The 55,345-nt window shown below is 66.1% G+C and carries 54 protein-coding genes, 1 tRNA gene and 1 pseudogene (1 of these 56 cut by a window edge); 38 read left to right on the forward strand and 18 right to left on the reverse strand.

The window, feature by feature from the left end:
- A pseudogene (locus AC1DYU_RS24845) lies at window positions 1–254 on the forward strand (GTP 3',8-cyclase MoaA); the annotation flags it as partial.
- A 36-nt stretch (window positions 255–290) separates the two neighbouring features.
- On the opposite strand, the gene AC1DYU_RS24850 reads toward AC1DYU_RS24845, so the two are convergent.
- On the reverse strand, window positions 291–989 hold the full coding sequence (locus AC1DYU_RS24850; protein WP_158483881.1) for a cyclic nucleotide-binding domain-containing protein: 699 nt from the start codon (window positions 987–989) through the stop codon (window positions 291–293).
- Between the two features lie 233 nt (window positions 990–1,222).
- On the opposite strand from AC1DYU_RS24850, the gene AC1DYU_RS24855 reads away from it, so the two are divergent.
- From AC1DYU_RS24855 to AC1DYU_RS24905, 11 genes are all read left to right on the forward strand, one after another.
- Window positions 1,223–3,985: a nitrate/nitrite transporter gene (locus tag AC1DYU_RS24855; protein ID WP_476793961.1), complete on the forward strand. Its 2,763-nt coding sequence runs from the start codon at window positions 1,223–1,225 to the stop codon at window positions 3,983–3,985.
- Between the two features lie 40 nt (window positions 3,986–4,025).
- Window positions 4,026–7,778: a nitrate reductase subunit alpha gene (locus tag AC1DYU_RS24860; protein ID WP_476793962.1), complete on the forward strand. Its 3,753-nt coding sequence runs from the start codon at window positions 4,026–4,028 to the stop codon at window positions 7,776–7,778.
- A 14-nt stretch (window positions 7,779–7,792) separates the two neighbouring features.
- Entirely contained in the window at window positions 7,793–9,319 is a 1,527-nt protein-coding gene (gene narH, locus AC1DYU_RS24865) for a nitrate reductase subunit beta (protein ID WP_476793963.1), read from the forward strand.
- Between the two features lies 1 nt (window position 9,320).
- The gene (narJ, locus tag AC1DYU_RS24870) at window positions 9,321–10,082 is read left to right on the forward strand and encodes a nitrate reductase molybdenum cofactor assembly chaperone (RefSeq protein WP_158483885.1); all 762 of its coding nucleotides are present in this window, start codon (window positions 9,321–9,323) and stop codon (window positions 10,080–10,082) included.
- Window positions 10,083–10,087: 5 nt separating this feature from the next.
- Entirely contained in the window at window positions 10,088–10,825 is a 738-nt protein-coding gene (narI, locus tag AC1DYU_RS24875; protein ID WP_476793964.1) for a respiratory nitrate reductase subunit gamma, read from the forward strand.
- Window positions 10,822–11,700 carry a peptidylprolyl isomerase gene (locus AC1DYU_RS24880; RefSeq protein WP_476793965.1) on the forward strand — a complete coding sequence of 293 codons (879 nt, stop codon included), beginning with the start codon at window positions 10,822–10,824 and terminating at the stop codon, window positions 11,698–11,700. The genes narI and AC1DYU_RS24880 overlap by 4 nt, the downstream gene beginning before the upstream one ends.
- Window positions 11,679–12,023 (forward strand): hypothetical protein, encoded by a 345-nt coding sequence (locus AC1DYU_RS24885; RefSeq protein ID WP_158483888.1) that lies wholly within the window; start codon window positions 11,679–11,681, stop codon window positions 12,021–12,023. Before AC1DYU_RS24880 ends, AC1DYU_RS24885 begins: the two co-directional genes overlap by 22 nt.
- Window positions 12,010–12,576, forward strand: coding sequence for a hemerythrin domain-containing protein (locus tag AC1DYU_RS24890; protein ID WP_476793966.1), 567 nt, complete (start codon window positions 12,010–12,012; stop codon window positions 12,574–12,576). Before AC1DYU_RS24885 ends, AC1DYU_RS24890 begins: the two co-directional genes overlap by 14 nt.
- On the forward strand, window positions 12,576–13,346 hold the full coding sequence (locus tag AC1DYU_RS24895) for a carbonic anhydrase (RefSeq protein WP_476793967.1): 771 nt from the start codon (window positions 12,576–12,578) through the stop codon (window positions 13,344–13,346). Before AC1DYU_RS24890 ends, AC1DYU_RS24895 begins: the two co-directional genes overlap by 1 nt.
- 22 nt (window positions 13,347–13,368) lie before the next feature.
- Entirely contained in the window at window positions 13,369–13,956 is a 588-nt protein-coding gene (locus tag AC1DYU_RS24900; protein ID WP_476793968.1) for a DUF2478 domain-containing protein, read from the forward strand.
- Between the two features lie 128 nt (window positions 13,957–14,084).
- Entirely contained in the window at window positions 14,085–14,399 is a 315-nt protein-coding gene (locus AC1DYU_RS24905; RefSeq protein WP_158483892.1) for a P-loop NTPase family protein, read from the forward strand.
- Window positions 14,400–14,950: 551 nt separating this feature from the next.
- Here the strand turns inward: AC1DYU_RS24905 and AC1DYU_RS24910 are convergent.
- The 3 genes from AC1DYU_RS24910 to AC1DYU_RS24920 all read right to left on the reverse strand — a co-directional run bounded on the left by AC1DYU_RS24910 (window position 14,951) and on the right by AC1DYU_RS24920 (window position 17,598).
- Window positions 14,951–15,244 carry a hypothetical protein gene (locus AC1DYU_RS24910; protein ID WP_476793969.1) on the reverse strand — a complete coding sequence of 98 codons (294 nt, stop codon included), beginning with the start codon at window positions 15,242–15,244 and terminating at the stop codon, window positions 14,951–14,953.
- A gap of 169 nt (window positions 15,245–15,413) precedes the next feature.
- Window positions 15,414–15,500: transfer RNA gene (locus tag AC1DYU_RS24915), tRNA-Leu, on the reverse strand.
- Window positions 15,501–15,639: 139 nt separating this feature from the next.
- Complete coding sequence (locus AC1DYU_RS24920; protein WP_476793970.1) at window positions 15,640–17,598, reverse strand: methyl-accepting chemotaxis protein; 1,959 nt, start codon at window positions 17,596–17,598, stop codon at window positions 15,640–15,642.
- 289 nt (window positions 17,599–17,887) lie between these two features.
- Between AC1DYU_RS24920 and AC1DYU_RS24925 the strand changes: the two genes are divergently transcribed.
- Entirely contained in the window at window positions 17,888–18,901 is a 1,014-nt protein-coding gene (locus AC1DYU_RS24925) for a complex I NDUFA9 subunit family protein (protein ID WP_476793971.1), read from the forward strand.
- On the forward strand, window positions 18,894–19,565 hold the full coding sequence (locus AC1DYU_RS24930) for an HAD family hydrolase (protein WP_476793972.1): 672 nt from the start codon (window positions 18,894–18,896) through the stop codon (window positions 19,563–19,565). The genes AC1DYU_RS24925 and AC1DYU_RS24930 overlap by 8 nt, the downstream gene beginning before the upstream one ends.
- A gap of 25 nt (window positions 19,566–19,590) precedes the next feature.
- On the opposite strand, the gene AC1DYU_RS24935 is transcribed toward AC1DYU_RS24930, so the two are convergent.
- On the reverse strand, window positions 19,591–20,586 hold the full coding sequence (locus AC1DYU_RS24935) for a 2-hydroxyacid dehydrogenase (RefSeq protein ID WP_476793973.1): 996 nt from the start codon (window positions 20,584–20,586) through the stop codon (window positions 19,591–19,593).
- A gap of 197 nt (window positions 20,587–20,783) precedes the next feature.
- On the opposite strand from AC1DYU_RS24935, the gene AC1DYU_RS24940 reads away from it, so the two are divergent.
- On the forward strand, window positions 20,784–21,320 hold the full coding sequence (locus AC1DYU_RS24940; protein ID WP_476793974.1) for an SH3 domain-containing protein: 537 nt from the start codon (window positions 20,784–20,786) through the stop codon (window positions 21,318–21,320).
- Between the two features lie 54 nt (window positions 21,321–21,374).
- Here the strand turns inward: AC1DYU_RS24940 and irr are convergent, their stop codons facing one another.
- Window positions 21,375–21,854, reverse strand: a complete 480-nt coding sequence (gene irr, locus AC1DYU_RS24945; RefSeq protein WP_158483142.1) for a Fur family transcriptional regulator Irr — start codon at window positions 21,852–21,854, stop codon at window positions 21,375–21,377.
- Between the two features lie 226 nt (window positions 21,855–22,080).
- On the opposite strand from irr, the gene fabA reads away from it, so the two are divergent.
- The 5 genes from fabA (at window position 22,081) to AC1DYU_RS24970 (ending at window position 25,429) form a co-directional block, all read left to right on the forward strand.
- A complete protein-coding gene (gene fabA / locus AC1DYU_RS24950; protein WP_158483143.1) occupies window positions 22,081–22,593 on the forward strand; it encodes a 3-hydroxyacyl-[acyl-carrier-protein] dehydratase FabA in 513 nt (170 codons plus the stop codon).
- A gap of 121 nt (window positions 22,594–22,714) precedes the next feature.
- Entirely contained in the window at window positions 22,715–23,941 is a 1,227-nt protein-coding gene (gene fabB, locus AC1DYU_RS24955) for a beta-ketoacyl-ACP synthase I (protein ID WP_476793975.1), read from the forward strand.
- Window positions 23,942–23,951: 10 nt separating this feature from the next.
- A complete protein-coding gene (locus AC1DYU_RS24960; RefSeq protein WP_054209140.1) occupies window positions 23,952–24,224 on the forward strand; it encodes a DUF3303 domain-containing protein in 273 nt (90 codons plus the stop codon).
- A 75-nt stretch (window positions 24,225–24,299) separates the two neighbouring features.
- Window positions 24,300–25,133, forward strand: coding sequence for an enoyl-ACP reductase FabI (gene fabI, locus AC1DYU_RS24965; protein ID WP_476793976.1), 834 nt, complete (start codon window positions 24,300–24,302; stop codon window positions 25,131–25,133).
- Between the two features lie 50 nt (window positions 25,134–25,183).
- Window positions 25,184–25,429, forward strand: coding sequence for a DUF2188 domain-containing protein (locus AC1DYU_RS24970; protein ID WP_476793977.1), 246 nt, complete (start codon window positions 25,184–25,186; stop codon window positions 25,427–25,429).
- Window positions 25,430–25,450: 21 nt separating this feature from the next.
- On the opposite strand, the gene AC1DYU_RS24975 is transcribed toward AC1DYU_RS24970, so the two are convergent.
- Window positions 25,451–25,816 carry a hypothetical protein gene (locus AC1DYU_RS24975; RefSeq protein WP_476793978.1) on the reverse strand — a complete coding sequence of 122 codons (366 nt, stop codon included), beginning with the start codon at window positions 25,814–25,816 and terminating at the stop codon, window positions 25,451–25,453.
- Between the two features lie 97 nt (window positions 25,817–25,913).
- Window positions 25,914–27,146, reverse strand: a complete 1,233-nt coding sequence (locus AC1DYU_RS24980) for an argininosuccinate synthase (protein ID WP_476793979.1) — start codon at window positions 27,144–27,146, stop codon at window positions 25,914–25,916.
- A 254-nt stretch (window positions 27,147–27,400) separates the two neighbouring features.
- Here AC1DYU_RS24980 and AC1DYU_RS24985 point away from each other — a divergent pair, with 254 nt between their 5' ends.
- Window positions 27,401–28,009 (forward strand): 2-hydroxychromene-2-carboxylate isomerase, encoded by a 609-nt coding sequence (locus tag AC1DYU_RS24985; RefSeq protein WP_158483149.1) that lies wholly within the window; start codon window positions 27,401–27,403, stop codon window positions 28,007–28,009.
- Between the two features lie 19 nt (window positions 28,010–28,028).
- Here the strand turns inward: AC1DYU_RS24985 and AC1DYU_RS24990 are convergent, their stop codons facing one another.
- Window positions 28,029–29,120, reverse strand: coding sequence for a M48 family metallopeptidase (locus tag AC1DYU_RS24990; protein WP_476793980.1), 1,092 nt, complete (start codon window positions 29,118–29,120; stop codon window positions 28,029–28,031).
- A gap of 59 nt (window positions 29,121–29,179) precedes the next feature.
- A complete protein-coding gene (locus AC1DYU_RS24995) occupies window positions 29,180–29,737 on the reverse strand; it encodes a LemA family protein (RefSeq protein WP_476793981.1) in 558 nt (185 codons plus the stop codon).
- A 66-nt stretch (window positions 29,738–29,803) separates the two neighbouring features.
- Between AC1DYU_RS24995 and AC1DYU_RS25000 the strand changes: the two genes are divergently transcribed.
- A complete protein-coding gene (locus tag AC1DYU_RS25000; RefSeq protein WP_476793982.1) occupies window positions 29,804–31,801 on the forward strand; it encodes a methyl-accepting chemotaxis protein in 1,998 nt (665 codons plus the stop codon).
- A gap of 68 nt (window positions 31,802–31,869) precedes the next feature.
- On the opposite strand, the gene AC1DYU_RS25005 is transcribed toward AC1DYU_RS25000, so the two are convergent.
- The gene (locus tag AC1DYU_RS25005; RefSeq protein ID WP_476793983.1) at window positions 31,870–32,535 is read right to left on the reverse strand and encodes a sulfite oxidase-like oxidoreductase; all 666 of its coding nucleotides are present in this window, start codon (window positions 32,533–32,535) and stop codon (window positions 31,870–31,872) included.
- A 389-nt stretch (window positions 32,536–32,924) separates the two neighbouring features.
- On the opposite strand from AC1DYU_RS25005, the gene rpsA reads away from it, so the two are divergent.
- From rpsA to lhpI, 6 genes are all read left to right on the forward strand, one after another.
- A complete protein-coding gene (gene rpsA, locus AC1DYU_RS25010; protein ID WP_054209128.1) occupies window positions 32,925–34,628 on the forward strand; it encodes a 30S ribosomal protein S1 in 1,704 nt (567 codons plus the stop codon).
- A 96-nt stretch (window positions 34,629–34,724) separates the two neighbouring features.
- Window positions 34,725–36,014 carry an Hsp70 family protein gene (locus AC1DYU_RS25015; protein ID WP_476793984.1) on the forward strand — a complete coding sequence of 430 codons (1,290 nt, stop codon included), beginning with the start codon at window positions 34,725–34,727 and terminating at the stop codon, window positions 36,012–36,014.
- 73 nt (window positions 36,015–36,087) lie between these two features.
- Window positions 36,088–37,056 carry a signal peptide peptidase SppA gene (gene sppA / locus AC1DYU_RS25020; RefSeq protein WP_476793985.1) on the forward strand — a complete coding sequence of 323 codons (969 nt, stop codon included), beginning with the start codon at window positions 36,088–36,090 and terminating at the stop codon, window positions 37,054–37,056.
- Between the two features lie 28 nt (window positions 37,057–37,084).
- Window positions 37,085–37,369 carry an integration host factor subunit beta gene (gene ihfB, locus AC1DYU_RS25025; protein WP_158483155.1) on the forward strand — a complete coding sequence of 95 codons (285 nt, stop codon included), beginning with the start codon at window positions 37,085–37,087 and terminating at the stop codon, window positions 37,367–37,369.
- A 174-nt stretch (window positions 37,370–37,543) separates the two neighbouring features.
- Window positions 37,544–37,882 (forward strand): LapA family protein, encoded by a 339-nt coding sequence (locus AC1DYU_RS25030; RefSeq protein WP_158483156.1) that lies wholly within the window; start codon window positions 37,544–37,546, stop codon window positions 37,880–37,882.
- Window positions 37,882–38,832: a bifunctional Delta(1)-pyrroline-2-carboxylate/Delta(1)-piperideine-2-carboxylate reductase gene (lhpI, locus tag AC1DYU_RS25035; RefSeq protein WP_476793986.1), complete on the forward strand. Its 951-nt coding sequence runs from the start codon at window positions 37,882–37,884 to the stop codon at window positions 38,830–38,832. The genes AC1DYU_RS25030 and lhpI overlap by 1 nt, the downstream gene beginning before the upstream one ends.
- A gap of 88 nt (window positions 38,833–38,920) precedes the next feature.
- Here lhpI and AC1DYU_RS25040 read toward each other — a convergent pair whose 3' ends face one another.
- Together AC1DYU_RS25040 and AC1DYU_RS25045 are read right to left on the reverse strand one after the other, a co-directional pair.
- Window positions 38,921–39,094, reverse strand: coding sequence for a DUF3309 family protein (locus AC1DYU_RS25040; protein WP_158483158.1), 174 nt, complete (start codon window positions 39,092–39,094; stop codon window positions 38,921–38,923).
- Window positions 39,095–39,263: 169 nt separating this feature from the next.
- Window positions 39,264–40,259, reverse strand: coding sequence for a tripartite tricarboxylate transporter substrate binding protein (locus tag AC1DYU_RS25045; RefSeq protein ID WP_158483159.1), 996 nt, complete (start codon window positions 40,257–40,259; stop codon window positions 39,264–39,266).
- A 154-nt stretch (window positions 40,260–40,413) separates the two neighbouring features.
- Between AC1DYU_RS25045 and mepA the strand changes: the two genes are divergently transcribed.
- Entirely contained in the window at window positions 40,414–41,364 is a 951-nt protein-coding gene (gene mepA / locus AC1DYU_RS25050) for a penicillin-insensitive murein endopeptidase (RefSeq protein ID WP_476793987.1), read from the forward strand.
- Window positions 41,365–41,391: 27 nt separating this feature from the next.
- On the opposite strand, the gene AC1DYU_RS25055 is transcribed toward mepA, so the two are convergent.
- Window positions 41,392–42,564 (reverse strand): extensin-like domain-containing protein, encoded by a 1,173-nt coding sequence (locus AC1DYU_RS25055; protein WP_476793988.1) that lies wholly within the window; start codon window positions 42,562–42,564, stop codon window positions 41,392–41,394.
- 193 nt (window positions 42,565–42,757) lie between these two features.
- Here AC1DYU_RS25055 and AC1DYU_RS25060 point away from each other — a divergent pair, with 193 nt between their 5' ends.
- Together AC1DYU_RS25060 and AC1DYU_RS25065 are read left to right on the forward strand one after the other, a co-directional pair.
- Entirely contained in the window at window positions 42,758–42,985 is a 228-nt protein-coding gene (locus AC1DYU_RS25060; RefSeq protein WP_158483161.1) for a DUF2798 domain-containing protein, read from the forward strand.
- 1 nt (window position 42,986) lies between these two features.
- Entirely contained in the window at window positions 42,987–44,231 is a 1,245-nt protein-coding gene (locus tag AC1DYU_RS25065; RefSeq protein WP_476793989.1) for an amidase, read from the forward strand.
- A 329-nt stretch (window positions 44,232–44,560) separates the two neighbouring features.
- Here AC1DYU_RS25065 and AC1DYU_RS25070 read toward each other — a convergent pair whose 3' ends face one another.
- Window positions 44,561–44,833 (reverse strand): hypothetical protein, encoded by a 273-nt coding sequence (locus tag AC1DYU_RS25070; protein ID WP_476793990.1) that lies wholly within the window; start codon window positions 44,831–44,833, stop codon window positions 44,561–44,563.
- Between the two features lie 273 nt (window positions 44,834–45,106).
- Here AC1DYU_RS25070 and AC1DYU_RS25075 point away from each other — a divergent pair, with 273 nt between their 5' ends.
- The 3 genes from AC1DYU_RS25075 (at window position 45,107) to AC1DYU_RS25085 (ending at window position 47,729) form a co-directional block, all read left to right on the forward strand.
- On the forward strand, window positions 45,107–46,102 hold the full coding sequence (locus tag AC1DYU_RS25075; RefSeq protein ID WP_476793991.1) for a Tim44 domain-containing protein: 996 nt from the start codon (window positions 45,107–45,109) through the stop codon (window positions 46,100–46,102).
- A 178-nt stretch (window positions 46,103–46,280) separates the two neighbouring features.
- Window positions 46,281–47,087: a 4-hydroxy-tetrahydrodipicolinate reductase gene (gene dapB, locus AC1DYU_RS25080; protein ID WP_476794021.1), complete on the forward strand. Its 807-nt coding sequence runs from the start codon at window positions 46,281–46,283 to the stop codon at window positions 47,085–47,087.
- Window positions 47,088–47,096: 9 nt separating this feature from the next.
- Window positions 47,097–47,729 carry an alpha-ketoglutarate-dependent dioxygenase AlkB family protein gene (locus tag AC1DYU_RS25085; protein ID WP_476793992.1) on the forward strand — a complete coding sequence of 211 codons (633 nt, stop codon included), beginning with the start codon at window positions 47,097–47,099 and terminating at the stop codon, window positions 47,727–47,729.
- 57 nt (window positions 47,730–47,786) lie between these two features.
- On the opposite strand, the gene AC1DYU_RS25090 is transcribed toward AC1DYU_RS25085, so the two are convergent.
- The 3 genes from AC1DYU_RS25090 to AC1DYU_RS25100 form a co-directional block, all read right to left on the reverse strand.
- Window positions 47,787–48,410, reverse strand: coding sequence for a trimeric intracellular cation channel family protein (locus AC1DYU_RS25090; RefSeq protein WP_476793993.1), 624 nt, complete (start codon window positions 48,408–48,410; stop codon window positions 47,787–47,789).
- A gap of 3 nt (window positions 48,411–48,413) precedes the next feature.
- Window positions 48,414–49,019 carry a nucleotide exchange factor GrpE gene (grpE, locus tag AC1DYU_RS25095; protein WP_476793994.1) on the reverse strand — a complete coding sequence of 202 codons (606 nt, stop codon included), beginning with the start codon at window positions 49,017–49,019 and terminating at the stop codon, window positions 48,414–48,416.
- 93 nt (window positions 49,020–49,112) lie between these two features.
- A complete protein-coding gene (locus AC1DYU_RS25100; RefSeq protein WP_476793995.1) occupies window positions 49,113–51,980 on the reverse strand; it encodes a [protein-PII] uridylyltransferase in 2,868 nt (955 codons plus the stop codon).
- A gap of 227 nt (window positions 51,981–52,207) precedes the next feature.
- Between AC1DYU_RS25100 and AC1DYU_RS25105 the strand changes: the two genes are divergently transcribed.
- From AC1DYU_RS25105 to AC1DYU_RS25120, 4 genes are all read left to right on the forward strand, one after another.
- Window positions 52,208–53,176: an aliphatic sulfonate ABC transporter substrate-binding protein gene (locus AC1DYU_RS25105; RefSeq protein ID WP_476793996.1), complete on the forward strand. Its 969-nt coding sequence runs from the start codon at window positions 52,208–52,210 to the stop codon at window positions 53,174–53,176.
- Window positions 53,177–53,267: 91 nt separating this feature from the next.
- A complete protein-coding gene (locus tag AC1DYU_RS25110) occupies window positions 53,268–54,026 on the forward strand; it encodes an ABC transporter permease (protein ID WP_476794022.1) in 759 nt (252 codons plus the stop codon).
- Between the two features lie 13 nt (window positions 54,027–54,039).
- The gene (locus tag AC1DYU_RS25115) at window positions 54,040–54,822 is read left to right on the forward strand and encodes an ABC transporter ATP-binding protein (RefSeq protein ID WP_476793997.1); all 783 of its coding nucleotides are present in this window, start codon (window positions 54,040–54,042) and stop codon (window positions 54,820–54,822) included.
- 94 nt (window positions 54,823–54,916) lie between these two features.
- Window positions 54,917–55,345 carry the 5' portion of an OsmC family protein gene (locus AC1DYU_RS25120; RefSeq protein ID WP_476793998.1) on the forward strand. Its footprint extends 81 nt past the window's final position, so 429 of the gene's 510 nt are visible here — the first part of the coding sequence; it begins with the start codon at window positions 54,917–54,919; its stop codon lies off the right edge, out of view.

A 55,345-nucleotide genomic window follows, 5' to 3' on the forward strand; every position in this document is an offset into this window, starting at 1 on the left:
CGACGATGACGCATAATTTCTGTGAGAGCTGCAACCGGGTGCGGCTGACCTGCACGGGCACGCTCTACATGTGCCTGGGCCAGGAGGACGCCGCCGATCTGCGCGCGCCGATCCGTGCCTCCGCAGACGACGCGGCGCTGCATCGCGCCATGGAAGAGGCGATCTCGCGCAAGCCCAAGGGCCACGACTTCGTCATCGACCGGCGCCGCGGCAAGCCCGCAGTCGGACGCCATATGAGCGTCACCGGCGGCTAAAGGCCAATGAGGCCGGATCCGGATGAAGGCCGGGTGTCAGTTGACCGTGCCGTCGATGGTGGGGGACGGATGGGCGAGACCGTTCAAAGCGCCCATGTCTCCAATCTGGACGACCCGCCCCGAGACCTTCACGCCGTAGGGGACCAGGGCCGCGATCGAGCGGGACAGAACCTCGGGCGCCATCCCCAGGCGCGATGCCAGAACCCTCTTGTCGAAGGGCAGCTCAAAGCGTCCCGTCCCGCCGCTCTCGCAATCATGCGTCAGAATCCAGTTCGCGAGGCGCTCCAGGCTCGAACGCAATTTCTGGTTCTTCAGCTCCCTGACGACGCCGCGATAGGCACCAGCCAGTTCGAGCGCGAGCGCGCGTGAAAAGGCGGCGTCCTCGCCGAAAGAGCGTCGCACTGCTTCAGCCGGGATCAGAAGGACGCGCGACGGCAGCAGCGCACGGGCCGATTTCAGATAGACGCGATCGAGGATGACGGCGGCCACGATGAAGCTGTGGCCGGGTCCAATCACCGAGATCGTCGTCTCGCGGTCACGGTAGGCCGAGTACATCTCGATCTGGCCATCGATGATGACGTGCAGGAAATCGGCTGGATCGCCTTCCCGCGCCAGTTCCACATGGGCGGGAAATCGCTGCAGAAACGAGGCGCGGAGCATCGTTTCGACATGTGTCGAGGCGACGCCGACGAACAGCGGCAGGGTCCGCATTTCCTCGATTTCGTCGTGACGCATGATCCCCCCTGGTGGGCACACTCTAGCCGCTAATGCAATTATGCTCTTGATTTATATCAAGTACGATACCGGAAGATGAAATCCTAGAGATTGATGATCGGTTTATTGTACATGATCAAAACATGTTGCGGTCTTGAAAGATTATAGACCGGCTTCATGCTTGATTTGCATCAAAGAGAAAAGACTCCGTGAGAAGGACACCTGCCCCGTCTTGAATGAACGCGGGGGCAGACATGGTCGGTGTAGCAGTCTTACCATCGGAACAGGGCCGGGCGCTCTGGCTTTCGACCATCGCTTTCACAGTCTGCTTCGCGGTCTGGACGATCTTCGCGATCATCGGCATCCAGATCAAAAAGGACCTCGGGCTCTCCGAGACCCAGTTCGGCCTGTTGGTCGGCACGCCGATCCTGACCGGCTCGCTCATCCGCCTGCTGCTAGGGATCTGGTCCGACCAATATGGCGGCCGGGTCGTCTACACGATCACCATGCTGTCCGCGGCCGTGATGACCGGGCTGCTCACCTTCGCCTATGACTACACCACCTTCCTGATCGCGGCGCTCGGCGTCGGCATCGCGGGCGGGTCGTTCTCGGTCGGCGTCGCCTATGTGGTGAAGTGGTATCCCAAGGAGAAGCAGGGCACGGCGCTCGGCATCTTCGGAGCCGGCAATGTCGGCGCGGCCGTCACCAAGTTTGCCGCCCCCGTCATCATGATCGCCTATGGCTGGAAGACCGTGGCGCTGGTCTGGGCCATCGCGCTCGCGATCACGGCCGTGATCTTCTTTCTGTTCACGAAGGACGATCCCGACCTCGCCCGGCGCCGTGCTTCCGGCCAGAAGCCCGAGCCGCTCTCGGCGATGATGGAGCCGCTGCGCAACATCCAGGTCTGGCGCTTCTCGCTGTACTATTTCTTCGTCTTTGGCGGCTTCGTCGCGCTGGCGCTCTGGCTGCCGCGCTACCTGATCGGCGTCTACGGCCTCGACATTGCCGCGGCCGGCATGGTCGGGGCGATGTACTCGATCCCGGCCTCGATCTTCCGCGCCTATGGCGGGCATCTTTCGGACAAGTATGGCGCGCGGACGGTCATGTACTGGACCTTCCTGGTCGCGGTCGTCTGCACCTTCATCCTCGCCTATCCGCCGACGCAGTACGTGGTCGAGGGCATCCGCGGCCCGATCGCGTTCTCGACGCGAATGGGCCTGCTGGGCTTCATGGCGGTCGCCTTCGTGCTCGGCTTCTTCATGAGCCTGGGCAAGGCCGCGGTCTACAAGCACATCCCGGTCTATTATCCCGATCGCGTCGGTGCGGTCGGCGGCGTCGTCGGCCTTGTCGGCGGGCTGGGCGGCTTCGTCCTGCCGATCGCCTTTGGCGCGCTGAACGATCTCACGGGCGTCTGGCAGAGCTGCTTCTGGCTCCTGTTCCTGATCGCCGCCGTGTCCCTGATCTGGATGCATCTGGCCGTCCGCCAGATGGAGACGGCCGCCGCCGCGGCAGGCGTGCCGGTCCAGGACCTGCCCGAACTGCCCGAGATGCAAGCCATACATGGCGCAGCGCAGAAGGGCGCGCTCGCCGCCAAGGGCGCGATCCAGGACTGGCGTCCCGAGGACAAGAGCTTCTGGGACCAGACGGGGCAGGCCGTCGCCCGGCGGAACCTCTGGATCTCGGTGCCTTGCCTGCTTTTGTCCTTCGCGGTCTGGATGGTCTGGTCGGTCGTCGTCGCCAAGCTACCGAGCGTCGGCTTCGCCTTCACCAACGAGCAGCTCTTCTGGCTCGCCTCGCTGCCCGGGCTATCGGGCGCGACGCTGCGCATCTTCTACAGCTTCATGCCCGCGATCTTCGGCGGCCGGCTCTGGACGACGCTGGCGACCTGGTCGCTGCTGATCCCTGCGCTCGGCATGGGCTTCGCTGTCCAGAACCCGGAGACGCCTTACTGGATCTTCCTCGGCCTGGCGCTGCTCTGCGGGTTCGGTGGCGGCAACTTCGCCTCTTCGATGGCCAACATCTCTTTCTTCTTCCCCAAGGCGGAGAAGGGCAACGCGCTCGCGATCAATGCGGGTCTCGGCAATCTCGGCGTCAGCGTCGTCCAGTTCGTCGTGCCGCTGGCGATCACCGCCGGTGTCTTCGGGGCGCTCGGCGGCGCGCCGCAGACGGCGACCGTGGCGGGCGTCACCTCGACGCTCTGGCTGCAGAACGCCGGCTTCGTCTTCGTGCCCTTCATCGTCGCCTCGGCCTTCGCGGCCTGGTTCGGGATGAACGACATCGCGACGATGAAGGCCTCCTTCACCGATCAGGCGGTGATCTTCCGGCGCACCCATAACTGGATCATGTGCTGGCTCTATACCGGCACCTTCGGCTCCTTCATCGGTTTCTCGGCCGCCTTCCCGCTGCTGGCGAAGATCCTGTTCCCCGATGTGAACGTGCTGCAATACGCCTTCCTCGGTCCGCTGGTCGGTGCCGTGTCGCGGGCGGTCTCCGGCAAGGCCTGCGACCGGATCGGCGGGGGGCGGATCACCTTCTGGGTGTTCATCGCGATGAGCCTTGGCGTCGGCGGCGTGCTCTACGCCATCGGCATGAAGGGCGACGCGAGCGCCTTCCCCGTGTTCTTCGCGAGCTTCCTGTTCCTCTTCGCCGCGACAGGGGTCGGCAACGCCTCAACCTTCCAGATGATCCCGGCGATCATGCGGCTCGAGATCGCGCGCCTCGAACCCCAGATGAGCCAGCCCGAGCGCGTCAAGCAGTCGGACAAGGAAGCCGCCGCGATCATCGGCTTCACTTCGGCGATCGCCGCCTACGGCGCCTTCTTCATCCCCAAGAGCTTCGGCACCTCGATCGCGATGACCGGCGGGGCGGGGGCAGCGCTCTACGGTTTCCTCGGCTTCTACCTCAGCTGCATCGCGATCACCTGGTGGTTCTACACCCGCCGCGGCGGCCTCCTCTTCGACACCGAGCATGCCGTGTCGGCCTCACCTGCCAGCCCGCTTCCGACACCGGCTGAATGATCTTCGCCCTCCGATTCCGATTTCCCTCGAGGGGACCGCAATGAGCCATTTTCTCGACCGACTGACCTTCTTCAACAAGGTTTCCGAGCCGTTCTCCAATGGCCACGGCGTCATGACCAGCGAAGACCGGAGCTGGGAGGATGGCTACCGGAAGCGCTGGCAGCACGACAAGATCGTGCGCTCCACCCACGGCGCCAACTGCACCGGCTCCTGCTCCTGGAAGATCTACGTCAAGGGCGGCATCGTCACCTGGGAGACGCAGCAGACCGACTATCCGCGCACCCGGCCGGACCTGCCCAACCATGAGCCGCGCGGCTGCTCGCGCGGGGCGTCCTATAGCTGGTACCTCTACTCCGGCAACCGGGTGAAATACCCGCTGATCAGGGCCCGGCTGCTCAAGCTCTGGCGAGAGGCCCGCGCCACGCAGACGCCGGTAGCGGCCTGGAAAAGCATCGTCGAGAACCCGGAGAAGCGTGCGGCCTATACCAGCAAGCGCGGCCATGGCGGCTTTGTGCGGGCGGGCTGGGACGAGGCGGCCGAGATCATCGCCACCGCAAACGCCTATACGGCGAAGACCTACGGCCCCGACCGCGTGTTCGGCTTCTCGCCGATCCCGGCCATGTCGATGGTCTCCTATGCCGCCGGCTCGCGCTACCTCTCGCTGATGGGCGGCGTCTGCATGTCCTTCTATGACTGGTACTGCGACCTGCCACCGGCCTCGCCGCAGACCTGGGGCGAGCAGACCGACGTTCCGGAATCGGCCGACTGGTACAATGCCGGCTTCATCATCCTGTGGGGCTCCAACGTCCCCCAGACCCGGACGCCAGACGCGCATTTCTATACTGAGGCGCGGTACAAGGGCATGAAGAGCGCGGTGATCTGCCCCGATTACTCAGAGGCTGCCAAGTTCGGCGACATCTGGCTGAGCGTGAAGCAGGGCACGGACTCGGCGCTGGCGATGGCCATGGGCCACGTCATCCTGAAGGAATACCATATCGACCGGCAGGTGCCGTATTTCCGGGACTACGTCCGCCAGTACAGCGACATGCCCATGCTGGTGAAGCTGGCGAAGCAGGGCGACAATCTCGTCCCCGACCGCTTCATCCGGGCCTCCGATTTCGACGCCGGCCTCGGCGAGGCCAACAATCCCGAATGGAAGACCGTCGCCTTCGACGAGACCACCGGCAAGATCGTCGCGCCGGGCGGCACGATCGGCTTTCGCTGGGGCGAGAGCGGCAAATGGAACCTCGAGGAGAAGGATGCCGCCGGCGCCCCGACGAAGCTTAGGCTGTCGCTGGCCGAGATCAGGGATGAGCTCGCCGAGGTCGCCTTCCCCTATTTCGGCAATATCGAGCACGAGCACTTCGCCTCGACCGATCATGGCAGCGTCCTGAAGCGTCTGGTCCCGGTGAAGCGCCTGGCGCTCGCGGAAGGCGAGACGCTCGTCGCCTCCGTCCACGACCTCTTCCTCGCCAATTACGGCGTCGATTGCGGCTATGGCGGAGACAATGTCGCGTCCTCGCTCGACGACGACACGCCCTACACCCCGGCCTGGGCCGAAAAGATCACTGGCGTCTCGCGCGACAAGATCATCCAGGTCGCGCGCGAGTTCGCGACCAATGCCGAGAAGACCAAGGGCCGCTCGATGATCATCATCGGGGCCGCGATGAACCACTGGTACCACGCCGACATGAACTACCGCGGCGTCATCAACATGCTGGTGATGTGCGGCTGCGTCGGACAGTCGGGCGGTGGCTGGGCGCATTACGTCGGCCAGGAAAAGCTGCGGCCGCAGGCCGGCTGGGCACCGCTGGCCTTCGCGCTGGACTGGGGCCGTCCGCCGCGTCAGCAGAACTCGACCTCGGCCTTCTATGCCCATACTGACCAGTGGCGCTACGAGACCGTGCGCATCGCCGATCTCGTCTCGCCCACGGCGCCCGCGGGTCCCTGGGACGGCACGCTGATCGACTACAACATCCGTGCCGAGCGGATGGGCTGGCTGCCGTCCGCGCCGCAGCTCGAAACCAATCCCCTGCAGGTCGCCAGGGACGCCGCGGCCGCCGGCATGGAGGCCAAGGACTATGTCGCACAGTCGCTGAAGGACGGCTCGCTGAAGCTGTCCTGCGAGGATCCCGACAACCCGGTCAACTGGCCGCGCAACCTGTTCGTCTGGCGCTCCAACCTGCTGGGCTCGTCGGGCAAGGGCCATGAGTACTTCCTCAAGCACCTGCTCGGGACGACCCATGGCGTGCTGGGCAAGGACCTCGGTCCCGAGGGCAGGGCGCGCTCGACCGAGGCCGTCTGGCACGAGCACGCGCCGGAGGGGAAGCTCGACCTGCTGGTCACGCTCGACTTCAGGATGTCGACGACCTGTGTCTATTCCGACATCGTCCTGCCGACGGCGACCTGGTACGAGAAAAACGACCTCAACACCTCCGACATGCACCCCTTCATCCATCCGTTGACGAGCGCGGTGGACCCGGCCTGGGAGGCTCGCTCGGACTGGGAGATCTACAAAGGCCTGGCCAAGGCCTTCTCCAAGGTCGCGCCCGAAGTGCTCGGCGTCGAGAAGGACGTCGTCCTCAACCCGATCAAGCATGACAGCCCCAACGAGATCGCCCAGGCCTTCGCGCCCAAGGACTGGAAGAAGGGCGAGTGCGAGCCGATCCCAGGCAAGACCATGCCGGTGGTGACGGTGGTGGAGCGCGACTACCCCAACCTCTATGCCCGCTTCACCGCGCTCGGCCCGCTGATGGACACGATCGGCAACGGCATCAAGGGCATGGCCTGGAAGACCGGCCATGAGGTCGAGCACCTCAAGGCACTGAACGGTGTCCATCTCGAGGGGGCCAACAAGGGGCTCGCCAAGATCGTCACCGACATCGACGCCGCCGAGATGATCTTGATGCTGGCGCCGGAGACCAATGGCGAGGTCGCGGTCAAGGCTTGGGCCGCGCTCGGCAAGGCGACCGGCCGCGAACACACCCATCTGGCGCTGCCCAAGGAAGACGAGAAGATCCGCTTCCGCGACGTCGTCGCCCAGCCGCGCAAGATCATCTCCGCGCCGACTTGGTCGGGGCTCGAGAGCGAGAAGGTTTGCTACAACGCCGGCTATACGAACGTCCACGAACTGATCCCGTGGCGCACGCTGACCGGCCGCCAGCAGCTCTACCAGGACCATCTCTGGATGCGCGCCTTCGGCGCGGGGCTGTGCGTCTACCGCCCGCCGCTCGACCTGCGCGCAGTCGCCCCGGTGATCGACCAGAAGCCCAACGGCGAGAAGCAGATCGTTCTCAACTTCATCACGCCGCACCAGAAATGGGGCATCCACTCCACCTACACCGACAACCTGATGATGCTGACGCTGTCGCGCGGCGGTCCGATCGTGTGGCTCAGCGAAACCGACGCGAAACGCGCCGGCATCGTCGACAACGACTGGGTCGAGGCCTTCAACAGCAATGGCGCGCTCGTCGCCCGTGCCGTGGTCTCCCAGCGCATGAAGGACGGCACGCTCTTCATGTACCACGCGCAGGAGAAGATCGTGAACGTGCCGGGCTCGGAGATGACCGGCAATCGCGGCGGCATCCATAACTCCGTGACGCGCATCGTCATCAACCCGACCCACATGATCGGCGGCTACGCGCAGCTCGCCTACGACTTCAACTACTACGGCACGATCGGCACCAACCGCGACGAGTTCGTGGTGATCCGCAAGCTGAAGACCGTCGACTGGCTCGAACGGCCCCATGCCGACGCGTTGCGCGCTCCCGTCCCCGCCCATGCCGCCGAGTGAAAAGGATCACGACGATGAAAATCCGCGCTCAGATCGGCATGGTGCTGAATCTCGACAAGTGCATCGGCTGCCACACCTGCTCGGTGACCTGCAAGAACGTTTGGACGAACCGAGAAGGCATGGAATACGCTTGGTTCAACAACGTCGAAACCAAACCCGGCATCGGGTACCCCAAGGACTGGGAAAACCAGGACAAGTGGAAGGGCGGCTGGCGCCGCAAGGCGAACGGCAAGATCGAACCGAAGATCGGCGGCAAATGGCGGATCCTGGCGAACATCTTCGCCAATCCGAACATGCCCGAGATCGACGACTACTACGAACCGTTCACCTTCGATTACGAGCACCTCCAGAAGGCGCCCGAGCTCGAGGCCTTCCCCACGGCGCGCCCGCGTTCGCTGATCACTGGCGAGCGCATGGAGAAGATCGAATGGGGGCCGAACTGGGAGGAGATCCTCGGCGGCGAATTCGCCAAGCGCTCCAAGGACGCCAATTTCGAGGGCATCCAGAAGGAGATGTACGGCCAGTTCGAAAACACCTTCATGATGTACCTGCCGAGGCTGTGCGAGCACTGCCTCAACCCGACCTGCGCCGCCGCCTGCCCCTCGGGCGCGATCTACAAGCGCGAGGAGGACGGCATCGTCCTGATCGACCAGGACAAGTGCCGTGGCTGGCGCATGTGCGTCTCGGGCTGCCCCTACAAGAAGATCTATTTCAACTGGTCGTCCGGCAAGTCCGAGAAGTGCATCTTCTGCTACCCCCGCATCGAGGCCGGCCAGCCGACGGTCTGCTCGGAAACTTGCGTCGGTCGCATCCGCTATCTCGGCGTGATGCTCTATGACGCCGACGGTATCGAAGAGGCGGCCTCGACCGTCTCCGACCAGGACCTCTACGAGGCGCAGCTCAAGATCTTCATGGATCCCAACGATCCCGCGGTGATCGCCCAGGCGCGCGCCGACGGCATCTCCGAAGCCTGGCTGGAGGCGGCGCGCCAGTCGCCGATCTGGAAGATGGCGATGGAATGGAAGGTCGCCTTCCCGCTGCACCCGGAATATCGCACCCTACCCATGGTCTGGTACGTGCCGCCGCTGTCGCCCATCACGGCCGCGGCGGAAGCCGGCAAGATGGGCATCGATGGCGGCATGCCTGACGTCAAATCGTTGCGCATCCCGCTCAAATACCTCGCCAATCTGCTGACGGCAGGCGACGAGGCCCCCATCGCGACCGGGCTGGAGCGGATGCTGGCGATGCGCGCCTATATGCGCGCCAAGACGGTCGACGGCGTCCTCGACGAGGCCATCGCCCGGCGCGTCGGCCTCACCGGCGCGCAGATCGAGCAGATGTACCACATCATGGCGATCGCCAATTACGAGGACCGCTTCGTCATCCCGACGACCCATCGTGAGGTGACGCAGGACGCCTACGAGCTTCGCGGAAGTTGCGGCTTCTCCTTCGGCGATGGCTGCCTGCCGAGCGACGACAAGGTCAACCTGTTCGGCGGCATCAAGCTCAAGAACGACAAGCCCAAGATGGGAGCGCTCTGAGATGAAGACGCTGAAGGTCCTCTCCGCCCTCCTGTCCTACCCGACCGAGGAGCTCCTCGCCGCCCGCGACGAGCTGATCGGGGTGCTCGAGCGCGAGGCCGTGCTACCACGGGCGGAGCGCCGTGCGCTCGCGCTGCTGATCGACGACATCGCGGCCGGCGACCTCATGGACATGCAGGAGCGCTATATCCTGCTGTTCGATCGGACGCGGGCGCTCTCGCTGCATCTCTTCGAGCATGTCCATGGCGAGAGTCGGGACCGCGGCCAGGCCATGGTCGACCTGATCAAGGTCTATGAAGACGGCGGCTACACGCCGACCGTGACCGAGCTGCCGGATTTCCTGCCGCTCTTCCTCGAATTCGCCGCGACCCGGACGGCGGCCGAGGCCATCGAACTGATCGGCCAGCCGGGCCATGTCTTCGCCGCGCTGCGGGAGCGCCTGCGCAAGCGCAGCTCGCCCTATGAGGCTGTGTTTTCCGCGCTCGCCCGGCTGAGCCAGGCGCGGCCTGACGCTGCGATGATCGAGCGGTTGCTGGCCGAGCCCGATCCGGAGCCGGACGATCTCGAGGCGCTGGATGCCGCCTGGGCCGAGGAGGAGGTTCTGTTTGGCCCCGGCGCCGCCGCCGACGACTGCGGCAAGGACACGCTGTCGGCGAAGCTTCGCCAGGCGCGTCGGCCTGCGCCAGGGCTCGAACCCGTTCCGGGAGCCGGGCCCCGCATGACCGTCACCCATTCCGGCATCACGACCCGCACGGGAGCCTGAAGACCATGCGCGACTCGATCTTTCACATCCTCTTCGTCTGGTATCCTTACGTCTGCCTGTCGGCCTTCATCTTCGGCTCAATCATCCGGTTCGACCGCGAGCAGTACACCTGGAAGGCGTCGTCCAGTCAGATGCTGCGCAAAAAGCAGCTCGCTTTGGGATCAAACCTCTTCCACATCGGCATTCTCTTCCTGCTGATGGGTCACACGGTCGGGCTTCTGACGCCGACGGCGCTCTATACCCTGGTCGTCACGCCCGAGCAGAAGCAGTTCATCGCCATCATCGCCGGTGGTGTGGCGGGGGTAATCTGCTTCGTCGGCCTGACCCTGCTCTTGCATCGGCGGCTCTTCGACGCCCGGATCCGCCAGACCTCGACCTACATGGACCTTGGCGTGCTGGCGATCCTCTGGGTCCAGCTCGTGCTCGGCCTGGTGACGCTGCCCTATTCCTTTAGCCACCACGACGCCTCGGTCATGCTGGTGCTGTCGCATTGGGCGCAGGGCATCCTGACGGTCCAGCCGGTCGATGCGCACACCCTTCAAGGTCTGAACTGGCCCTATCTGGTTCATCTCGTGCTCGGCATGACGATCTTCCTGATCTTCCCGTTCTCGCGTCTGGTCCACATCTGGTCCGCCCCGGTCTGGTATCTCGGCCGCAAGGGCTATCAGGTCGTGCGGACACGCCGCGTGCTGACGTCCGGGCCGGCGGGCCGGTCCCCCAACCAGCCCGGAGTGAGATCATGACCAACGCCACAGCCTCCCCCTGCGCCGTCAAGCCGGCCGTTTCGCACAAGCCGAAGACCGTCAGCGTCAATGGCGTCGCCATCGCCCGCGCCGCGATCGCGCAGGAGACGCAAAACCATCCGGCCGCAAAGCCGATCGAGGCCTTCCAGGCCGCCGCCCATGCCCTGGTCGTGCGTGAACTGCTGCTGCAGGAGGCGCGACGGATCGGATTTCCCGCAGCGCCGGCCACCGATGACGAGGGCAGGCGCGAGACCGAGGAGGAGGCGCTAATCCGCCAGCTCGTCGAAGACGAGGTGGTCACCCCAGAAGCCGACGAGGTGAGCTGCCGTCGGTATTTCGAGGCCAACCGGATCCGCTTCCAGTCGCCCGCGATCATCGAGGCGCGTCACATCCTGCTGCCGGCAGCTCCCGGCGACGTGCCGGCGCGGATGGAGGCGAGCCGTAAGGCTTCGCTGCTGATCCTGCAGATCCAGCAGGATCCCGCCTGCTTCGCCGCACTGGCGGCGGCGGTCTCGGCCTGTCCGTCGGGCCAGACCGGCGGCCATCTCGGGCAGATCGGTCCGGGCCAGACCGTACCCGAATTCGAAACCGCGCTGGGCCGGCTTCCGATCGGCTCCGTCGGCGAGGATCCCGTCGAAACCCGCTACGGCTTCCACATCGTCTGGATCGAACGCCGCATCGCCGGCCAGCCTTTGCCCTTCGACGCCGTGCGGGCGCGGATCGCCGCCTGGCTCGACGAAAAGGTCCGCCGCATGGCGATCCAGCAATACATCACGATCCTCGCCGGGCGCGCCGAGATCACCGGCGTCGAGATCGCGTCGAGCCCATCCCCCTCGTTCAATAGGAGCCTGCCATGCAGCTCGGAGCCCTTTTGACCCGGCTGTCGGACGAAAGCGACGCCGCCGTGGCGCTCGATGCACTGGGCGACGTCGTCCTGCTCGCGCAAATCCAGGAGATGGGCGGTCAGCATGACGAGACGCCGGGCGAATACGTCGCCAATGCCTCGCGCCGCTACGCGGCGCAGGCCGGCGACGAGGACTGGCTGGCGCTAATGACCGCCATCGAGCGCGCCGACGATCCCGCCCGGGTCGTGCTCGGCAAGATGCTGCGCTGGGCGCTGGAGCGCGACGCGGCTCCCGCCCCGGCGATGGGCGGTAGCTGCTCATGCGGCTCCGGGGGCTGCGATGATCATCGATGACGCGGCTGCCGCCGGCGGAGAGGGCGCGGGCAGGACTTTTGCCGACCCGATCCCGACGGCGCTTCTCGATGCGCCGCTGGAATACATCCTTGTCGATCATGCCCGGCAGCGCAGCGTTTGCGCCGCCTTTCGCCGCTTCATCCGGCAGGGATATGTCGATCGCGCCGAAGCAGACGCGGTCGTCACCTACCTTCGTCGTGATGTCGATCTGCATCACCGGGACGAAGAGGAGGACCTCTTTCCTTCCCTGCTTCGCCGCGTGCTGCTGGAGGACGATCTGGGAGCGACGCTGGCGCGGCTCGTCGCGGATCATCGCCAGTCACGGACGATGATCGAGGCGATCATCGCAGTTCTGGCCAGGCGGGCGGGCCCAGGGCCCATCAGGCTGGGATCCGCCGCACGCAAGCTCCTGCTCGCCTACGCGGCCAGCGAACATCATCACCTGGCTGCCGAGAACGGGATCGTGCTGGCGATTGCGCGCGTTCGGCTCACGCGGGGCGATCTCACGGCGATGAGCGCGGCCATGAAGGACCGACATGGGGCGGGCGCCTGATGTCGCGCACGCTCGATCATCTGTTCGATCGCAATGTCATCTGGGCTCAGTCCAAGACCCGGGCCGATCCCCATTTCTTCCGGCGCATGGCCGAGCAGCAGGCGCCCCGCTATCTCTGGATCGGCTGTTCGGACAGCCGCATCACGGCCAACGACGTCCTTGGTCTCGATCCCGGCGAGGTCTTCGTCCATCGCAACATCGCCAATGTCGTCCACACCAGCGACATGAATATCCTCTCGGTGATCGAATATGCCGTCGAGCAATTGAGGGTCGAGCACATCATCGTCTGCGGCCACTACGGCTGCGGCGGCGTGCAGCGGGCGCTGGTGACGGAACGCGGTGCGATGCTGGACCACTGGCTTCAGCCTATTTCGATGCTGCACCGCAAGCACCGCGAGACATTCGCACGCATGCCAAGTGAGGCATGCCGTCTCGACCGGATGTGCGAGATCAACGTGGAGATGCAGGTCCGCCGGGTCGCACAGACACCGATCGTCGAGAATGCATGGGCGCGCGGCCAGGAGCTGAACCTCCATGGCTGGATCTATGCGATCGAGGACGGCCTGCTCCGCGACCTCGGTCCGCATTTGTCGTCGATCGAGCAACGCGACGCGCTGCCCTCGATCGACCATCGCGTCCTTCATCCCGTCGAGGCCGTTAGCGCGCTGAGGCGCCAGGCTCTGGACGCCTTCGCAAACCTCGCCGAGGTCGAGCACTTGGATTCGCCCGGCTGCAGGGCGACCGGTCTCCACCCTCCCGGTCATGGCTGAACCCGAGACAAGAGCGACCCCGATGCCGGACATCATCACCATCACGGCCCTGATCTACACCGACAGCGATGCTGCGGACCGCGCCCTGCGCGACGTCGCCATGACCTTGATGGAGCGCGGCATCCGGCTCGCCGGGCTGGTCCAGCACAACACGGCGCGCGCAGGACGGTCGCGCTGCGATATGGTCCTCGAGGAACTCGCAAGCGGCGAACTGATCGGGATTTCGCAGGATCGCGGTCCGCTAGCGCGCGGCTGCGCGCTCGACGTTGGTCAACTGCTGGGCGCGATGCAGATCGTGCGCGCGGCGCTCGACACGGGGCCGGACCTCGTCATCCTGAACAAGTTCGGCAAGACCGAAGCGGAGGGCGCGGGCTTCCGCCCCCTGATCGCCGAAGCAATGGAGGCCGGCCTGCCGCTACTGATCGCCGTACCTTGGCGCAACATCGAGAGCTGGCGCCTCTTCACTGGCGCAATGGCGCGAGAGGTCGACCTGGATCAACTGACCGCCGATGGACCCAGCTTGTATGACGCCCTGGGCCTCGGACTCGGCTCAGACGAGGCGCGGGAGCCTGCGATCCAGCTGCTTCCGGCGACCTCGACGCGTCACTGACGATCGAAACCAAAGCGCATCTGTCGGCCGGTCATTGATGCTGCGCAATGCAGGTGAGGCTGCAGCGATGAAAGCTGGCTGAACGAGGCCTTGCGGATCGTCGCGCCCTTCCGAGATCGGATCTGACCATGTCCAAGCGCATCGCGCTGCCGGCCGTTGTGATCCTCATCGCGATGGCGGTGGCCGGCATCGTCTATGTCTGCAAGCTGAGCCCCGTCACCGTCGAAGTCGCTCGGGTCGAGCGCGATGTCGAAATCCGGGTCTTCGGGCTGGGCAGCGTCGAGGCGCAGGTGTTGTCCCGGATCGGCTTTCAGGTCGCGATCGAGCGTGAAGCCGCGGTCATCGTCGTGACGCATGACGAGAAAATCTTCTCGCGCCTCGACCGGATGGCACACCTACGCGATGGGCGTATCGTCGACGTCGTCGAAAGACCGCCGGCATGATCCCTGAAGAAGTACCGCTCTCGCGGGCCTGGGTCTCCTCCAACGCTGTCGCTTTTTCGTGCCTGCTCAGGCGAGTCCGAATTCGACACGCAGATCGACCGCGTGCGCTATTCCCGGAAGTCCTCTTCCAGACGACGGACTGGAAGCCTGCGGAGCGTTCGGTGAGCCATCGCCGCGGGCTCCGTCGGACGGCGGCAGGCGGCCTGTTATCAACTGTACGCGGGACTCCGATCGACGGCTCAGGCCGTGGCACCGTCGCCTGGCTCTGTGAGCGCGCTGCGCCAAGTGATTTGCATCAACGCAGATCGACCCTAGGCGGCTCAGAAGGCTCCATTCGCCGGAGCGCATCGTGACCTGCCATTCGTCGCCTTTCAGATGTTTGCTTTCAGCCGCTCGCCTATGTAAGGGAGGGCTGGGAGCATGAACGCGCTTTTCACCTGGCTGACCGACCGCCTTCTGCGAATGACTTGCCTTTCCGACGCTGTCGCCGCCCTCTTGGGGGAGCATGAGCATCGACGTTGCGACGCGGGTCGGCACCAGCCTCCACTTCTTCATTTATGATGTCGTGAAGATCTTAATCCTGCTTTCGGTGCTGATCTTCTCCCTTCCTTATGTGCAGAGTTATTTTCCTCCGGAGCGAACACGACGCATCCTTGGGGGGCGTTCTGCTTCACCTCGGCGGGCTTGAGCGCGAGCGGGGCGAAGCGAGTCCCAATAACCGCCAGCCGACCGAGCGCGGTCTGGAAACGTTCCTTGGCCTCACATGCGCTCTTGGTGCGCAACGAGACATAGACCTTGTCGGAGATGGTGACGGTGACCGGCTCGTCTGCAACCCGCAGCGTCACGGCGCAACCGCGCGACCTCGCTCGGAACGCGAACGTTGAGGTCGTAGGTCCCGACTTGGTAGCGAAGGGACGGGGCATCGCAAGGGCCATGTGTGCAACCGCCGTGTGAAAGCGGATGCTCGATAAGCCCTTACAAAACCGTAACTCTTGTCCTGCTGAGGAAAAAGAGTGGTGCCCAGGAGAGGACTCGAACCTCCACGCCCTTGCGAGCGCCAGCACCTGAAGCTGGTGCGTCTACCAATTCCGCCACCTGGGCAACGGCGGTTCGTTTACGGAGGCGTCGCGGTACTGTCAACGCCTGCGGAGCGATTTGTTGGAGATCGCCGGATTTTCATGTGCGCTATCGGATCGATCGCCGCGGCTGGTGAGGCCGCGGCGGGAGAAGGGCCTGGATTTCAGGCGGCGCGGCGCCTGGTTTCGGGCTGTGTGTAGGCAGGCTGCGCATCATGGCTGCCGCCGGCTCCCGCCCTGTCCTGCCCGGTCCTGAAGGCCGCGACGAGGTCGTTGAGCTGTCCGATGCGGGAGGAGAGCGAGGCGGCCGACGCCGCGCTCTGTTCGGATAGCGCTGCGTTCTGCTGGGTCATCTCGTCGAGATGGGCGACGGCCTGGCTCATCTCGTCGATGCCGTTGGCCTGCTCTCCGGCGGCCGAGGAGATGTCGGCGATGGTGGCGGCGACCTTGCGGGAATGGCCGAGGATCTGGCTCAACTGGTCGCCGGCCTGGCGCACCAGCTTGACGCCCTCGCCGACCTCCATGTTCGACGACGAGATCAGGCCGGAGATGTCCTTGGCGGCGGCGCTGGAGCGCTGCGCCAAAGTGCGCACCTCCGAAGCGACGACCGCGAAGCCCTTGCCGGCATCGCCGGCACGGGCGGCTTCCACCGCTGCGTTGAGCGCCAGCAGGTTGGTCTGGAAGGCGATGTCGTCGATCACCCGGATAATGTCGGAGATCTTCTGCGAGGCGCTCTCGATGCGGGCCATCGCGTCGACCGCCTGGCCGGCGATGGTGCCGCCCGACTGGGCCGCCTGCATCGCGTCATTGGCGATCGCGGCTGCGTCCTTCGAGGCCTGGGCCGAGGCCTTGACGCTGGCCGCGAGCTGTTCGGTGGTGGCGGCGGTCTCCTCCAGGCTCGAGGCCTGCTCCTCGGTGCGCTTCGACAGATCGTCGGCACCCATGTTGATCTCGCGGGCGGCGAGACCGACATCGGCCGAGGTCACCTGGATCGTGCGCACCGTCGTCGAAAGACGGTCGACCGTGTCGTTGATGCTCGACTTCAGTTCGGCGAACTTGCCGCGATAGGCCGAATCGACCCGCACCGTCAGGTCGCCGCCGGCCACCGCCGAGAGCGCCCGGGCGAACTCGCTCGTCGCCGAATCGACCACCGCATTGATCTCGTTGATGCCGGCGACGAGCTTCTGCATCTGCGTATCGGCATGGTCGATCTGGAGACGCGCCGAGAAATCGCCGGCCGCGGCAGCCGCCACGACCTCGCCGACATCCGACACCACCGCCTCCATCGACTGCGCCCGGGCAAGGCGCGCGGCAGCAGCCGCCTGTTCCTGCTCCTGCAGCTGGGCCACCTTCTCGCTGCTCTCGCGCAGCACCGAGACGGCCCGGGCCATTGCCCCGATCTCGTCCTTGCGATCGAGATGCGGCACCGAGACCTGAAGGTCTCCAGCCGTCAGCCGGTCCATCACCCCGCCGAGATCGAGAAGCGGCTTGATGATCGCACGCCGGGAGAAAGCGACTGCCGCTGCGATCGAGAGACCCAGCAGCACCAAGAGGCCGATCGGCAACATCACGCGCATCTTGCCGGCAAAGGCCGAAGCCTCGGCCTCGAACACGTTACCCGCTTCCTCGTTGAGACGGCTGAACGCCGACAGCCCCTCGATCAAATCAGTCCGGTTGCGCCGGCTGGCCTCGCTGTTGCCCCAGGAATCGGCTGCGCGTCCGGATACCTCAAGCGCCAGCTTGGCGGTCTCGGCGCGGATTGAGGCAAATTCCCCGACCAGCTTGCTGATCTTGTCGGTGCGCTCGCGCTCGCTGTCGGGGATGGTCGCGAGGAAGACTTTCAGCCGCTCGTCGACCCGACCCAGGCCTTTCTCGATCGCGGCCGCCGCGATCTTCGCCTCGTTGGGGTTGCGCGCCATATAGGCCAGGCGGGAATCCTCGCTGAGCTGGTTGATGGCGACGTTCAGGCGTTCCGTTGCCAGCGTCACGTCGTTCTGTTTCGAGACGCGCCCGTTCATCGTCTCCAGCGCGGAGATCGTGATGAGCGCGCTGGCCAGGGCGATCACGGCGCCGATCGCAACGATGCCGATCAGACCAAGGATTTTGTCCCGAATTGATTTCATCGTCTGCGTCCCAGCCTGTCGAATCGTTCGATTTGATCGGTTTTAGCGGCGGGACCTGAAAGCGACGTTAAATCCTTCCGGACATATCATGAACATCGGTCGATACTCGAAAAAATATCGAGCGATTCTCGATCCTTGTGACTGTTTACGTGGCAGCGGCCGCCCATCCGTTGGGCAGGCCTGCATCGCGGTGGCGGCGGATATCGCCGGCTCCATGCCAAAGCGCTTTCCAGAGCGGGGTGAAATGCTTTAGGAGCGTTCCAATCCAGTGCGCGAGGCAAGCCCGACAATGGCGAACGATCTCTCCCTTCCGAGCCAGCAACTCGTCACGGTCTTCGGTGGCTCCGGTTTCGTCGGCCGTCATGTCGTGCGGGCGCTCGTCCAGCGCGGCTATCGTGTCCGCGTCGCGGTGCGCCGGCCCGATCTCGCCGGCTTCCTGCAGCCGCTCGGCACCGTCGGACAGATCCACGCGGTCCAGGCCAATCTGCGCTACCCCGATTCGGTCGCGGCTGCGGTCAAGGGTGCGGCCGCGGTCGTCAATCTCGTCGGCATCCTCCAGGAGGGCGGGCGGCAGAACTTCACCAGCGTGCAGGCCAATGGCGCCCGCACTGTCGCCCAGGCCTGCGCCGTGGCCGGCATCACGCGCGTCGTGCATGTCTCGGCGATCGGCGCGGCCGCCGAATCGGGCTCGGCTTATGCCCGCAGCAAGGCGGAAGGGGAGGCGGCGGTGCAGGCCTCGATTCCCGGCGCGGTGGTGCTGCGCCCCTCGATCATGTTCGGGCCAGAAGACGGCTTCTTCAACCGCTTCGCCGCGCTGGCGCGCATGCTGCCGGTCCTGCCGCTGGTCGGCGGCGGCGAGACGAAATTCCAGCCGGTCTTCGTCGGCGACGTCGCCGAAGCGGTCGCGCGGGCCGTCGAAGGCCGCGTTCAGGGCGGCCGCATCTATGAGCTCGGCGGGCCGGAGGTGAAGAGCTTTAGGGAACTCGTCGCCTATATCTGCAAGATCACGGATCGCAAGCCGATGCTCGTGTCGCTGCCGTTCCCGCTGGCGCGGCTTCAGGCGCACATCCTGGAGATCGTCAACACGCTGACGCTTGGCCTCCTGCCCGACGCGCTGATGCTGACGCGCGATCAGGTGAAGCTGCTCGAAAGCGACAATGTCGTGTCCAAGGCGGCCGTTGCGGAAGGCCGCAGCTTCGAGGCGCTCGGCATAGCGCCGGTCTCGGTCGAGGCGGTCGTGCCGTCCTATCTCTGGCGCTTCCGCAAGACCGGCCAGTTCGACACCGCCCGCAGCGATGCCTGATCTCGTCATCTACGACTGCGACGGCACGCTGATCGACACCGAGACGCTCTATGGCGAGGGTTGCCTCGCTGCCTGCCATGCGCTCGGCCTGACCAACTGGACCATCGACCACTATGTCGACAGCATCGTCGGCATCCCCTGGTCCGACGGCGTCAAGATCATCGAGGCGGCGCATGGCCGTGCGCTGCCGGCCGATTTCGAGGAGAGGATCGAGGATGCGGTGGCGCTGCGGCTCGAGTCAGAGCTGCGCGCCTTGCCCGGCGTGCGCGGGGCGCTCGACGCCATCGGCGGCCGTCGCTGCGTGGCCTCCTCGACGAGCTTGGCACCGCTGCGCCGCAATCTCGCCATCACCGGGCTGATCGATCTGTTCGATCCGCACATCTTCTCCGCCTCGCAGGTGGCGCGCGGCAAGCCCCATCCCGACGTGTTCCTTTACGCTGCGGCGCAGATGGGCGCGCAGCCGCAAGCCTGTCTCGTCATCGAGGATTCGGTGCCCGGCGTGCGCGCGGCGCTTGCTGCCGGCATGCGCGTCGTCGGTTTCACCGGCGTCTCGCATGACAAGCCGCGCAGCGCCGCACGTCTGGCGGAAGCCGGCGCGCTGGCGGTGATCGATGATTTCGGCCAGTGGCCGGCGCTGGTATCGGGGCTGCGCGCCGTAGCCTGACGAGACCGCGGCGTGACCGCGATCCTCAGAGCATGCTCGGCAGCACGCGGTCCGGCGGCTTGTGGCCGTCCATGAAGGTCTTGATGTTGACGATGACCTTCTCGCCCATATCGGCGCGACCCTCATGGGTGGCCGAACCCATATGCGGCAACACCACGACGCGGTGATTACGCGCAAGCTTGAGCAGGCGCGGATTGACCGCTGGCTCGCTCTCGAAAACGTCGAGCCCGGCGCCGGCAAGTTCGCCCGCCTCCAGCATCCGCGCCAGCGCGCTCTCGTCGACGATCTCGCCGCGCGCCGTATTCACCAGGATCGCATCGGGCTTCATCAGCTTGAGCCGCCGGGCCGAGAGCAGGTGATAGGTCGCCGGCGTATGCGGGCAGTTGACGGAGACGATGTCCATGCGCGCCAGCATCTGGTCGAGCGAATCCCAATAGGTCGCGTCGAGCTTCTCCTCGATCCGGGCATCGAGGCGGCGGCGGTTGTGGTAGTGGATCGAGAGCCCGAAGGCGGCGGCGCGGCGCGCCACGGCCTGGCCGATGCGGCCCATGCCGACGATGCCGAGCCGCTTGCCGCTGATGCGCCGGCCCAGCATCCAGGTCGGCGACCAGCCGCTCCATTCGTCGTCGGGAATGACGCGCGCACCCTCGGCGATGCGCCGCGCCACGGCCAGGATCAGCGCGATCGTCATGTCGGCGGTGTCGTCGGTCAGCACGCCTGGCGTGTTGGTCACGGTGATGCCGCGCTGCACGGCGCTGGCGACGTCGATATTGTCGACGCCGTTGCCGAAATTTGCGATCAGCCGCAGTTGGTCGCCGGCTTGCGCAATCAGCCCGGCGTCGATCCGGTCCGTCACGGTCGGCACCAGCACGTCGGCGATCTTCACCGCCTCGACCAGGGCTGCCTGGCTCATCGGGGTGTCGTCGATGTTGAGGCGGGCGTCGAACAGCTCGCGCATGCGCGTTTCGACCACGGCTGGCAGTTTGCGCGTGACCACGACCAGCGGCTTTTTCTTCGACATGGACGGCTCTCCTCCGCTGTCTGTCGCGGCCGCCGCCTTTTGGCCTCAACCCGCCATTAACCGCAGGGCTTCAGGAATGAGGACGGCGTGATCGCTTGGCTTCGCCCGTTCTCTAAGTGGCGTGGCGACGGATGACAACATGACCCTTCGCCGGGGGGGCTCGGCGGCGGGCGGTCGTGAGGATGGAGATCGGACGAATGGCGGGTGTGGCGATGCGCGGCGTCCTGTCGGGGCTGGTGATGCTCGCGGCGGTGGCGACCGGTTCGGCCTCCTGGGCTCAGGACATGCAGGCGGGCTCCGTCACGGGGCTGCCCGTGCCGCGCTATGTCAGCTTGAAGACCGACCGCGTGAACCTGCGCGAGGGGCCGTCCAAGGAACACCGGACCCGCTGGGTCTATCAGCGCGCCGGTCTGCCGGTCGAGGTCGTCGCCGAATTCGAGACCTGGCGGCGCGTCCGCGATGCCGACGGCTCCGAAGGCTGGGTCCTGCACAGCCTATTGTCGGGACGGCGGACCGCTCTCGTCGCGCCCTGGTCCAAGGTGAAGGACGAGACCTTCAGCTTACGGAAGGAGGCTGATGAGGGCTCTGCCGTGGTGGCGCGCCTGCAGCCGAACGTGATCGCCAATGTCGCATCCTGCGCCAATTCCTGGTGCCGGATCAGCATCGCCAACACCGAAGGCTATCTCAGGCAGGAGCGCCTCTGGGGCGTCTATCCCAACGAGAAGGTCGATTGAGCCGGCTGTCGACGACTCAGGAGCCGGCGAGGCCCCGGACCACGATCTGAACCCTCAGTTCGCAGTGTCCGATGGGGCGATCTTGCGCAGGCGCACCACGACATCGACGCGGGCGATCTCATAGCCGGCGGGCGGCTCGGGCAGGGCCGCGACATCCACCGCCTCGGCGGGGATGTCGATCACCGTGTTCTCGCCATCGACGACGAAATGATGGTGCTCGCTGCTGTCGGTGTCGAAGAAGGTCTTGGCGCCGTCGATCGCCAGTTCCCGGAGCAGCCCTGCCTGGGTGAACTGGTGCAGCGTGTTGTAGATCGTCGCCAGCGAGACGGGGATCTTCTCCTTCATCGCCTCTTCGTAAAGCATCTCGGCGCTGATATGCCGGTCGCCACGGGCAAACAGCACCCAGCCGAGCGAGACGCGCTGCCGCGTTGGGCGCAGGCCGACGCGCCGCAGCCGCTGGCGGATGTCATGGAACGGGCAGCCCTTGCGCACGGTCGATCCATAGCCCTCGTCCTGGGAAATCAGATCGTTCATCGCCTCTGGCCGGACCTCGCTTTGGACGGGAGCGTCGGCGACGCCTCCCATGCTTCATTAGACTTGATGTAAGGCTTCAGGGGTGTGCTCGCAAGTTTCGCGACGCGCTGGCGAAGCCGGCCGCGTGCCGGCTGCGCCGTCCGCCCCTTTCGTTCAGGTGTGGCGGCGTGTTAGGCACGGCCTGAATAGTGCCGCCGATCGGCGGTCGGGATGGAGCAGAACAGGTATGCAGCGGCAATCGTCTTTCAGCTACGAGGAGATCCTCGCCTGTGGCCGCGGGGAGCTGTTCGGGCCGGGCAACGCGCAGTTGCCGCTGCCGCCCATGCTGATGTTCGACCGCATCAGCGAGATCGCCGAGGATGGCGGCCCCAATGGCAAGGGCTTCGTGCGCGCCGAATTCGACATCAAGCCCGACCTCTGGTTCTTCGACTGCCACTTCAAGGGCGACCCGGTGATGCCGGGCTGTCTGGGACTGGACGCGCTCTGGCAGCTCACCGGCTTCTTCCTCGGCTGGCTCGGCCTGCCCGGCCGTGGCCGTGCGCTCGGCGTCGGCGAGGTCAAGTTCGCCGACCAGGTGCTGCCATCGGTCAAGCAGGTCGTCTACGGCGTCGAGTTCAAGCGCGTCTTCAAGTCGAAGCTCGTGCTCGGCATCGCCGATGGCTGGCTCGAGGCCGATGGCAAGCGGATTTACACCGTCAGCGACATGCGCGTTGGCCTGTTCAAGCCCGACGCTGCCTGAGGAAAAGCTGCGGCGCGACCTTGCGCCCATGGCCCGCACAGTCCATCTGCGCGGGAACGACATCGAAGCGCCGGAGCCACCAAAGGCCCGCCGGTGCCCAATAGCAGCCGGAGTCAAATGCATGAGACGCGTTGTGGTCACGGGGATGGGCATCGTCTCGTCCATCGGCAACAACACGCAGGAGGTTCTGTCCTCGCTGCATGAGGCGAAGTCCGGCATCTCCTTCATGCCCGATTTCGCCGAGCACGGCTTCCGCAGCCGCGTCGCCGGCGTGCCCTCGCTTGATCCTTCGACCGTGCTCGATCGCCGCGCCATGCGTTTCCACGGCGGTGGCTCGGCCTGGAACCAGGTCGCCATGGAACAGGCGATCGCGGATGCCGGGCTTGAGCAGAACGAAATCAGCCATGAGCGTACTGGCATCATCATGGGCTCGGGCGGTCCCTCCACCCGCGCCCTGATCGATGCCTATGACAAGGCCCGCGAGAGCGGCTCCTCCAAGAAGGTCGGCCCCTTCGCCGTGCCCAAGGGCATGTCCTCGACCGCGTCGGCAACGCTTGCGACCTGGTTCAAGATCAAGGGCGTGAACTATTCGATCTCGTCGGCCTGCGCGACCTCCAACCACTGCATCGGCAACGCCTATGAGCTGATCCAGTGGGGCAAGCAGGACGTCATCTTCGCCGGTGGATGCGAGGAGCTTGACTGGACGCTGTCGGTCCTGTTCGACGCTATGGGCGCGATGTCGACCGACTACAACGAGACCGCCTCGCGCGCCTCACGCGCCTATGACGTCAACCGCGACGGCTTCGTCATCGCCGGCGGCGCCGGCGTCGTCGTGCTCGAGGAACTGGAGCACGCCAAGGCCCGCGGCGCTAAGATCTATGGCGAGATCGTCGGCTATGGCGCGACCTCGGACGGCTACGACATGGTCGCGCCCTCGGGCGAAGGCGCGGTGCGCTGCATGAAGATGGCGCTGCAGGGCGTCACCGCTAAGGTCGACTACATCAACCCGCATGGCACCTCGACCCCGGTCGGCGACGCCAAGGAGATCGAGGCGATCCGCGAGGTCTTCGGGGCCGGCGACAAGGCCCCGCCGATCTCGGCGACCAAATCGCTGACCGGCCACTCGCTCGGCGCCACCGGCGTGCAGGAGGCGATCTACTCGCTGCTGATGCTGAACAACGACTTCATCTGCGAGAGCGCTCATATCGACGAGCTCGATCCCGCCTTCGCCGACATGCCGATCGTGCGCAAGCGCATCGACAATGCTGGGCTGGGTTGCGTGCTGTCCAACTCCTTCGGCTTCGGCGGCACCAACGCCACCATCGTGATGAAGAAGCTCGAAGCCTGAGGATACGCCCATGCTCTTCATGGTGATCGAGCATTTCGACCAGGCGCGGGTGAAGGAGATCTACGCCCGCTTCCATGAGAAGGGCCGCATGGCGCCCGAAGGCCTGACCTATCTCGATAGCTGGATATCGGCCGATTTCAGCCGCTGCTTCCAGATCATGCAATGCGACGACGTCACGCTGCTGCAGGAATGGGTGCTGGCCTGGGGCGATCTCGCCCGTTTCGAGATTGTGCCGTTGGCGTCGTCGAAGGACACGGCCGCAGCGGTGAAGAAGCATCTTTGATAAATCAGGGTGCCAAGCGGCGCCTGTCGGCCTAAACACTCAGGTTCGCCGTTCGAAGCCTCCTCAGAGTTTCCCATGCTCCCTCTCATGCACAACAAGCGCGGCCTCGTCATGGGCGTCGCCAACCAGAACTCGATCGCCTGGGGCATTGCGCGCACCCTGCACGCCCATGGCGCCGAGATGGCCTTCACCTATCAGGGCGATGCGCTCGGCAAACGCGTGAAGCCGCTCGCCGAAAGCATCGGCTCGAAGCTTGTCCTGCCCTGCGATGTCGAGGATATCGCCACGGTCGATTCAGCCTTTGCCACGATCGACGAGGCTTGGGGCGGCGATCCCGAGCGCAACACGCTCGACTTCATCGTCCATGCCATCGGCTTCTCCGACAAGAACGAGCTCAAGGGGCTCTATGCCGACACCAGCCGCGAGAATTTCTCTCGCACCATGGTGATCTCCTGCTTTTCCTTCACCGAAGCGGCGAAGCGTGCCGCCGAGCGCATGCCCAAGGGCGGCAGCATGATCACGCTGACCTATGGCGGCTCGACCCGGATCATGCCGAACTACAACGTCATGGGCGTCGCCAAGGCGGCGCTGGAGGCAAGCGTGCGTTATCTCGCGGGCGATTTCGGCCCGCGCGGCATCCGCGTCAACGCGCTCTCGCCGGGGCCGGTGCGGACATTGGCCGGCGCCGGCATCTCGGATGCGCGCGCGATGTATTCCTGGCAGCGGGCCAATTCTCCGCTGCGCAAATCGGTTTCGCTGGACGAGATCGGCGGCTCGGCGCTGTATTATCTCTCTGATTTGTCGGGCGGCGTCACCGGCGACATCCACCATGTCGATGCGGGCTATCACATCACCTCGATGCCCGTGCTCGACGGACTGCGCGCCGCCGATACCGGCAACGGCGAATAGGGAACCGTCGGCCCGGCCAGGCGGTTCTGTCCCCAACGATGGAGAACGCGATGGTCACGGTCAGGTATGAAATCGTCGAGCATGATGGCGGCTGGGCCTACAAGGTCGGCGATGCCATATCCGAAACCTTCCGCTCGCACGAGGCGGCACTGAAGGCGGCGACGGATGCGGCCGCGCGCCAGACCCTGGCCGGCACCACCGACGGGATCGTCTATCAAGACAAGGACGGCCAGTGGCACGAAGAACTGGCCGATGGTCGTGACCGGCCGGCGACCAAGGTTGTCGACCAGCCTTGATCGCTTCTCTGCGATGTGTCGCTACCGCGCCGTGAAGAACGTCAGCAGCACCTTGCCCTTCTCGCCGATCAGGCAGAGGAACCGCCGCGGCTTGTCCGACTTGTCGGTGCGCAGATAGGCCTCGCCCATGATGATCCTGGTGATCGGAACGTCCTCGACCTTGGTCTCGGCGGTCGCGATCGTCGTACCGTCCTCGTCGATATAGATGTCCTTGATCTCGGGCTCACGAGCCGAGATCGTATGAAGCGCCGCGGATTTGCAGGAAGCGATTTCCGGCGAGGCGGTCTTTTCGGGTGGCGCGTTGGAGGTCGGCCCAGCGGTCTGCGCGAGGGCAGGGGCAGGCAGCAGCGTCGCGATCAGCAGGGCAATGGTCGGCAGGCGCGTCATGAGGGGCACTCTGGAGAAGGTGCACGCTCAACGCGCGAAAGGCTGGGCGGTTCGGTTGCCATCAGCGCGCGACGACGCGCTGATGGCTTTTCGGTCCTCAGAGACCCAGCTTCTTCTTGCGCTGGCCGAGCGTGCGGAGGCGCAACGCGTTCAGCTTGATGAAGCCCGCAGCGTCGCGGTGGTCGTAGGCGACGGCGCCTTCCTCGAAGGTGACGAGGTCCTGGTCGTAGAGCGAATAGGGGCTTGACCGGCCGACGACATGGACGCCGCCCTTGTAGAGCTTCAGGCGCACCTGGCCGGCGACGAATTCCTGGCTCTTGTCGATCAGCGCCTGCAGCATCTCGCGCTCCGGCGAGAACCAGAAGCCGTTATAGATCAGCTCGGCATATTGCGGCATGATCTGGTCCTTGAGATGGGCCGCGCCACGATCGAGCGTGATCGATTCGATGGCGCGATGGGCCGCATGCAGGATCGTGCCGCCGGGCGTCTCGTACATGCCGCGCGACTTCATACCGACGAACCGGTTCTCGACGAGGTCGAGCCGGCCGATGCCGTTGTCGCGACCGAGATCGTTGAGCTTCGCCAGCAGGGTCGCCGGCGACATCTTCACCCCGTCGATGGCGCTGGCGTCGCCGGTCTCGAAGTCGATCGTGATATAGGTCGGCTTGTCCGGCGCATCCTCGGGCGAGATCGTGCGCGAATAGACGTAATCGGGCACCTCCTGCGCCGGATCCTCCAGCACCTTGCCCTCGGAGGAGGCGTGCAGCAGGTTGGCGTCGACCGAGAAGGGCGCCTCGCCGCGCTTGTCCTTGGCGATCGGGATCTGGTGCTGTTCGGCAAAGGCGATCAGCTGCTCGCGCGAGCGCAGATCCCATTCGCGCCAGGGCGCGATCACCACGACGTCGGGCTTGAGCGCATAGGCCGTGAGCTCGAAGCGGACCTGGTCGTTGCCCTTGCCCGTGGCGCCATGGGAGACGGCGTCGGCGCCGACCTTTTCGGCGATCTCGATCAGCTTCTTGCCGATCAGCGGCCGCGCGATCGAGGTGCCCAGCAGATAGACGCCCTCATAGGCGGCGTTGGCCCGGAACATCGGGAAGACGTAGTCGCGCACGAACTCCTCGCGCAGATCCTCGATGAAAATGTTCTCCGGCTTGATGCCGAGCAGCAGCGCCTTGTCGCGCGCCGGTCCGAGCTCCTCGCCCTGGCCGAGATCGGCGGTGAAGGTCACGACCTCGCAGTCATAGGTGATCTGCAGCCATTTCAGGATGATCGAGGTGTCCAGGCCGCCGGAGTAGGCGAGCACGACCTTCTTCACGGATTTGTCGGTCATCTTGATCATCTTCCTGCTGCTGCGGCGTTCTGAGCCCGCGGGCCGCTTTTCGAACGCAATGGCGCACTATCGCAGGCCCGTGGACGACGCAATCGGAACCTTCTGATCGATCCCGCGTCTTCGTGTGATGGATCGGTGTTGATGACACGGGCCGGTGCGGCGCCTGGGGCTCTGCCACATCTTGCGGTTGGGCAGTGAGAGGACCAGACTCTCATTGCGCGACTCGAAACCTAGACGACCGACTCGGAGGCTAAATGCCGAATCGTCCTGTTCTGGACTTCTGGTATGAGTTCGCATCGCCGTATTCCTTCCTGAGTGCGCTGAGGATCGAACCTCTCGCCGAAGCCGCAGGCGTGGCGTTGCGCTGGCGCCCCTTTTTGCTGGGGCCGATCTTCGCTGCCCACGGGTGGTCGACGTCGCCCTTCGTGCTCTATCCGAGCAAGGGCCGCTATATGTGGCGCGATGTCGAGCGCCGGGCCGGCCGCAACGGACTGGCGCTCGTCAAGCCCGAGACCTTTCCGCAGAACTCCCTGATCGCGGCCAGGCTGGCCCTGGCGGGGCGTGAGGCAGGCTGGATGCCGGCCTTCTCCAAGGCGCTGTTCCAGGCCGGTTTCGGCGAGGGCCGCAACATCGCCGAGGAGGCCGTGCTGAACGCCGCGCTGAAGCAGGCGGGCGCCGATCCAGGCGTGGCCTTTCCGGCCTCGCGCAGCGAGGAGGTCAAGGGCCGGCTCCGGGCCGAGATCGAATACGCCAAGTCGATCGGCATCTTCGGCGGTCCGACCTTCGTCACTGAGGATGGCGAGCTGTTCTGGGGCGATGACCGGCTCGAGGAAGCGCTGGACTGGTCCAGGCACGGCTGCTGAGTATCACGCACCCGTTAGGTTACGGACTGGCGCTGCCACCTCCCGTCGGGCGTGCCCACGGCCCGCGCGCCGCCGGATCGACATGCGCGGCTGATTCCTCGACCATGGTCTGCAGGTCCTGCCGCTCCGCGATCCGGGGCGGGTGAGGCGGCATCGCCGGCATCCGCCCGCCCGCCGTCTGGACCAGCGCCTGCACCCGCTTGGTGACGGAAGGGTGAGTCGAGAACAGATCGGCGAAATCGTCGGGGTCGTTTTCGAAGCACATGTCCATCACGCCCGACGGCACGCCCTCGATATCGGCGCGGCCGGCGATCTTGAGCAGGGCCGAGATCATCGCGTCGGGGTTCTTGGTCAGCTCGACCGCGCCGGCATCGGCGAGATATTCCCGTGAGCGCGACAGCGACAGCCGGATCACCACGGCCAGGAACCAAGCCACCGCGATCACGGCAAAGCCGATCAGGATCGCGACGAAACTGCCCTTCTTGGCGTCATCCGAGGAAATCCGGACACGGCCGAGATTGCGGAAGATCAACTCGCCGACCAGCGAGATGATGCCGGCGATGACGACCGCTATGATCATCAGCCTGACGTCGCCATTGCGGATATGGGTCAGCTCATGGGCGAGCACGGCCTCGACCTCGGCATCGTTCAGCTGCGCCAGCAGGCCGCTCGTCACCGTCACCGTGAACTGCTTGTCGTTGACCCCGCTGGCAAAGGCGTTCAGCGCCTCGCTCTCGACGATGGCGAGCTTTGGCATGGTGAGGCCGCGCGAGATGCAGAGATTTTCCAGCATGCGGTAGAGCTTGGGATTGTCCTCGCGCGACAACCCCTGCGCGCCCGAGACCGCGCTGATGATCCCGACATTCATGCGGAAGCCGATGAACACCCAGGCACCGGCCACCAGCGTGATCACCGGAAACCAGGACCAGAACAACCGCGCGGCCTCGCCGAACGCCGTTCGTCCGCGCGGGACGCCGACATAGCCGTTGAAGACGAGCAGCAGGCCCCAGGCCGTCAGATAGACCAGCGCGAACAGACCCGCGATCAGGAAACCCGACCTGATCCGGTTGTTGCGCATATGGCTGTAGAGCCCGAAGGCCTGGCCCAGCATCGCCGCTCCTGTCGCCGCTGCCCCGCTCGCTGCAGCCTATCGCTGCTTTTGGCCGGCTGTCAGAACTTGACGCTCGGCGCCACCTCGATCTGCGCCCGCGTGGTCTCGCCGACATCGAAGAACTCGCGCTGCGTGAAGCCCATCTGCGGCGCGAACAGCACCGCCGGGAAGGCCTGGATCGCGGCGTTGAACTCGCTGACGGCGTTATTGAAGAAGCGCCGCGCCGCGGCGAGCTTGTCCTCGACATTGCCGAGATCGACCTGAAGCTGCTGGAAATTGGCTGAAGCCTTGAGGTCGGGATAGGCCTCGCCAAGAGCCAGAAGCCGGCCGACCGCGCCCGAAAGTTGCTGCTCGGCCGCGGCCTTGTCATGTACGCTGCCGGCACCCTGCGCGGCGTTGCGCGCCGCGATCACGGCGTCGAGCGTACTCTTTTCATGAGTGGCGTAACCCTTCACCGTCTCGACCAGATTGGGGATGAGGTCGTGGCGCTGCTTGAGCTGCACGTCGATGTCGGCGAAGGCCTGGCCGACCCGCTGTCGCATCGCGACCAGGCCGTTATAGGTCATGATCAGGTAGATGACGACGGCGGCGATCAGCCCCAAGATAACCCAGCCCATGGCGTGCTCCTCAAGCGCAGGCGAAATCCGGCCTGCAACCTCGCATGAAGGACGACGTTGGGGAAGATGGCCGCAGCAGGCTGCGTGACGGGCTTCCGAGCGAGTCTGCGGAGAACGGTCGCCCCTGCCGCCCAACGGGGGGCGGAATTAATGCACTTCTTTAACCATTATTGTTCAAAAAAAGGAGGCGAACGTAACGTCATCGCGTTTCCCCAAGGGTCGGGACAAAAACAAATGAGAATGCCATTTTCAGGCCTGGGCCATTCCGTTGCCGGTGAAACCGCCGCAATAAGGCGCTCCCAGGCCGTCATCGAATTCGACATGTCCGGGAACATTCTTGAGGCGAATCATAATTTCACCGACGTCGTCAAATATTCACGTGAAGAAATCCTCGGAAAACACCATCGGATGTTTGTCGACGATGCATATCGCGGCTCGGCCGAGTACGCGGAATTCTGGGCCCGCCTGAATCGGGGCGAGGCGATCGAGGCGCAGTTTCTTCGGATCGCCAAGGGCGGCAAGCGGGTTTGGTTGCAGGCGACATACACGCCGATCCTCAATTCCTTCGGCAAGCCGGTGAAGGTCATCAAGTTCGCAACGGATATCTCCGCGCAGAAGGAAGCGACGGCGAACCTCGAGGGCCAGATCGCTGCGATCCGCAAATCCCAGGCTGTCATCGAGTTCGATCTCGCCGGGACGATCCTCGACGCCAACGACAACTTCCTCGGTGCGGTCGGCTATGCCCTGGCCGATATCGCAGGCAAGCATCACAGCCTGTTCGTCGATCCCGCCGAGCGGAGCAGCGAAGCCTACCGCCGGTTCTGGGAGAAACTCGGGCGCGGCGAGTATGACGAGGGCCAGTATCGCCGGATCGGCAAAGGCGGCCGGCAAATCTGGCTTCAGGCGAGCTACAACCCGATCCTCGATGCGCTGGGCAAGCCCTTCAAAGTCGTGAAGTATGCCACCGACATCACCGCCAACAAACTGGCTCAGGATGCCCTGCGCGATGCCGTCGCCGACACCCGCGGTGTCGTCAATGCCGCCATGGCACGGGATCTGACCCAGCGGATCTCCTTGCAGGGCAAGACCGGCGAAATTTCCGAACTGTGTGGCGGCATCAACGAACTCGTCGATTCCTTCGCTGAGGTCATCCGGACAGTCTCGACGATTTCGCAACAGATCACCACCGGGGCCGACCGGATCGGTGCAGATAGCCGCGATCTGGCCCAGCGGACCGAAGAACAGGCAAGCAGCCTTGAGGAGACGGCGGCGACCACCGAGGAGCTTGCGGCTTCCGTCAAGCAGAGCGCGGAACGCGCCCGCGAAGCGACTGGTCTCGGCGAGACCGCCAACGGCATCGCCAATCGCGGTGGCTCGATCGTCAGCGAAGCGGTCGTGGCGATGGAACGGATCGAGAAGGCCTCCAGCGACATCGCCGAGATCATTACGGTGATCGACAATATCGCCTTCCAGACGAATCTGCTGGCACTGAATGCTGCGGTCGAGGCGGCCCGCGCGGGCGATGCCGGCAAGGGGTTTGCCGTCGTGGCCTCGGAGGTCCGCGCTCTGGCGCAGCGTTCCAGCGAGGCTGCCAACGACATCAAGAAGCTGATCACGAACTCGACGCAGGAGGTCGCAAGCGGCGTCAGGCTGGTGAAGGATGCCGGCTCGGCCCTGTCCGAAATCGTCGGCTCGTCGACCAGCGTCGCCAGCGCACTCGCCGACATCTCCAGCGCGTCCAACGAGCAGGCCAATGGCATCGAGGAGGTCGCCAAGGTCGTCGCCCATATGGATGACATGACCCAGCGCAACTCCGCCATGGCCGACCAGAGCGCCGGCGTCGCGCGCGAACTTCAGACGGCGACGGGTTCGCTGAAGCAGATGGTCGAGAACTTCCGGATAGCCGGCAATGCCCCGGCACGCGATCTCGGCGCCAGCGTGATGGCCGAACTGAAGCAGGCGGCGCCGCATATGGGGCTGGGCCGCGCCGGAGCTACCCAGGCGGCGCCCCGGCCGCAGCGCCATGCGGTCGGCGGGGCGGCGGGAGGTTGGTCGGAGTTCTGACGTCCGCGGTCCGGGCGGTCAATCAACGGCGGCGGCGTGAAAGCGCCGCCGCGGAACGGCCGACTTGGTCAATCGCCGCTATAGCGCTCTTCCATCCACGGGTCGCCACGGTCGTGATAGCCGCGCACCTCCCAGAAGCCAGGCTGGTTGGCGGTCGTGAACTCGATCCGCTTCAGCCATTTCGCGCTCTTCCAGAAATAGAGCTTCGGCAGCACCAGCCGCAGCGGCCCGCCGTGCTCGGTCGGGATCGGCCTGCCCTCCCAACTGTGGGCAAGCAACGCATCCTCGCTGGCGAAATCCTCCAGCGTCAGATTGGTGGTGTAGCCGTCATAGGAGTGCAGCACGACGAAGCCGGCCTCGGGCTTGGGATGCGCGAGGTCGAGCAGGGTCCGCGTCGAGACGCCCTCCCAGCGGTTGTTGTAGCGCGACCAGGTCGTGACGCAGTGGATGTCGGAGGTGTCCTGCGTCTGCTCCTGCGCCAGGAGATCGGCCCAGCGCCAGTGCAGCCGGTTCTCGACCGCGCCGTCGATATCGAGCGTCCAGCTCGCGAGCGGGATCGCCGGCTGCAGGCCGAGATCGAGCACCGGCCAGTCCTTGACCAGATGCTGGCCGGGCGGCAGCCGCTCGCTGTCGGAACGGGCGATGCGCCCGGTCAGGAACTTGCCGGCACGTGCCCAAGCCTGCTTCGTCCGGGTCAGCTTGGTATCGGAGGGCGTCTCGGGGTCGTCGGTCATGGAAGACTCCTGTCCGCATTACGGAGGGGCGAGGGCCGCGTGCCAAACGAAGATCGCCATCGCCGTGGCGCTCCGCAAGCGCCATTCGTCGATCGCCCTTGCCCTTGATCCCGCTTTCCACTACATCGCGCCTGTCCGATAAGGCCGTGATCGATCACAGCCGGGGGCGGCCTTTTTGGCCGGCTCCCGTTTCGTGTTTGGGGCGGATCGTTCGGATGCGGATGTGAAACCGGCGGCCTTGCGCCGTTCTCTCGTTCCGGCGCTGCGATGCGCGGACGGGTGGACCAGCCTCTCACGGGGCGCCGACGGGAGCATCCGGCCTGCAACACCAACCCAATCGGGCGCTTGCCGGACATCCGCGGGATACGCGGCCGGCGTCAGGAGAATGCATGTCAGCCGTAGAAAGCTTTTCGGGCCGCGAGGATTTCGCCGCCCTTCTCGAGGAATCCTTCGGTCAGAACGAAGCCCTCGAAGGTTCCGTGATCAAGGGCATCGTCGTCGCCATCGAAAAAGACATGGCGATCATCGATGTCGGCCTGAAGACGGAAGGGCGCGTCGCGCTCAAGGAATTCAACGGCCCCGGCCGTGACCAGGACATCAAGGTCGGCGACGAGGTCGAGGTCTATCTGGACCGGATCGAAAACGCCCTCGGCGAAGCCGTCATCTCGCGCGACAAGGCTCGCCGCGAGGAGAGCTGGGTCAAGCTCGAGAAGGCTTTCGAGGCTCGCGAGAAGGTCTCGGGCGTCATCTTCAACACGGTCAAGGGTGGCTACACCGTCGATCTCGACGGCGCCGTCGCCTTCCTGCCGCGTTCGCAGGTCGACATCCGCCCGATCCGCGACGTCGGCCCGCTGATGGGCCAGCCGCAGCCCTTCGAGATCCTCAAGATGGATCGCCGCCGCGGCAACATCGTCGTGTCGCGCCGCACCGTCCTCGAAGAGACCCGCGCCGAGGCTCGCTCCGAGCTCGTGGCTTCGCTCGAAGAGGGCCAGGTCATCGATGGCGTCGTCAAGAACATCACCGAATACGGTGCGTTCGTTGACCTCGGCGGCATCGACGGCTTGCTCCATGTCACCGACATGGCCTGGCGTCGCGTCAACCATCCGTCCGAGGTCGTGACCATCGGCCAGACGGTCAAGGTCAAGATCATCAAGATCAACCAGGACACGCACCGCATCTCGCTCGGCATCAAGCAGCTGCTTGCCGATCCGTGGGACGGCATTGCGGCCCGTTACCCCGTCGGTGCGCGCCTCAAGGGTCGCGTCACCAACATCACGGACTACGGCGCGTTCGTCGAAGTGGAGCCGGGCATCGAAGGCCTCATCCACGTCTCCGAGATGTCCTGGACCAAGAAGAACGTCCACCCCGGCAAGATCGTCTCGACCTCGCAGGAAGTCGACGTCGCGATCCTCGAGGTCGATCAGGTCAAGCGTCGCATCTCGCTCGGCCTCAAGCAGACCCTGCGCAACCCCTGGGAGGTCTTCGCGGAGACCCATCCGGCCGGTGCGGTGGTCGAGGGCGAGGTCAAGAACAAGACCGAGTTCGGCCTGTTCCTGGGTCTCGAAGGCGATATCGACGGCATGATCCATCTCTCCGATCTCGACTGGAACCGTCCGGGCGAGCAGGTCATCGAGGAATACAAGAAGGGCGACATGCTTCAGGCTGTCGTTCTCGATGTGGACGTCGAGAAGGAGCGCATCTCGCTCGGCCTGAAGCAGCTCGGCGGCGATCCCTTCGTGGATGCCGGCGAGTTCAAGAAGGGCCAGGTCGTCACCTGTGAGGTGATCGAGGTCAAGGAAGGCGGTCTCGACGTCAAGATCGCCGGCACCGACATGACCACCTTCATCAAGCGCGCCGAGATCGCTCGCGATCGCGCCGAGCAGCGCCCCGAGCGCTTCGCGGCTGGCGAAAAGGTCGACGCCCGCGTCATCCTCTTCGACAAGAAGGCCCGCAAGATCCAGGTCTCGATCAAGGCCCTGGAAATGGCCGAGGAGAAGGAGGCGATGGCGCAGTATGGCTCCGCCGACTCCGGCGCTTCGCTCGGCGACATCCTGGGCGCCGCCCTCAAGAAGGCGACGACCGACAAGAAGTGATCGTTCGGCCGCTGCGGCGGCCGGATATCTCGATCAGCCCGCGCGGAGAAATCCGCGCGGGCTTTTGTTTCTGATGACAGACCCAGGACCAAGACCATGACCACCGCGGCGATCGGCATCGATTTCGGCACCACCAACAGCGTCGTCGCGCTGGCCGCTGCCGACGGCTCGGTGACGACGCGGTCCTTCGCCACGAAGCAGGGCGCGGTCGACGCCTATCGCTCGGCCCTGATGTTCTGGCGCGAAGGCCGCCCGCCGCAGACCCGCATCGCCCATGTCAGCGGCCCCGACGCACTCGACATGGCCTTGGGCATGACCACCGAGCACCGCTTCCTGCAGTCGCTGAAGACCCATCTCTCCAGCCGCGCCTTTCAGGAGACGCGGCTGTTCGGCAAGCTCTTCCGGCTGGAAGACCTGATCGGTGTCTTCCTGTCGGATGTCTCCGCCGGCCTCGACGATCTCGCCGACACGCCGCTGGTCTCTGGCAGGCCGGTGGTGTTCGCGGGCGAGCGCCCCGACGAGGAGTTGGCGCTCGGCCGGCTCAGGTCGTCCTACGCGAAAGCCGGCATGCCGCAGGTCGATTTCGCCTATGAGCCACTCGGCGCCGCCTATTGGTACGCCCGCGACCTGAAGCAGCCGCAGACCATGCTGGTCGCCGATTTCGGTGGCGGCACCAGCGACTTCTCGGTGATGCGCTTCGAGCCCGGCGGGGCAGGGCGCCTGGAGGCGATCCCGCTCTCCCATGCTGGCGTCGGCGTCGCCGGCGACACCTTCGACTACCGCATCATCGAGCATGCGATCTCGCCGAGGCTGGGCAAGGGCTCGGATTACCGCTCCTTCGAGAAGCTGCTCCCGATCCCGGCGCATTACCACGCCGCCTTCGCGCAATGGCACCGGCTTTCGCTGATGAAGAGCCGCGAGACGATGGCGGAGCTCAAGGCCCTGATCCGCGATGCCGTCGAGCCCGCCAAGCTCGAGGATCTGCTGACCGTGATCGAATATGATCTCGGCTACGAGCTTTACCGCGCCGTCTCGGCCGCCAAGATCGCGCTTTCGGGCGCCGATGAAACCGTGCTGCGCTTCAATCAGATGGATGTCGCGATCGAGCGCACCATCCGGCGCGCCGATTTCGACGGCTGGATCGCCGGCGACGTCGCGGCCATCGAGGCTGCGCTCGACCGGGCGCTGACGGAGGCGAATGTCGCGGCGTGCGCCATCGAGGCGGTGTTCATGACGGGCGGCACCTCGCATGTGCCGGCTGTGCGCGCGCTGTTCGATCGCCGCTTCGGCTCCGGGCGCATCCATATCGGCGATGCCTTCCGCTCGGTGGCGAGCGGGCTTGCGCTGCTGGCGCTCGATCGCGCGCGCTCCTCGGTCGCGGCCTGAGCGCCGTCCTTCGCCTTGCCCCGCCTCCGGTGCGAGGTTACACCACGGACCCGAAGCCGAGTGGAGCGCCCCGATGTCGTCTGATGCCGATCTGCTTGCCGATCGCCGCAGCCTGCGCCGCAAGCTGACGCTCTGGCGCCTTCTCGCCGTCGTCGGCGTTCTCGGCGCCGCCGTCGTGGCCGGTCTGGCCTGGACCGGACGGACGCCCGGCTCGATCAGCCAGGCCCATATCGCCCGCGTGACCATCTCCGGTTTCATCTCCGGCGACCGGCGTACCCTCGAACTGATCAAGTCGCTCGAGGACAGCCGCGCCGCCGCCGTCCTGATCAAGATCGACAGCCCCGGCGGCACGGTGTCCGGCTCCGAGGCGCTTTACGACGCCCTGCGCCGGCTGGCGGCAAAGAAGCCGATGGTGGCTGTCGTCGATGGCCTGGCTGCCTCGGGCGGCTATATCGCCGCGATCGGCTCGGACCGGATCGTGGCGCGCCAGAGTTCGCTCGTCGGCTCGATCGGCGTTCTCTTCCAGATTCCCAATGTCGGGCAGTTGCTGAACACTGTCGGCGTCAAGCTCGAGGAGGTGAAGTCGAGCCCGCTGAAGGCGGCGCCGAACGGCTTCGAACCGACCTCGCCCGAGGCGCGCGCCGCGCTTCAGCGCGTCGTCGACGACAATTACGACTGGTTCAAGCGCCTGGTGCGCGAGCGCCGCAAGCTCGGCGATGCCGAGATCGCGACGGTCTCCGACGGGCGCGTCCATACCGGGCGTCAGGCGGTCGGACTCAGGCTTGTCGACGAACTCGGCGGCGAGCCGGAGGCCATCGCCTGGCTCGAGCGCGAGAAGGGCGTCGCCAAGGATTTGAGTGTCCGCGACTGGCGTCGCCGCAGCGAATCCTCCTCCTACGGGCTCTGGAGTGCCAGCGAGGCGCTGGCCCGTGCGGCAGGTCTCGAAACGCTGGCGGCGCTGATCGCCCGCGCCGCCGATCAACCGCTCGGTTTGCGGCTTGACGCGCCCATGGCGCTCTGGCAGCCTGCAGTCGAAAAGTGATGTTGATACAAGCGGTTATATTGCAACGATGATTAAATCAGAACTTGTTCAACGCATCGCCGAGCGCAACAGCCATCTCTATCAGCGCGATATCGAGAATATCGTCACGGCGATCCTCGACGAGGTCGTCAAGGCGCTCTCGCGTGGTGACAGGGTCGAGTTGCGGGGCTTCGGCGCCTTCTCCCGAAAGGCGCGCTCCGCCCGCGTCGGCCGCAATCCCCGGACCGGCGATGCGGTCGAGGTCGAGGAGAAGTTCGTCCCCGTCTTCAAGACCGGCAAGGAACTGCGCCTGAGGCTGAACGGCAAGGCGTAATTCAGGGCGCAGGAAGGTCGAAAGCCGGAAACCACCGCAGGATTCCGGCGCCATTCAAGGGATTGCGAATTGGCGTAGCCTCGCTCCTTGTCCGGATTGCCGTCGAGGGTATCTAAAGATCGCGCGGGTGAGTTGACGGGCGCCACGATCGAGCGACCTCGTAAGGGAACTGCGATGAAATCCTTCTTCAAGGCCCTTGTGCTTGTGCCGATTGCGCTGGCGGTCGTGCTGTTTTCGGTCGCGAACCGGGCTGCCGTGCGAGTCTCCTTCGATCCGATCAGCCGCGATGCACCCGTCTTTGCCTTCGACGTGCCGCTCTTCGCCGTCGTCCTGGCGGCGCTGGCCGTCGGCGTGCTGATCGGGGGGCTCGCATCATGGCTGGCGCAGGGCAAGCATCGCAAGGCCGCTCGCCGCAACCGCCGTGAAGCCGACACGCTGCGTTCGGAGACGCAGATGCTGCGTGCCGCCGTGCCCGATTCCGCCTTGCCGGCGCTGACCAACGGGCGTGGCTGATGCGGCTTTTCGGACCCGCCGACATCGATGCCGCGCTGACTTTTCCGGGACTGATCGACACCCTCGCCGATGCCTTTCGCGGTGATGCCGTCGTGCCGCCGCGCACGCATCACCCAATCGAGCGTCCCGGCGAGGAAGCTGTCCTGCTGATCATGCCGGCCTGGAGCGCGCCTGGTAGCGAGACGCCTTATATCGGCACCAAGATCGTCTCCGTGTTCTTCGGCAATGGCACGCGCAACCTGCCCGGCGTCATGGGCGCCTATCTCTTGATGAATGGTGCCACCGGCGAGCCGCTGGCGGTGATGGACGGCACCCGGCTGACGCTGTGGCGCACGGCTGCGGCGTCTGCGCTTGCCGCCCGTTTCCTGGCGAACCCGACGGCCAGCAAGATGCTGATGGTCGGCGCCGGCGGGCTCGCACCCTTCCTGATCAAGGCGCATCGCGCGGTCCGCCCGCTGACCGACGTCGCGATCTGGGCACGCCGCCCGGAGGCGGCCGAGGCGGTGGTTGCCCAACTCGCCGGCGATGGCATCGAGGCGCGGGCCGTGACCGATCTCGAGGGCGAGGCGCGCACGGCCGACATCATCTCCTGCGCCACCAATGCGAGCGAGCCGCTGATCCATGGCCGCTGGCTCAAGCGCGACGCCCATCTTGACCTCGTCGGCGCCTTCACCATGCAGATGCGGGAGGCCGATGCCGACGCGCTCGATCGCGCCCGCGTCGTCGTCGATTCCGCCAAGGCTATCGACGAGGGCGGCGACATCGCGATCGCGATCGAAGAGGGCAGCTATTCCGTCGACAGGATCGCAGGCACGCTGGCCGATCTCTGCCATGGCCGCATCGCCGGCCATGCGGAAGGCGGCGAGATCACGCTGTTCAAGTCGGTCGGTGTCTCGCTTGAGGACCTCGCGGTTGCCATTGCGGTGTGGGACAACCGGCCCGCCGCGTGAGGGCGATCTGGCCTGCCAGGGCTAACGGCAAGGCTGGCTGGCTTTCGCGAGCCAACTCAGCGCGCACGGCCGGAGCCTCACGGGCTCCTCAAACCCGGATCGGCGCGCCGCCGATCGCGCCCATCAGCCACAACACCAGGAAGACGACCAGGGCAAGACCCAGGACGCCGCCGAGGCCGGTATTGCCATAGGAGCGATGGCCGTAATATCCGCCGCCGCCGAGCAGCAGGATGACGAGCAGAACGATGACGAGGGTGGACATGGCGAAACCCCTTTACGCTGCGTCGCAGGATCGCCGCGACGGTTGTGGAAGGGCAACGCCACGGGCACACGGCAAGTTCCGCGCGCAAGCGCCGATGACGGCTTCTCTTTTCATGCTTTCACAGGGGCCCGTCAGCCCATGCCCGGATGTCGCCCCGGCCGCGCGAACCTTACTCTGCCTTGATCCCGATCTCCTTGATCAGATCGCCCCATTTCTTCATCTCGGCCTGCAGGAAAGCCCCCAGTTCGGCGGGCGTATTGCCCACCGGCTCGGCTGCGAGCGTGTCCATCTTGGCGCGCAGCGTCGGGTCGGCGAGCCCCGTCTTAGTGTCGGCCTGGATCTTGTCGATGACCGCTTGGGGCGTGCGGGCGGGCGCGAACAGCGCAAACCATGAGGATACGTCGAAGCCCGGAACGGTCTCGGCGATCGGTGCGAATTCGGGCGCCGCGGCCGAACGCTTGGCGGTGGTGATGCCGAGGCTGCGGATCGAGCCCGCGCGGACATGCGGCAGCGCCTGGGTGATGTTGTCGAAGATCAGGTCGATCCGCCCGCCGATCAGGTCTTGCGTGGCCTGGGCCGTGCCGCGATAGGGCACATGCACCATCTTCGTGCCGGTTAGCTTCTGGAAATACTCGCCCGAGAGATGCACCGAAGTGCCGACGCCCGAAGAGCCATAGGTCAGCTTGCCCGGATTGGCTTTGGCGTAGGCGATCAGCTCGGCGACGGTGTTGGCCGGCACATCCTTGTTGACGACGAGCAGGTTCGGCACCAGCGCGACCATGGTGATCGGCGCGAGGTCCTTGACCGGGTCGTAGTTCAGCTTCGGATAGAGATACTGGTTGGTGGCGAGGCCGACCGAGACGATCAGGATCGTGTCGCCGTTCGGCTCCGCCTTGGCGACGACGTCGGTACCGATATTACCGCCGGCGCCGGCCCGGTTTTCGACGACGAAATTGGTGCCCCATGCCTGGCCGAGCCTGTCGGCGACCAGCCGCGCAAGCACATCGGTCGCGCCGGCGGGCGGGAAGGGCACGACGAGCTTGAGCGTGCGCCCTTGCGGCCAGGCGCCCTGGGCCCAGGCAGCACCCTGCCCGAATCCGGGGGTAGCCAGCGTCGCCGCCAGACCGCCGAGCAGCGCGCGGCGGTCGATCCTGATATCCGTCATGATCCGTCTTCCTCCCGGAGGCGCGCTGGGTCCCGGATCTTGATCGTCCGGCTGGCGCGTATCCCGAAGCTGCCGCCTCATTGGCGGCTTGTCCATCGGCAAATCGTCGGTCCCGAGCTTGACCTTTGGCGCAGGCCACGGCGATTCTGTGCCGATGCTCGCCCTGAACCGCCGAATCGCCGCCGCTTCCGTGCTCCTGATCGCGGCGCTCGCGCCCGCTTTGGGGCATGCCCAGTCGACCGCCGATGAGGAAGCCAAGCGCCGCGCTGCCAATATCGCGGCCTTCCCTGAGGCTGCCCGCGCGCTTTTTGGTCAGAAGACGGCTCCGGCCAGCATGCAGGCGCGTGCGATCGGCTCCTATGCGCGCGGCTGCCTGGCTGGCGCCACCGCGCTGCCTGTGGACGGCCCGAGCTGGCAGGTGATGCGGCTCGCTCGCAACCGGAACTGGGGTCACCCGGTCCTGATCGACTATCTCGAGCAGCTCGCACGAGAGGTGCCCAGGATCAACAGCTGGCCAGGGCTCCTCGTCGGCGACATCTCGCAGCCGCGCGGTGGGCCGATGCTGACCGGTCACGCCTCGCACCAGATCGGGCTCGACGCCGATCTCTGGCTGACGCCAATGCCGCGCACCAAGCTCGACAGCGAGGCGCGCGAGAACATGCCGGCGGTCAACATGGCCCGCGCCGACTGGCGCGACGTCGATCCGAAGCACTGGACGTCGGCCCATACCAAGCTGATCAAGGCCGCAGCCAGCGAGCCCCGGGTCGAGCGCATCTTCGTCAATCCGGCGTTGAAGGTCGCGCTCTGCCGGGAGGCCGGGACGGACCGCTCATGGCTGAACAAGGTCAGACCGATCTGGGGCCACAACTACCATTTTCACATCCGCATGAGCTGCCCGGCGGGGATGGCGAGTTGCAGCGGCCAGGAGCCGCCCAATTTCGGCGACGGCTGCGGCGACGAGCTCACGGGCTGGATCGAACGCCAGCGTGCCGCGATCTTCGCGCCGCCGAAGCCGCCCCGCAACGGCCCGCCGCCGAAGCCCAAGCCGCCGATGTCGCTCGATGCGCTGCCGGACGAGTGCCGGCAGGTGCTGGTGTCGCGGTAAAATCACGCCGGGGCGCAAGCGGTCTCCTTAACGCCGCGGCGTCGTCCGCCCGGCGCCATAGGCGAACGGATCGCGCTGCGGCGTGATCGCGGGTTGTGCCTGATCGTAGCCCTCCTGATCGAGCACGCCTGTGCCTTCGTCATCGCCGAGGATCATCTCTTCGGTCGGCGGCACCGAGCCTGGCAGCATCAGCGGGCCGCGCTGCTCGCTCGGCAAGGATTCGGGCTGGACGGAACCGGCCCGGTTCGAGCGCGGCGGGTTGAGCGGCCTGTTGTCATACTCTTCGAGGAAGCGCCGCTGGCTTTCCAGCCCTTGTCCGCCAAGACCTTGGCCCCCGACACCTTGGCCCGCGTGGCTCGCGACGGGATAGCCGCCCTGCACCGCGCCCGGCGGACGCATGCCGCCCGCTGGTTGGCGCAGCAAGCCGCCTCCGCTCGCGACCATGGCCGGAGCGCTCTCGCGCAACGCCGGCTGCGCCATCGAATAGGGCCGTGCCGGATCCGGTGGCGGCAGGTTGTAGTTCGGCGTGTACTTGATGATCGGCTTGCAGATGTGGCGGCCTTTGGAATGCCGCGCCAGATCGATATGGAAGTGGTCGTAGTGGAACATGTCGGCGCCGGGGCCCAGCACGGTCGAGAAATGCTGGCAGGCGCCGACGAAGACCTCGCGCAGGAAGTTCTGCTCCTCCGGCGAACCGCGCCAGCCGTCCTTGACCGTGATGTTGCGGCCGTCGTTCAGCCTGAAGGAGAACACGTCGACGGCGTTGCCGAAGGCATGCTCGGAGGTGCGGCTGGTGCCGGTGCCGTTGTTCATGGCGCGGCAAGAATAGGAGCCGGCGCGCATCTCGATGACCTGCGCGCCGAGCACATTCTGCGCGGCCGGCTGCACCACCTCGGCGAGCCACTTGTCGGTCGTCGCGACCACCGGGCAGGACAGGGTGGCGGAACTGGTCAAGCCGATGCCGCCATCGGCGAAGGCTGCGACCTTCAACGGCTTTTCCATGCCGCAGGTGCCGGGTCCGTCGATCGGCTTGCCGCGCAGGCTGACATAGGCCGAGAGCTGCACCTGGCGCGAGGCCAGGCAAGCGGCTTCCGCCTGGTCGCGCCAGGCGGCACGCTGCGGTTTCTGGAACTGGCCGCAGCCGGCAAGGCCGGAGCCAAGCAGGCCGAGAGCGATGAGGGCGAGATGAGCGCGTCGCATGACCGATCAAATGCGACCCGTTTCGTGAACGGTTTCTCAACCGGGTGAGCCCGCGGCGACACAGCCGGATTAACTTTGGAGCCGCAGTTAACGGCTGCTTACCTGGGGCGCAGACCCGTTAACCACCGGCCCGACTTCCCGCGCAAGGCCCGCCATGCCAGACAGGCGACCGACCTTTTGGGAATCTGACGGCATGACCGGCAAGGCACGTTTCATCTTTCCGGTTCTGATGGCGGGCATCATGGCCTTCCTGATGACGGCCCTGGTGACCTGGCTCAATCTGGGCTTGCCGCCCAATTTCGTACGCCGCTGGCTCGAGGCCTTCGCGGTCGCCTGGCCCTGCGCCGCGGGCGCGGCCTTCATCGCCATTCCCGTTGCGCGCCGCGCGACGGCGCTGATCGTCCGCGTCATCGGAGAGTGACATGCAGAGCCTGCGCGACATCCTGAACCGCATCGAACGCGGCGAGATCACCTCTGCGGATGCCCTCGCCGTGAGCGCGGCTCGCATCGCGGAGCACGAACCTCAGATCAAGGCCTTTGCCAGCCGCCCGGACACGCTACTGCCCGGCATCGGCCTGCTCGCCGGTATCGCCTGTGGCGTCAAGGACATCATCGACACCGCCGACCTGTCGACGCGGATGGGCTCCTCGATCTATGACGACTGGCGCCCGCGTGCCGATGCACCGATCGTCATGGCGCTGAAGGCGGCCGGCGCGACCGTCGCCGGCAAGACCCATACGACTGCCTTCGCCTTCCTCGACCCGGCGCCGACGCATAATCCGCACGACCTGACGGCGAGCCCCGGCGGCTCCTCTGCCGGCTCTGCGGCGGCCGTCGCCGCTGGCATGATCCCGCTCGCGCTCGGCACGCAGACCGGCGGCTCGGTGATCCGGCCCGCCGCCTATTGCGGCGTCGCGGCAATCAAGCCGTCCTATGCGCTCCTGCCCACCGTCGGCGTGAAGCCGTTTTCCTGGTCGCTCGATACGTTGGGGTTGATGGCGGCGAGCGCCGACGATGTCGGTTTCGCGCTGGCGGCGATCACCGGCCGCCCGGAGCTTGATGCGACCGCCGCGAGCCTGTCTGGGCTGCGCATCGGCATCCACCACCAGGCCTATGCTGGCGAGCCCGAGCCGGCTTCTGCAGCGGCGCTGCGGCGTTTCGAGGAACTCGCCGCCGCCGCGGGCGCGACGCTTGTTCCCCATGATGGCTCGACCGCGCTGGCCGAGGCCTTCCACGGCCATGGCCCGCTGCAGGACTACGAGGCCACGCAGGCTCTCGCCTGGGAATACGCAGTTCATCGCGACGCCCTGCCGCCTAAACTGCGCGCCTATCTCGACGCCGCCCGCGCGACGACGCCCAAACAATATGATGAGGCACGCCGCCTCTCGCGCCGGGGCCGCGACGCCGCCCGCGGATTCTTCGCCGAGGTCGATGTCGTGGTCAGCTATGCCGCCCCCGGCGAGGCGCCCGATACGCTCGAATCCACCGGCGATTCCCGCTTCAACCGGCTCTGGACGCTGCTCGGGGTGCCCTGCGTGACCGTGCCGCTGATGCGCGGTCCGCGTGGTCTGCCGGCGAGCGTGCAGATCATTGGCGGGTTCGGCAGCGACGACCATGTCATTGCCGTGGCGAAGGGTCTGGAAAAGCTTGTGGAAGCAGCGGCGTAGCCGAGGTTATCCCCAAAACTATTCAATGGTTTAACCGACATTTAAGGATACTGTTGGCTCCGCCGCCAGCCCGCCACGCTTCTGCCCCCTTGCAGCCGCCGCCAGTTCTGCTAGCGTTGTGTCAGGTCAATGACAAAGGAGGGTGTGATGAGCCTCACGCTACGTCTCGACCGATTGGTCATGGGTGCGGCCTTCGTTTTCATGATGGCGATCGTTCTGGGAGCGTTCTGACTGACGTCAGTCTCGAGTCGCAGGGACCACTAGAGCCTTAAGCCACGCCGTCGGGACGTCCTCCCGGCGGCGTTTGCTTTTCTGCGCGGGCCGGGCGGTCAGCTTTCCGGGCAGGGCGTTTCGGTGACCTGCCAGGACATCATGTTGATGACCCGGCCACATTGCGCGAGACGGCGCCCCTGGGTGGTGCGGATGCAGGCTGCGGCGCCTTCGGCGATCTTGCGGCCGTCGTTCCAGCAGAAGCACAGCGGCTCCGGCGCCTGCGCCAGCCGGGGCGGGTCGAGCGCGATGGCGGGCTCGCCTGCCTGCACATTGGCCGCGAAAGAGACGATGACCACCAGCGCCACAGCCAGGCCGCGCCATGACGCCAAGAAACGCGATGACGCTTCAGCAGGCTGTGGCGGCCTGCGTCTTGTGTCGTGAAGTCCGGGCGCAATCGCGGTCACGGTTGACTCCCGCGCAACTTAAAACCCAGTGCAACGGCCAGACCTCCAGTCTAGCATGAAGCGCCATATCCGCCCAGTGTCGCTATATTTATAGATTATTGTTATATCGCAAATGCTTAGTTGGCTCGACCTTGCGGAAGACGCCCGCATGGGCCATATTCCTGCAAAGAGAGCCCAAGGGGGGCTCCGGGAGGAACCATGTCTCTGATTTCGCTCGCCCGTCGTGGCCGTGTCGTCGCTGTCGTCGCCGGCGCGCTTTTGCTGGTCCCCGTTCTCGCCGAGGCGCGTCCCGGTGGCGGCAAGGCGTTCGGAAGCCGTGGCTCGCGCACTGAATCCGCGCCCGCCCGCACCGACACCGCACCTAACGGAGCCCAGCCCTTCCAGCGCAGCGCGACGCCGTCGCCGACGCAGGCCGCTCCTGCTGCCGCAGGCGCTGCCGCCGCCCAGGCTGCCCGGCCGTCGATGGCGCGCAACCTGATGATGGGCCTCGGCGCCGGTCTTCTGGGTGCCGGCCTGTTCGGCATGCTCTCGGGCGCTGGCTTCTTCAGCGGTCTTGCTTCGCTCGCCGGCATGTTTGGCTTCCTGCTTCAGATCGCCCTGATCGGTGGCGCGATCTGGCTGGCGCTGCGCTTCTTCCGTCGCCGCTCCGAGCCGCAATTCGCCGGCGCCGGTGCGCCGATGCCGCGCGAGATGTCCCAGCCGCAGCCCGGTGCCCGCATGGGCGCCATGGCAGGTGGTGCCGTGGGTGGCGGAATGGGCCGTCCCGCTGCCGCGCCGCAGACCACGCCGATCGAGCTTTCGGGCGAGGATTTCAGCGCCTTCGAGCGCCTGCTCGGCGAGGTCAACGCGGCCTATTCGAACGAGGACGAAGCTGGTCTGCGCCAGCGCGTCACGCCTGAGATGTTCGGCTATTTCGACGAGGATCTGTCGGGCAATGCCCGCAAGGGCTTGGTCGACCGCGTCTCCGACGTGAAGCTGCTGCAGGGTGATCTCTCGGAAGCCTGGAACGAGGACGGTTTCGATTTCGCCACCGTCGCGATGCGCTTCAGCCTGATCAACGCGCTCTACGAGCGCGCCAGCGGCAAGATCATCGACGGCAATGCGACCGCCCCGCAGGAGGTCACGGAGCACTGGACCTTCGTCCGCTCGCGCGGCGGCGCCTGGAAGCTCTCGGGCATCCAGCAGGCCGCCTGATCTACCATCGAGTGAATAATGGAGAACGGCCGGGGCAACCCGGCCGTTTTTCGTTGCGTGGTTTCGGGTGTTCCGGCGCCGCGATCCGTCCTATAGGCGACCATGCGTCGTCGGCAGGGGGGCGACGCCGCCCTGATGCTTGCGTCCCCCATTGCCGGAGTCTGCCACCATGTCCGATATGCGCCTCGTCGTCGTCGGTGCCGCCGGCCGCATGGGCCGGATGCTGATCAAGACGATTCTCGAGACGCCGGGCTGTGTGCTGTCGGCCGCGATCGAGCGGCCCGGCTCACCGCTGCTCGGCCAGGATGCCGGCGTGCTGGCGGGGTTGCCTGCGACCGGGGTGCTGGTCAGCGACGACGCGCTGCCGGCCTTCGTCGAGGCCGAAGGCGTGCTCGACTTCACCACGCCCGATTCGACGGTTGCCTTCGCCGTGCTCGCCGCCCAGGCCCGCATAGCCCATATCGTCGGCACCACCGGCCTGGAGCCGCAGCATCTGGCGAAGCTTGAAGCCGCCGCCCGCCATGCCGCGATCATCCGCTCCGGCAATATGAGCCTCGGCGTCAACCTGCTCGCGGCGCTCGTGCGCAAGGTCGCGGCGACGCTGGGCACCGAATGGGACATCGAGATCGTCGAGATGCATCACCGCATGAAGGTCGATGCGCCATCAGGCACGGCCGTCCTGCTGGGCGAGGCGGCGGCCGGAGGGCGGGCGGTCGATCTGGCCCAGCAGCGCGTCGCGGTCCGCGACGGCCACACCGGCGCGCGCGCGCCTGGCACGATCGGCTTTGCCGCATTGCGTGGCGGCACCGTCGTCGGCGACCACAAGGTCATCTTCGCCGGCGCCGGCGAGCGGCTCGAACTCAGCCATGTCGCCGAGGATCGCGGGTTGTTCGCACAAGGCGCGGTCAAGGCTGCGCTCTGGGGCAGGGGGCGCAAGCCCGGCCTGTATTCGATGACCGATGTGCTCGGCCTCGATGCCTTGTGAGGCGGCCCGATGACGCGGCTCGCCGTCGCACCCGGCGTCGTCCACTGGCCGGGCTATCTGTCGCCTGAGGAACAGGCCGCGCTGGTGGCCGATCTGCGCGAGGTGGCGCGCCTGGCGCCCTTCTTCCAGCCGCGCATGCCCAAGACCGGCAAGCCCTTCTCGGTTCGCATGACCAATTGTGGTGTGCTCGGCTGGGTGTCGGACGAGGCCGGCTATCGCTACCAGCCGCTGCATCCCCTGACCCGTGAGCCCTGGCCGTCGATGCCGGCCGTGCTTTCGCGCGCCTGGCAGGAACTCGCGGGCTACCCGCATCCGCCCGAAGCCTGCCTGGTGAATTTCTACGAAGCCAGCGCCAGGATGGGCCTGCATCAGGATCGCGACGAGCAGGACTTCGACGCACCTGTCCTCTCGCTCTCGCTCGGCGATACGGCGGTCTTCCGGATCGGCGGCGTCCAGCGTGGCGGCAAGACCATGTCGCTGAAACTCGCCTCGGGCGATGCGCTGCTCTTTGGCGGTGAGGCGCGGCTGGCCTATCACGGCATCGACCGTATCCTGTCGGGTTCGTCGGTGCTGCTGCCGCAGGGCGGACGGATCAACCTGACCTTGCGGCGGGTGACTGATCCACGTCATGCTCGGGCTTGACCCGAGTCTCATGCCCGAGAGTCTCGGCTCTCCGCTTCGCTACGGCGAGAATGACGACTACTTGCCTGCATCCGCTCCCGGCAGGCTCGGAAACGACCAGCCCAGCAGGATCGAGCCGGCCCGCAGGCCAAATCCGGCCGCAAGCCCGCCAGCCAAGACCGGCATCGGGCCGAAGCCGAAATGCGTCAGCAGCGCTGTCGCGGCGGCGCCCGCCGCAGCGGCCGTGACGTAGAAATCCCGGCTCCACAGCACCGTGGCGCGGTCGCCGGCGAGGATATCGCGCAGGATGCCGCCGAAGGAGGCGGTCATGGCCCCGAGCGCGACCGCCGACAGCATCGGCACACCGGCGGCGAGCGCCTTCTGCGTCCCGGAGACGGCAAACAGCGCAAGCCCCGCCGCATCGGCCCAGATCAGCAGGCGCTTGGCGCCCCAGCCGTCGAGAGCTGTCGGCCGGCGATAGGCGATGACCCAGGCCGTGAGCGCGACGCCGCTGCAAAGGATGACGTCGGAGGGAGCCTGCACCCAGAACACGGTCCGGCCCAGCAGCAGATCGCGCAGCGTGCCGCCGCCGACGCCGGTCGTGGTGGCGAGCAGGATGAAGCCGAACGGGTCCATGCCCTTGCGGGCGGCGACGAGGGCGCCGGTGAGCGCGAAGACGGCGACGCCGGCGGCCTCAAGCACGGCTCAGTGGCCGGCTGGCGGCGTGTTTCCGTCCTCCGCTGCCGGGGGCTTCGGGGCCCCGGCCGAGATGCCGACCAGCGCCGGCCGCAGTACACGTTCGCCGATCTTGTAGCCGGACTGCACGACCTTCGAAACCAGACCTTTCGCGATGTCCGGATCGGGCGCCTCGAACATCGCCTGATGCATGTTCGGATCGAACTTTTCGCCCTGGGGGTCGATCTTGCGCACGCCATGGCGCTCCAGTGTCTTCAGCAGGTCGCGCTCGGTCAGGTCGACGCCCTCGATCAGGGCCTTCAGAGCGGGTTCCTCGGCTGCGCGCGCCGTCTCGGGCAGGCTTTCCAGCGCCCGGCGCAGATTGTCGGCCGAGCCCAGCAGGTCGCGGGCAAAGCTCGTCACGGCATAGGCCTTGGCGTCAGTGATCTCGCGCTCGGTGCGCCGGCGCAAATTCTCCATGTCGGCAAGCGTGCGCAGCAGCTTGTCCTTGAGGTCGTCGCGCTCGGCTTCGATCCTGGCGAAATTGGCCTGGATGATCTCCTCGGGGGACTGGGGCGCGGACTCGTCGACCAAAGGCTCGGCGTTCGGGTTTTCCGTCGCAGGATTCTGCGTCATGGCGTGATCCAATTCTGACAAGGCGTGGCGGCCTGCAAAGACGGGCGATGCAGGCTGCGTTCGTGGCCGATATCGGGCTTATGCCGGGTTAAATCAAGCACGCGCGGCCGTCTTGGCCTTGGCTGCATGCGCCTTCTCGGCGTCGGGACCGAAGACATCGAGCAGAGCCCGGCGGATCGTCAATTGCCGCGCGGTCGAGACGATCTTAGCGTTGGTCAGGTCGGTGACGTAGAACACGTCGACGGCCTTCTCGCCAAAGGTCGCGATGTGCGCCGAGGCGATGTTGAGGTTGAGCTTCCCGATCGCGGTGGTGAGGTCGTAGAGCAGCCCCGGCCGATCGAGCCCGGCGACCTCCAGCACGGTGTGGCGGGCCGACAGGACATTGTCGATGATGACCTCCGGCGCAACCTGGAAGGTCTGGCCGCGCTGCGGCGGGGCGCGGCGCTGCGCGACGAGATCGGCGATCTTGATCTCGCCCTTCAGCGCGCGCTCAATGGCGGCTGCGATCCGCTCGGCCCGGCGCAGTTCGTCGTCATCCATGTCGAAGGCGCGCGAGACCGAGATCGTGTCGAGCACGAGCCCGTCCGTCGTGGTGAAGATCTGCGCATCGACGATGTTGCCGCCGGCCGCCGCGCAGGCGCCGGTGACGATGGCGAGCAGGCGCGGATGGTCGGGCGCTAGGATGGTGAGTTCGGTCACGCCGCGGAACCGGTCGGTCTCGACCAGCGTCGCGGTGGTGCGGCCCTCTGCTTCCGCCTGGCGCAGGAAGCGCGCATGCTTTTCCTGCTGGCCGACATCGACCTTGATCCAGTAGGCCGGGTAGTGCCGCGCCAGATAGGCGTCGCGCTCGGCGGCCGGCCAGTCGGAGAGGCGTTCCTTCAGGGCGTCCTGCTTCTTCTCTACCCGCGCCTTGCGCTCGATCACCGAATAGCCGCCGGCGAGCACGATCTCGGTCTCGTAGTAGAGCGTGCGCAGAAGCTGGCCCTTCCAGCCGTTCCAGACGCCGGGACCGACCGCCTTGATGTCGGCGACCGTCAGCACCAGCAGCAGCTTCAGCCGTTCCAGCGTTTGCACGGTCGCGGCGAAGCTCTCGATCGTCTTCGGGTCGCCGAGGTCGCGGCTCTGCGCGACGGTCGACATGTCCAGATGATGCTCGACCAACCAGGCGGCGGTTTCCGTCTGTCCCTCGGTGAGGCCCAGCCTCGGCCCGAGCTTGCGCGCGATCCTGGCGCCCGCGATCGAATGATCCTCGATCCGCCCCTTGGCGATGTCGTGCAGGAACAGCGCGATATAGAGCGCCCGCCGGTTGGTGATCGTCGGCATGATCTCGTTGGCGAGAGGATGCTCGGTTTCGAGCACGCCGGCATCGATCTCGGCGAGCACGCCGATGGCGCGGATCAGATGCTCATCGACCGTGTAGTGGTGATACATGTTGAACTGCATCATCGCCACGACGCGCCCGAAATCGGGCACGAACTTGCCGAGCAGCCCGGATTCGTTCATCCGCCGCAGCACGGCCTCCGGCGAGCGCCGGGCCGTCAGGATCTCCAGGAAGATCCGGTTCGCGTCGGGGTCGTTGCGCAGTGGCGGCGTGACCAGCCGCAGCGACTGCGTCACCAGCCGGCTGGCATCGGGGTGGATGGCGAGGTCGTCGCGGCTGGCGATCTCGTAGAGCCGCAGCAGGTTGACCGGATCGCGGCGGAAGGCGTCGGGATCGATCACGTTCAGGCGCTGGCTCTTCAGCGTGAAATCCGGGTGCCCCAGGGCGCGTACGCGCTTGCGCTTGGCAAACGAGCCAAGCAGGCGCGACAGCGAGGCGCGCGGCTTCTGCTGGCGCGCCTCCAGCGCCGCGCAGACGATCGCGGTCAGGTCGCCTACATCCTTGGCGACGAGGAAGTATGCCTTCATGAAGCGCTCGACCGGCGCCTGGCCGCTGCGACCGGCATAACCGATCGCGGCAGCCACCTGGCGCTGCAGGTCGAAGGACAGCCGTTCCTCGGCCCGGCCGGTGATGAAGTGCAGCCAGCAGCGCACGCGCCAGAGAAACTCCTCCGAGCGCTGGAACATCAGCAGTTCCTTGCGGTCGAACAGGCCGGCGGCCACGAGTTCGCGTACATCGTTGACGCGGTAGGCGTATTTCGCGATCCAGAACAGCGTGTTGAGATCGCGCAAACCGCCCTTGCCGTCCTTGACGTTGGGCTCGACGAGGTAGCGCGAGGTGCCGGCGCGCCGGACGCGGGTCTCGCGTTCCTGCAGCTTGGCCTCGGTGAAGGCCGGTGCCGTGCCCTCGATCACCTCGGCGCCGAAACGGCGCACCATGTCGTGGAACAGCAGTGCATCGCCGGCGATGAAGCGGGCCTCGAGCAGCGCCGTGCGGATCGTCATGTCGGCCCGCGCCTCGCGCACGCAGTCATCGATCGAGCGCACGGAATGGCCGACCTTGAGCTTCAGATCCCAGAGCGGATAGAGCATCGCCTCGACCACGCTCTCGCCCCAAGCGGTCTGCTTGTGCGGGAAGAGGAAGAGCAAATCGACATCCGAGCCCGGCGCCAGCGTGCCACGGCCATAGCCGCCGACCGCGACCACGGCGATGCGTTCCGATTGGGACGGGTTGAGCGCCGGATAGAAATGCTCGGTCGCAGCGACATGCAGGCAGCCGACGACGCCGTCCATCACCGCCGAGAGATGCTGTGCGCAGACCAACCCGTGACGTGGCCGCTTCAGCAGCTCGCGCGCCGAGACGTGCCCCTGGTCGAGCACCGCGCGCAGCCCGGCCACGAGCTGGCTGCGGGTCTCGACAGTATTGCCGCCGGCATTCTCAAGCAGATGGGCGACGGCGCGCTGGGGGGACTCCAGCACGGAGCCGAGCTCGAGTGCCGGGTGATCGGCGACGGATGACACCAAGCCTGACCTCGATTGCTGACGTCGATCGGCGCAAAGGCCGTCTTCGCTGGTTAGCATGCGAGGGGGATTCGCAAAGCGCTTTCATTAAGCGAAAAAAATATGTGGAATATATCATTCAACATCCCTATTCGTTCTGTTTGACATACAGAACGAATAGACCTACAAGACGGATACGCGCCGATTTGAGCCACCCGCTTGCGGGCGCGAAACAAGTGCAGCTAAAGCGTGGGGTGTGGGCGCATTTCTGTCGCCTGGTCCCTTCGCGCATCGAAAGGGAACCACCGATGACCATCACCCGCCGCCTCGCCGTCGCCGGCCTTGCCGCCGCCTCGCTCGCTTTCACCGCCGGTCAGGCCTTCTCTCAGGCGCCCAAAGAAATCCGGGTCGATTACGCGACCTATAATCCCGTCAGCCTCGTCCTGAAGGACAGTGGCATCCTCGAGAAGGCGCTCGCCGCAGACGGCATCACCGTCCGCTGGGTCCTCTCGGCCGGCTCCAACAAGGCGCTCGAATTCCTCAATGCCGGTTCGATCGATTTCGGCTCGACGGCTGGCGCTGCCGCTCTGATCGGCAAGATCAACGGCAACCCGATCAAGTCGATCTATGTCTATTCGCGACCTGAATGGACCGCGCTCGTCACCGGCGCCAAGAGCGACATCACCAAGGTCTCCGACCTCAAGGGCAAGCGCGTCGCCGTCACCCGTGGCACCGACCCGCATATCTTCCTGGTCCGCGCTCTGACCGATGCCAAGCTGACCGAGAAGGACGTCAAGCTCGTCCTGCTGCAGCACGCCGACGGGCGCCTCGCACTGGAGCGTGGCGATGTCGACGCCTGGGCCGGGCTCGACCCGCTGATGGCCGCAGCCGAAGTCGAGAGTGGCGCCAAGCTGTTCCATCGCAAGGCCGCCGACAACACCTGGGGTGTGCTGAACGTCCGCGAAGCCTTCGCCAAGGACAACCCGACTCTCGTCCGCAAGGTTCTGGCGGCCTATGAGGAGGCGCGCGCCTATTCGCTGGCCAACCCGGCCGAGCTGAAGAAGACGCTGGTGGCCTATACCAAGCTCTCGGATGCCGTGATCGAGCGCCAGCTCATCCGCACCGAACTGACCCATTCGACGATCGGCCAGGCCCAGGCCGAGACGATCATCGCCGCCGGCCTCGCGCTCAAGGAAGCGGGCGTGCTGCCTGCGACCACGGATGTGAAGGCCGTGGTCGACGATCTGCTCGACCGCCGCTTCGCCGCCACGAACTGAGGCGGCACAGGGTTCGATGAGCGCGCTCGGCGTCGAGACGGCCGGTGCCGGCGAGCGCGGCGGCCCCTCCCGCCCAAGGCCGCGCCGCGGGATGCTCGCGCTCGCCGGCTTCGCCTTGCCGATTCTGCTGGCGGTCCTGTGGGAGATCGCGGTCAAGGCCGGCCTCGCCAACGGCCGGCTGATGCCGCCGCCAAGCGTGGTCGGCAGAACGCTCTGGAGCCTCGCGGCATCGGGTGAATTGCTCACCCATGCGATGGCGACGCTCTGGCGGGTCGCGGCGGGCTTCGGCCTCGGCGCGGCGGCAGGCACGCTGCTCGGCGCGGTGACCGGCGCATTGCCGGTGGCGCGCGGCCTGCTCGATCCCACGCTTCAGGCCTTGCGCGCCATCCCCTCGATCGCCTGGGTGCCGCTCTTCATCCTCTGGCTCGGCATCTTCGAGGCCTCGAAGGTCGCGCTGATCGCGGTCGGCGTGTTCTTCCCGGTCTATCTCGGCGTCGCCGCCGCGATCCAGGGCATCGACCGCAAGATCGTCGAGGTTGGCCGCGTCTTCCGGCTCGGCCGGCTGGCGATGGTCCGGCGGGTGCTGCTGCCGGCGATCCTGCCGGACTGGATCACGGCGCTGCGCTCGGGCCTGGGGCTCGGCTTCATGTTCGTGGTCGCAGCCGAGATCATGGGCGCGAGCGAGGGCCTCGGTTACCTCCTGGTGGACGGCCAGCAGCTTGGCCGTCCCGACACCATCATCGCGGCCATCATCAGCTTTGCCGTGCTCGGCAAGCTGGCGGATGGGCTCCTCGTCGCCCTGACGCGACCGGTCCTCGCCTGGCAGGATACGGCCCGCGACAAACTCTAGAAAGTCGCCCTCGATGCTGAGCTTCGAGACCCTGTCGAAAACCTATGCCGACGGCACGCAGGCGCTCTCGGCCGTCACCGTCGACGTCGCGCCGGGCGAGATCCTGGCGCTGGTCGGCGGCTCCGGCTGCGGCAAGACCACGCTGCTGCGATTGATCGCCGGGCTGGACCGTCCGAGCGCCGGGCGCATCCTTCTGAACGGCGAGACCATCACCGTGCCGCGCGCCGATGTCGGCGTCATCTTCCAGGAGCCGCGCCTGTTTCCCTGGCTCTCGGTGGCCGAGAATGTCGGCTTCGGCCTGTCGCATCTCTCGGCCTTCGAGCGCGAGGGATTGGTCACCAACGCGCTCGTCCGGGTCGGCCTTGCCGGCCATGACGGGCGCTGGCCGCGCGAACTCTCCGGCGGCCAGCAGCAGCGCGTCGCGATCGCACGCGCGCTGGTGACGCGGCCGAAGCTGCTCCTGATGGACGAGCCCTTCTCGGCGCTCGACGCCACCACGCGGGCGAGCCTGCACGGCCATCTCCTGGCACTCTGGGCCGAGAGCCGCCCGACCATGGTGATGGTGACCCATGACGTTGAGGAGGCGGTGACGCTGGCCGATCGCATCGTGGTGATGCAGCCCAAGCCCGGCCGCATCTTCGACGAGTTCGACAACCCGCTCGCCCGCCCGCGCGACCGGCTCTCGCCGGCCTTCGACGCCGCCAAGCGCGAGGTCTTGCGCAGCCTCGACCGCTCGCTGCGCGACGAAGCCCCGCATCAGCAGAAGACGGCCGAGACGGCGGGGATGTGGTGGTGATGTCTCGCCCCTCGCTCGCTTTGCGATGGTCTGCGGCCGCGCAAGGCTCTATCAGCCATCCCGACAGGCCCATCTGAATCCGAGGTTCCCGACCATGGACGTCACCGCCCTTCGCGCTCTTCAGGCTCCGCTCAAGGATGCCTACCGCACCGATCCCGATGCCGCGGTCGTCACGCTCAAGGCCCGTGGCGAGCTCGACGACCAGCATATCGCCTGCAAGGTCGAGACCGGCCGCGCCATCGCGCTCGCCGGCCTGCATCCGGCTACGGGCGGCACCGGTGCCGAACTCTGCTCGGGCGACATGCTGCTGGAGGCGCTGGTCGCCTGCGCCGGCGTCACGCTGAAGGCGGTCGCGACCGCGCTCGAGATCGAGCTGAAGAAGGGCATCGTCCATGCGGAGGGCGATCTCGACTTCCGCGGCACCCTCGGCGTCGCCAGGGATGCAGCCGTCGGCTTCAAGGCGATCCGGCTCTCCTTCGAGGTCGAGACCGACGCCCCGCAGGAGAAGCTCGACGCCCTGCTG

This window comes from Allobosea sp. P2_B12, from assembly GCF_056404835.1.

Coding starts and splice junctions, on each gene's coding strand:
- AC1DYU_RS24980 (WP_476793979.1), bottom strand. CDS start 27,146: ATGACCGACAAATCCGTGAAGAAGGTCGTGCTCGCCTACTCCGGCGGC.
- narI (WP_476793964.1), top strand. CDS start 10,088: ATGCGCGACTCGATCTTTCACATCCTCTTCGTCTGGTATCCTTACGTC.
- AC1DYU_RS24895 (WP_476793967.1), top strand. CDS start 12,576: ATGTCGCGCACGCTCGATCATCTGTTCGATCGCAATGTCATCTGGGCT.
- ihfB (WP_158483155.1), top strand. CDS start 37,085: ATGATTAAATCAGAACTTGTTCAACGCATCGCCGAGCGCAACAGCCAT.
- AC1DYU_RS24985 (WP_158483149.1), top strand. CDS start 27,401: ATGCCGAATCGTCCTGTTCTGGACTTCTGGTATGAGTTCGCATCGCCG.
- AC1DYU_RS24935 (WP_476793973.1), bottom strand. CDS start 20,586: ATGTCGAAGAAAAAGCCGCTGGTCGTGGTCACGCGCAAACTGCCAGCC.
- AC1DYU_RS24990 (WP_476793980.1), bottom strand. CDS start 29,120: ATGCTGGGCCAGGCCTTCGGGCTCTACAGCCATATGCGCAACAACCGG.
- lhpI (WP_476793986.1), top strand. CDS start 37,882: ATGCGGCTTTTCGGACCCGCCGACATCGATGCCGCGCTGACTTTTCCG.
- rpsA (WP_054209128.1), top strand. CDS start 32,925: ATGTCAGCCGTAGAAAGCTTTTCGGGCCGCGAGGATTTCGCCGCCCTT.
- AC1DYU_RS24890 (WP_476793966.1), top strand. CDS start 12,010: ATGATCATCGATGACGCGGCTGCCGCCGGCGGAGAGGGCGCGGGCAGG.
- AC1DYU_RS24885 (WP_158483888.1), top strand. CDS start 11,679: ATGCAGCTCGGAGCCCTTTTGACCCGGCTGTCGGACGAAAGCGACGCC.
- AC1DYU_RS24860 (WP_476793962.1), top strand. CDS start 4,026: ATGAGCCATTTTCTCGACCGACTGACCTTCTTCAACAAGGTTTCCGAG.
- AC1DYU_RS24880 (WP_476793965.1), top strand. CDS start 10,822: ATGACCAACGCCACAGCCTCCCCCTGCGCCGTCAAGCCGGCCGTTTCG.
- sppA (WP_476793985.1), top strand. CDS start 36,088: ATGTCGTCTGATGCCGATCTGCTTGCCGATCGCCGCAGCCTGCGCCGC.
- AC1DYU_RS24975 (WP_476793978.1), bottom strand. CDS start 25,816: ATGACGCGCCTGCCGACCATTGCCCTGCTGATCGCGACGCTGCTGCCT.
- AC1DYU_RS24920 (WP_476793970.1), bottom strand. CDS start 17,598: ATGAAATCAATTCGGGACAAAATCCTTGGTCTGATCGGCATCGTTGCG.
- dapB (WP_476794021.1), top strand. CDS start 46,281: ATGCGCCTCGTCGTCGTCGGTGCCGCCGGCCGCATGGGCCGGATGCTG.
- mepA (WP_476793987.1), top strand. CDS start 40,414: ATGCTCGCCCTGAACCGCCGAATCGCCGCCGCTTCCGTGCTCCTGATC.
- narJ (WP_158483885.1), top strand. CDS start 9,321: ATGAAGACGCTGAAGGTCCTCTCCGCCCTCCTGTCCTACCCGACCGAG.
- AC1DYU_RS25110 (WP_476794022.1), top strand. CDS start 53,268: ATGCTCGCGCTCGCCGGCTTCGCCTTGCCGATTCTGCTGGCGGTCCTG.
- AC1DYU_RS25075 (WP_476793991.1), top strand. CDS start 45,107: ATGTCTCTGATTTCGCTCGCCCGTCGTGGCCGTGTCGTCGCTGTCGTC.
- AC1DYU_RS25055 (WP_476793988.1), bottom strand. CDS start 42,564: ATGCGACGCGCTCATCTCGCCCTCATCGCTCTCGGCCTGCTTGGCTCC.
- grpE (WP_476793994.1), bottom strand. CDS start 49,019: ATGACGCAGAATCCTGCGACGGAAAACCCGAACGCCGAGCCTTTGGTC.
- fabA (WP_158483143.1), top strand. CDS start 22,081: ATGCAGCGGCAATCGTCTTTCAGCTACGAGGAGATCCTCGCCTGTGGC.
- fabI (WP_476793976.1), top strand. CDS start 24,300: ATGCTCCCTCTCATGCACAACAAGCGCGGCCTCGTCATGGGCGTCGCC.
- AC1DYU_RS25015 (WP_476793984.1), top strand. CDS start 34,725: ATGACCACCGCGGCGATCGGCATCGATTTCGGCACCACCAACAGCGTC.
- AC1DYU_RS25005 (WP_476793983.1), bottom strand. CDS start 32,535: ATGACCGACGACCCCGAGACGCCCTCCGATACCAAGCTGACCCGGACG.
- AC1DYU_RS24925 (WP_476793971.1), top strand. CDS start 17,888: ATGGCGAACGATCTCTCCCTTCCGAGCCAGCAACTCGTCACGGTCTTC.
- AC1DYU_RS25040 (WP_158483158.1), bottom strand. CDS start 39,094: ATGTCCACCCTCGTCATCGTTCTGCTCGTCATCCTGCTGCTCGGCGGC.
- AC1DYU_RS24905 (WP_158483892.1), top strand. CDS start 14,085: ATGTCCAAGCGCATCGCGCTGCCGGCCGTTGTGATCCTCATCGCGATG.
- irr (WP_158483142.1), bottom strand. CDS start 21,854: ATGAACGATCTGATTTCCCAGGACGAGGGCTATGGATCGACCGTGCGC.
- AC1DYU_RS24850 (WP_158483881.1), bottom strand. CDS start 989: ATGCGTCACGACGAAATCGAGGAAATGCGGACCCTGCCGCTGTTCGTC.
- AC1DYU_RS24855 (WP_476793961.1), top strand. CDS start 1,223: ATGGTCGGTGTAGCAGTCTTACCATCGGAACAGGGCCGGGCGCTCTGG.
- narH (WP_476793963.1), top strand. CDS start 7,793: ATGAAAATCCGCGCTCAGATCGGCATGGTGCTGAATCTCGACAAGTGC.
- AC1DYU_RS25105 (WP_476793996.1), top strand. CDS start 52,208: ATGACCATCACCCGCCGCCTCGCCGTCGCCGGCCTTGCCGCCGCCTCG.
- AC1DYU_RS25045 (WP_158483159.1), bottom strand. CDS start 40,259: ATGACGGATATCAGGATCGACCGCCGCGCGCTGCTCGGCGGTCTGGCG.
- AC1DYU_RS24970 (WP_476793977.1), top strand. CDS start 25,184: ATGGTCACGGTCAGGTATGAAATCGTCGAGCATGATGGCGGCTGGGCC.
- AC1DYU_RS25100 (WP_476793995.1), bottom strand. CDS start 51,980: ATGCTAACCAGCGAAGACGGCCTTTGCGCCGATCGACGTCAGCAATCG.
- AC1DYU_RS25030 (WP_158483156.1), top strand. CDS start 37,544: ATGAAATCCTTCTTCAAGGCCCTTGTGCTTGTGCCGATTGCGCTGGCG.
- AC1DYU_RS24930 (WP_476793972.1), top strand. CDS start 18,894: ATGCCTGATCTCGTCATCTACGACTGCGACGGCACGCTGATCGACACC.
- AC1DYU_RS25065 (WP_476793989.1), top strand. CDS start 42,987: ATGCAGAGCCTGCGCGACATCCTGAACCGCATCGAACGCGGCGAGATC.
- AC1DYU_RS25000 (WP_476793982.1), top strand. CDS start 29,804: ATGGCCGCAGCAGGCTGCGTGACGGGCTTCCGAGCGAGTCTGCGGAGA.
- AC1DYU_RS24960 (WP_054209140.1), top strand. CDS start 23,952: ATGCTCTTCATGGTGATCGAGCATTTCGACCAGGCGCGGGTGAAGGAG.
- AC1DYU_RS24940 (WP_476793974.1), top strand. CDS start 20,784: ATGGCGGGTGTGGCGATGCGCGGCGTCCTGTCGGGGCTGGTGATGCTC.
- AC1DYU_RS24995 (WP_476793981.1), bottom strand. CDS start 29,737: ATGGGCTGGGTTATCTTGGGGCTGATCGCCGCCGTCGTCATCTACCTG.
- AC1DYU_RS25060 (WP_158483161.1), top strand. CDS start 42,758: ATGACCGGCAAGGCACGTTTCATCTTTCCGGTTCTGATGGCGGGCATC.
- fabB (WP_476793975.1), top strand. CDS start 22,715: ATGAGACGCGTTGTGGTCACGGGGATGGGCATCGTCTCGTCCATCGGC.
- AC1DYU_RS24900 (WP_476793968.1), top strand. CDS start 13,369: ATGCCGGACATCATCACCATCACGGCCCTGATCTACACCGACAGCGAT.
- AC1DYU_RS25085 (WP_476793992.1), top strand. CDS start 47,097: ATGACGCGGCTCGCCGTCGCACCCGGCGTCGTCCACTGGCCGGGCTAT.
- AC1DYU_RS25115 (WP_476793997.1), top strand. CDS start 54,040: ATGCTGAGCTTCGAGACCCTGTCGAAAACCTATGCCGACGGCACGCAG.